Annotated in this window: 52 protein-coding genes and 1 other annotated feature (1 of these 53 running past the window's edge); of the genes, 33 read left to right on the forward strand and 19 right to left on the reverse strand. The window is 61.7% G+C overall.

Annotation, left to right across the window (positions count from 1 at the left end):
* Positions 1–154: 154 nt before the first annotated feature.
* Positions 155–727: an HDIG domain-containing metalloprotein gene (locus EDD77_RS11735; RefSeq protein ID WP_058963280.1), complete on the reverse strand. Its 573-nt coding sequence runs from the start codon at positions 725–727 to the stop codon at positions 155–157.
* Positions 728–942: 215 nt separating this feature from the next.
* Positions 943–1,224, forward strand: a binding site (T-box leader).
* A 68-nt stretch (positions 1,225–1,292) separates the two neighbouring features.
* Between EDD77_RS11735 and ilvD the strand changes: the two genes are divergently transcribed.
* The 33 genes from ilvD to EDD77_RS18105 all read left to right on the forward strand — a co-directional run bounded on the left by ilvD (position 1,293) and on the right by EDD77_RS18105 (position 38,780).
* Complete coding sequence (ilvD, locus tag EDD77_RS11740) at positions 1,293–2,951, forward strand: dihydroxy-acid dehydratase (RefSeq protein WP_058963204.1); 1,659 nt, start codon at positions 1,293–1,295, stop codon at positions 2,949–2,951.
* Between the two features lie 49 nt (positions 2,952–3,000).
* Positions 3,001–4,023: a bile acid:sodium symporter family protein gene (locus EDD77_RS11745; protein WP_058963205.1), complete on the forward strand. Its 1,023-nt coding sequence runs from the start codon at positions 3,001–3,003 to the stop codon at positions 4,021–4,023.
* Between the two features lie 136 nt (positions 4,024–4,159).
* Positions 4,160–7,414: a PD-(D/E)XK nuclease family protein gene (locus tag EDD77_RS11750; protein ID WP_058963206.1), complete on the forward strand. Its 3,255-nt coding sequence runs from the start codon at positions 4,160–4,162 to the stop codon at positions 7,412–7,414.
* 17 nt (positions 7,415–7,431) lie between these two features.
* Positions 7,432–10,926 carry a helicase-exonuclease AddAB subunit AddA gene (addA, locus tag EDD77_RS11755; RefSeq protein WP_058963207.1) on the forward strand — a complete coding sequence of 1,165 codons (3,495 nt, stop codon included), beginning with the start codon at positions 7,432–7,434 and terminating at the stop codon, positions 10,924–10,926.
* A 36-nt stretch (positions 10,927–10,962) separates the two neighbouring features.
* Positions 10,963–11,502: a MarR family winged helix-turn-helix transcriptional regulator gene (locus EDD77_RS11760; protein WP_058963208.1), complete on the forward strand. Its 540-nt coding sequence runs from the start codon at positions 10,963–10,965 to the stop codon at positions 11,500–11,502.
* Between the two features lie 266 nt (positions 11,503–11,768).
* On the forward strand, positions 11,769–13,139 hold the full coding sequence (gene dcuC, locus EDD77_RS11765; RefSeq protein ID WP_058963209.1) for a C4-dicarboxylate transporter DcuC: 1,371 nt from the start codon (positions 11,769–11,771) through the stop codon (positions 13,137–13,139).
* A 47-nt stretch (positions 13,140–13,186) separates the two neighbouring features.
* Positions 13,187–14,386 (forward strand): MalY/PatB family protein, encoded by a 1,200-nt coding sequence (locus EDD77_RS11770; RefSeq protein WP_082669504.1) that lies wholly within the window; start codon positions 13,187–13,189, stop codon positions 14,384–14,386.
* Positions 14,387–14,395: 9 nt separating this feature from the next.
* The gene (locus EDD77_RS11775) at positions 14,396–14,860 is read left to right on the forward strand and encodes a DUF1893 domain-containing protein (RefSeq protein WP_058963210.1); all 465 of its coding nucleotides are present in this window, start codon (positions 14,396–14,398) and stop codon (positions 14,858–14,860) included.
* Positions 14,861–15,052: 192 nt separating this feature from the next.
* Positions 15,053–15,508, forward strand: a complete 456-nt coding sequence (locus tag EDD77_RS11780) for an alpha-amylase family glycosyl hydrolase (RefSeq protein WP_242868303.1) — start codon at positions 15,053–15,055, stop codon at positions 15,506–15,508.
* A gap of 303 nt (positions 15,509–15,811) precedes the next feature.
* Complete coding sequence (infC, locus tag EDD77_RS11785) at positions 15,812–16,363, forward strand: translation initiation factor IF-3 (RefSeq protein WP_077138488.1); 552 nt, start codon at positions 15,812–15,814, stop codon at positions 16,361–16,363.
* Between the two features lie 25 nt (positions 16,364–16,388).
* A complete protein-coding gene (rpmI, locus tag EDD77_RS11790; protein ID WP_058963212.1) occupies positions 16,389–16,586 on the forward strand; it encodes a 50S ribosomal protein L35 in 198 nt (65 codons plus the stop codon).
* Between the two features lie 68 nt (positions 16,587–16,654).
* Positions 16,655–17,008, forward strand: coding sequence for a 50S ribosomal protein L20 (rplT, locus tag EDD77_RS11795; protein WP_058963213.1), 354 nt, complete (start codon positions 16,655–16,657; stop codon positions 17,006–17,008).
* 132 nt (positions 17,009–17,140) lie between these two features.
* Positions 17,141–17,923 (forward strand): TrmH family RNA methyltransferase, encoded by a 783-nt coding sequence (locus tag EDD77_RS11800; RefSeq protein ID WP_058963214.1) that lies wholly within the window; start codon positions 17,141–17,143, stop codon positions 17,921–17,923.
* Positions 17,920–19,026, forward strand: a complete 1,107-nt coding sequence (gene dprA, locus EDD77_RS11805; RefSeq protein WP_058963215.1) for a DNA-processing protein DprA — start codon at positions 17,920–17,922, stop codon at positions 19,024–19,026. The genes EDD77_RS11800 and dprA overlap by 4 nt, the downstream gene beginning before the upstream one ends.
* 57 nt (positions 19,027–19,083) lie before the next feature.
* Entirely contained in the window at positions 19,084–21,168 is a 2,085-nt protein-coding gene (gene topA / locus EDD77_RS11810; protein ID WP_058963216.1) for a type I DNA topoisomerase, read from the forward strand.
* Between the two features lie 9 nt (positions 21,169–21,177).
* Entirely contained in the window at positions 21,178–22,488 is a 1,311-nt protein-coding gene (gene trmFO / locus EDD77_RS11815) for a methylenetetrahydrofolate--tRNA-(uracil(54)-C(5))-methyltransferase (FADH(2)-oxidizing) TrmFO (RefSeq protein WP_187120490.1), read from the forward strand.
* Between the two features lie 42 nt (positions 22,489–22,530).
* Positions 22,531–23,538, forward strand: a complete 1,008-nt coding sequence (plsX, locus tag EDD77_RS11820; protein ID WP_058963218.1) for a phosphate acyltransferase PlsX — start codon at positions 22,531–22,533, stop codon at positions 23,536–23,538.
* A gap of 4 nt (positions 23,539–23,542) precedes the next feature.
* Entirely contained in the window at positions 23,543–24,208 is a 666-nt protein-coding gene (gene rnc / locus EDD77_RS11825) for a ribonuclease III (RefSeq protein ID WP_058963219.1), read from the forward strand.
* 131 nt (positions 24,209–24,339) lie between these two features.
* Positions 24,340–27,897 (forward strand): chromosome segregation protein SMC, encoded by a 3,558-nt coding sequence (gene smc / locus EDD77_RS11830; RefSeq protein ID WP_058963220.1) that lies wholly within the window; start codon positions 24,340–24,342, stop codon positions 27,895–27,897.
* 92 nt (positions 27,898–27,989) lie between these two features.
* Positions 27,990–28,907 carry a signal recognition particle-docking protein FtsY gene (ftsY, locus tag EDD77_RS11835; RefSeq protein ID WP_058963221.1) on the forward strand — a complete coding sequence of 306 codons (918 nt, stop codon included), beginning with the start codon at positions 27,990–27,992 and terminating at the stop codon, positions 28,905–28,907.
* Positions 28,908–28,927: 20 nt separating this feature from the next.
* On the forward strand, positions 28,928–29,563 hold the full coding sequence (gene rdgB, locus EDD77_RS11840) for an RdgB/HAM1 family non-canonical purine NTP pyrophosphatase (protein ID WP_058963222.1): 636 nt from the start codon (positions 28,928–28,930) through the stop codon (positions 29,561–29,563).
* A gap of 38 nt (positions 29,564–29,601) precedes the next feature.
* Positions 29,602–29,907 carry a YhbY family RNA-binding protein gene (locus tag EDD77_RS11845; RefSeq protein WP_058963223.1) on the forward strand — a complete coding sequence of 102 codons (306 nt, stop codon included), beginning with the start codon at positions 29,602–29,604 and terminating at the stop codon, positions 29,905–29,907.
* 120 nt (positions 29,908–30,027) lie between these two features.
* Positions 30,028–30,615 carry a nicotinate (nicotinamide) nucleotide adenylyltransferase gene (gene nadD, locus EDD77_RS11850; protein ID WP_058963224.1) on the forward strand — a complete coding sequence of 196 codons (588 nt, stop codon included), beginning with the start codon at positions 30,028–30,030 and terminating at the stop codon, positions 30,613–30,615.
* Between the two features lie 5 nt (positions 30,616–30,620).
* Complete coding sequence (gene yqeK, locus EDD77_RS11855; protein ID WP_058963225.1) at positions 30,621–31,208, forward strand: bis(5'-nucleosyl)-tetraphosphatase (symmetrical) YqeK; 588 nt, start codon at positions 30,621–30,623, stop codon at positions 31,206–31,208.
* Entirely contained in the window at positions 31,201–32,517 is a 1,317-nt protein-coding gene (locus EDD77_RS11860; RefSeq protein WP_082669506.1) for an LCP family protein, read from the forward strand. The genes yqeK and EDD77_RS11860 overlap by 8 nt, the downstream gene beginning before the upstream one ends.
* Positions 32,518–32,584: 67 nt before the next feature.
* Positions 32,585–32,959 carry a ribosome silencing factor gene (rsfS, locus tag EDD77_RS11865; RefSeq protein WP_058963226.1) on the forward strand — a complete coding sequence of 125 codons (375 nt, stop codon included), beginning with the start codon at positions 32,585–32,587 and terminating at the stop codon, positions 32,957–32,959.
* 77 nt (positions 32,960–33,036) lie between these two features.
* A complete protein-coding gene (locus tag EDD77_RS18690) occupies positions 33,037–33,159 on the forward strand; it encodes a hypothetical protein (protein WP_278317658.1) in 123 nt (40 codons plus the stop codon).
* A gap of 5 nt (positions 33,160–33,164) precedes the next feature.
* Positions 33,165–35,585: a leucine--tRNA ligase gene (gene leuS / locus EDD77_RS11870; RefSeq protein ID WP_058963284.1), complete on the forward strand. Its 2,421-nt coding sequence runs from the start codon at positions 33,165–33,167 to the stop codon at positions 35,583–35,585.
* A 186-nt stretch (positions 35,586–35,771) separates the two neighbouring features.
* A complete protein-coding gene (rpsU, locus tag EDD77_RS11875; protein WP_058963227.1) occupies positions 35,772–35,948 on the forward strand; it encodes a 30S ribosomal protein S21 in 177 nt (58 codons plus the stop codon).
* A 122-nt stretch (positions 35,949–36,070) separates the two neighbouring features.
* Entirely contained in the window at positions 36,071–36,574 is a 504-nt protein-coding gene (locus tag EDD77_RS11880; protein ID WP_058963228.1) for a YqeG family HAD IIIA-type phosphatase, read from the forward strand.
* Positions 36,571–37,425 carry a TIM barrel protein gene (locus EDD77_RS11885; protein WP_058963229.1) on the forward strand — a complete coding sequence of 285 codons (855 nt, stop codon included), beginning with the start codon at positions 36,571–36,573 and terminating at the stop codon, positions 37,423–37,425. The genes EDD77_RS11880 and EDD77_RS11885 overlap by 4 nt, the downstream gene beginning before the upstream one ends.
* Positions 37,426–37,627: 202 nt before the next feature.
* A complete protein-coding gene (efp, locus tag EDD77_RS11890) occupies positions 37,628–38,185 on the forward strand; it encodes an elongation factor P (RefSeq protein ID WP_058963230.1) in 558 nt (185 codons plus the stop codon).
* A 154-nt stretch (positions 38,186–38,339) separates the two neighbouring features.
* On the forward strand, positions 38,340–38,780 hold the full coding sequence (locus tag EDD77_RS18105) for a CD1247 N-terminal domain-containing protein (protein WP_058963231.1): 441 nt from the start codon (positions 38,340–38,342) through the stop codon (positions 38,778–38,780).
* A gap of 183 nt (positions 38,781–38,963) precedes the next feature.
* Here EDD77_RS18105 and EDD77_RS11900 read toward each other — a convergent pair whose 3' ends face one another.
* From EDD77_RS11900 to EDD77_RS11985, 18 genes are all read right to left on the reverse strand, one after another.
* Positions 38,964–40,367 carry an MATE family efflux transporter gene (locus tag EDD77_RS11900; protein ID WP_058963232.1) on the reverse strand — a complete coding sequence of 468 codons (1,404 nt, stop codon included), beginning with the start codon at positions 40,365–40,367 and terminating at the stop codon, positions 38,964–38,966.
* Between the two features lie 121 nt (positions 40,368–40,488).
* The gene (locus tag EDD77_RS11905; RefSeq protein ID WP_058963233.1) at positions 40,489–40,788 is read right to left on the reverse strand and encodes a hypothetical protein; all 300 of its coding nucleotides are present in this window, start codon (positions 40,786–40,788) and stop codon (positions 40,489–40,491) included.
* 80 nt (positions 40,789–40,868) lie between these two features.
* Positions 40,869–41,234: a DUF2304 domain-containing protein gene (locus EDD77_RS11910; protein ID WP_058963234.1), complete on the reverse strand. Its 366-nt coding sequence runs from the start codon at positions 41,232–41,234 to the stop codon at positions 40,869–40,871.
* Positions 41,235–41,239: 5 nt separating this feature from the next.
* Complete coding sequence (locus tag EDD77_RS11915) at positions 41,240–41,962, reverse strand: glycosyltransferase family 2 protein (RefSeq protein WP_058963235.1); 723 nt, start codon at positions 41,960–41,962, stop codon at positions 41,240–41,242.
* Between the two features lie 26 nt (positions 41,963–41,988).
* Complete coding sequence (locus tag EDD77_RS11920) at positions 41,989–43,134, reverse strand: glycosyltransferase family 4 protein (RefSeq protein ID WP_058963236.1); 1,146 nt, start codon at positions 43,132–43,134, stop codon at positions 41,989–41,991.
* A 28-nt stretch (positions 43,135–43,162) separates the two neighbouring features.
* Positions 43,163–44,230, reverse strand: coding sequence for a glycosyltransferase (locus EDD77_RS11925; protein ID WP_058963237.1), 1,068 nt, complete (start codon positions 44,228–44,230; stop codon positions 43,163–43,165).
* 37 nt (positions 44,231–44,267) lie between these two features.
* The gene (locus tag EDD77_RS11930; protein ID WP_058963238.1) at positions 44,268–46,439 is read right to left on the reverse strand and encodes a DUF2142 domain-containing protein; all 2,172 of its coding nucleotides are present in this window, start codon (positions 46,437–46,439) and stop codon (positions 44,268–44,270) included.
* Positions 46,440–46,474: 35 nt separating this feature from the next.
* A complete protein-coding gene (locus EDD77_RS11935; protein ID WP_058963239.1) occupies positions 46,475–47,164 on the reverse strand; it encodes an L-ribulose-5-phosphate 4-epimerase in 690 nt (229 codons plus the stop codon).
* Positions 47,165–47,168: 4 nt separating this feature from the next.
* Positions 47,169–47,678, reverse strand: coding sequence for a KdsC family phosphatase (locus tag EDD77_RS11940; RefSeq protein ID WP_242868305.1), 510 nt, complete (start codon positions 47,676–47,678; stop codon positions 47,169–47,171).
* 7 nt (positions 47,679–47,685) lie between these two features.
* A complete protein-coding gene (locus EDD77_RS11945) occupies positions 47,686–49,236 on the reverse strand; it encodes an aldolase catalytic domain-containing protein (RefSeq protein WP_058963241.1) in 1,551 nt (516 codons plus the stop codon).
* A 26-nt stretch (positions 49,237–49,262) separates the two neighbouring features.
* Positions 49,263–49,994 carry a 3-deoxy-manno-octulosonate cytidylyltransferase gene (locus EDD77_RS11950; protein WP_058963242.1) on the reverse strand — a complete coding sequence of 244 codons (732 nt, stop codon included), beginning with the start codon at positions 49,992–49,994 and terminating at the stop codon, positions 49,263–49,265.
* A 118-nt stretch (positions 49,995–50,112) separates the two neighbouring features.
* Positions 50,113–51,108: a hypothetical protein gene (locus tag EDD77_RS11955; protein WP_058963243.1), complete on the reverse strand. Its 996-nt coding sequence runs from the start codon at positions 51,106–51,108 to the stop codon at positions 50,113–50,115.
* Positions 51,109–52,410 (reverse strand): ABC transporter ATP-binding protein, encoded by a 1,302-nt coding sequence (locus EDD77_RS11960; protein ID WP_058963244.1) that lies wholly within the window; start codon positions 52,408–52,410, stop codon positions 51,109–51,111.
* A 16-nt stretch (positions 52,411–52,426) separates the two neighbouring features.
* Positions 52,427–53,296: an ABC transporter permease gene (locus EDD77_RS11965; protein WP_058963245.1), complete on the reverse strand. Its 870-nt coding sequence runs from the start codon at positions 53,294–53,296 to the stop codon at positions 52,427–52,429.
* A gap of 96 nt (positions 53,297–53,392) precedes the next feature.
* A complete protein-coding gene (locus EDD77_RS11970; RefSeq protein WP_058963246.1) occupies positions 53,393–54,448 on the reverse strand; it encodes a glycosyltransferase family 2 protein in 1,056 nt (351 codons plus the stop codon).
* Complete coding sequence (locus tag EDD77_RS11975; RefSeq protein WP_058963247.1) at positions 54,414–56,606, reverse strand: glycosyltransferase; 2,193 nt, start codon at positions 56,604–56,606, stop codon at positions 54,414–54,416. Before EDD77_RS11975 ends, EDD77_RS11970 begins: the two co-directional genes overlap by 35 nt.
* Positions 56,607–56,609: 3 nt before the next feature.
* Positions 56,610–57,617, reverse strand: coding sequence for a glycosyltransferase family 2 protein (locus tag EDD77_RS11980; protein ID WP_058963248.1), 1,008 nt, complete (start codon positions 57,615–57,617; stop codon positions 56,610–56,612).
* A 29-nt stretch (positions 57,618–57,646) separates the two neighbouring features.
* Positions 57,647–57,671, reverse strand: the end of a protein-coding gene (locus EDD77_RS11985) for a glycosyltransferase family 2 protein (RefSeq protein WP_058963249.1). Its footprint extends 977 nt past the window's final position; 25 of the gene's 1,002 nt are visible here — the last part of the coding sequence; its start codon lies beyond the right edge, outside the window; its stop codon occupies positions 57,647–57,649.

Consider the following 57,671-nt stretch of genomic DNA (forward strand, 5'->3'; position numbering starts at 1 on the left):
ACCAGCATTTTTATCCCCCCACACTATTATACCGCTTTCTTTTCCTCAATACGAGAAAAAGGCCACCTTTCGGTGACCTTTTTCGACAGGCTGAGGCAGGTATCCCACTGGGATACCTGCCTTTTTCTGTATATTGAATCAGGAGAAAACGGGCTCAGCCCTCCTTTGGGCCCAGGCCCAGGGCGTCCATCTGCCCGCGCATGCCCTGAATGCACAGGTCGATCACATCGCCCAGCTCCATGCCCAGCAGCTCGCAGCCCTGCCTGATCACCGCCCGGTCGATCTTGGCGGCGAACTTTTTGTCCTTGAACTTTTTCTTCACGCTGGCCGCCTCCAGATCCGAAAGCCCGCCCGGCCGCATGCGGGCGGTGGCGCCGATCAGTCCAGTGAGCTCGTCCACCGTGAACAGGCTCTTTTCCATGGGTGTTTTGGGCTCCACATCGCTGCAAAGCCCCCAGCCGTGGGCCAGAATCGCCCGGATGCTCTCCTCATCCACCCCGGCGGCGCGCAGCGGCTCCTCGGTGTGCTTTAAATGCTCTTCGGGGTACTGCTCGTAATCGTAGTCGTGCAGATAGCCCACCGCCTGCCAGTAGGCTTCGTCCTCGCCAAAATGGCGGGCCATGGCCTCCATGGCGGCGCTCACGCCAATGGCGTGCTCGAACAGATGAGCCTCGGTGGTGGTGCTGTGCAGCAGCTCTTTGGCGCGTTCCATCGTCAAACCTGCCATTTGAATCAACCTCGCTTCTCTTTTGCCGCACCGGCTTTCAGGGGCCGGGCGCGGTGCGTTTTTTGTTATTGTAGCAAAAAACATGCCGGTTGCAAAGTGCGAATTGCACGAATAAAAACATATAAATAAACGATGTTTTATTCAAAATGATACAGCCAAAACCGCTTGACATCTGCCCAAACGGTGCTATAATGGTCACAACGATAATTCAATACACAAAAGCAATGAAGAGGAAAAGTACCCTGTGCACTGCGCCCAGAGAACTGCCGGTTGGTGCGAGGCAGCGCGATCAAGGCCGGGGGAACAATCACCTGTGAGCTGCCGCCTGAAAGGCCCTTCCGGGCACGAGTAAACGCGGACGGTTGGCAACCGTTATCCCGCCGTCTGGTTAAAACCGGTTTTTAAAATCGGGGAGTCCGGGCATGAGGTGGCTTCGCTGTATGGCGGGGCAACAAGAGTGGTACCGCAGAGAGCTTTCAAAAGCCTTTGTCTCTTGCATTCGAACAATTCGAGTGCAAAAGACAAAGGCTTTTTTTATTTTCATCATAAAGGGGATTGCAAGACAATGAGGAGCGACAACGTAAAACTGGGTGCCGAGCGCACCCCCAACCGCAGCCTGTTCTACGCGCTGGGCTACACCGATGAAGAGCTGGAACGCCCGCTCATCGGCGTGGTAAGCGCCTTCAGCGAGATCGTGCCCGGCCACTCCCATCTGGACAAATTGGCCCAGGCCGTGAAGGACGGCGTTCGCATGGCGGGTGGCACCCCGGTGCTGGTACCGGCCATCGGCGTGTGCGACGGCATCGCCATGGGCCACACCGGCATGAAGTACTCGCTGCCCAGCCGGGAGCTGATTGCGGACTCGGTGGAGACCATGGCCATGGCCCATTGCTTCGACGGTCTGGTGCTGGTTCCCAACTGCGACAAGATCGTGCCCGGCATGCTGATGGCGGCGGCCCGGCTGAACATTCCCTCCATTGTGGTCAGCGGCGGCCCCATGCTGGCGGGTCGTCAGGGCCAGCGGAAGGTGAGCCTTTCCCAGATGTTCGAGGCGGTGGGCAGCTACAAGGCGGGCATGATCGACGATACCACGCTGGACGATTTCACCAAGAACACCTGCCCCGGCTGCGGCAGCTGCGCGGGCATGTACACCGCCAACAGCATGAACTGCCTGAGCGAGGCCATCGGCATGGCGCTGCCCGGCAACGGAACCATTCCGGCGGTCTACTCCGCCCGCACCCAGCTGGCAAAGCACGCGGGCATGCAGGTGATGAAGCTGGTGGAGCAGAACCTCTGCCCCCGGGATATCCTCACCCCCGCCGCCTTTGAAAACGCCCTGGCCACCGACATGGCCCTGGGCTGCAGCACCAACAGCGTGCTGCACCTGCTGGCCATCGCCAACGAAGCGGGCGTGCCCATGGATCTGGCCACCATCAACGCGGTCAGCGCCCGGGTGCCGAACCTGTGCCACCTGGCGCCGGCAGGCCCCACTCACATCGAGGATCTGTACGCCGCGGGCGGCGTGCAGGCGGTGATGAAACAGCTGGCGGACGCGGGCCTGCTCCACACAGACCTGCCCACCGCCACCGGCAAGACCCTGGGCGAGAATCTGGTCGGGGCCGAAAACCGGGATACCAATGCCATCCGGCCCATGGATAAGCCCTACAGCACCACCGGCGGCATCGCGGTGCTCTGGGGCAACATCGCAAAGGACGGCTGCGTGGTCAAGCGCAGCGCCGTTGCCCCCGAAATGCTGGTGCACGAAGGCCCGGCCCGGGTGTTCGACAGCGAGGACGAGGCCATTGCCTCCATTTACGCGGGCCAGATCAAACCCGGCGATGTGGTGGTCATCCGATACGAGGGCCCCAAGGGCGGCCCCGGCATGCGGGAGATGCTCAACCCCACCAGCGCGCTGGCCGGCATGAAGCTGGACAAGACCGTGGCCCTGATCACCGACGGCCGCTTCTCCGGCGCATCCCGGGGCGCATCCATCGGCCATGTGAGCCCGGAGGCCGCCCAGGGCGGCGAGATCTCCCTGATTGAGGAGGGCGACACCATTTCCATCGACATCCCCGCCGGTAAGGTGGGGCTGAAGGTGAGCGATGAGGAGCTGGAACGCCGCCGGGCAAACTGGCAGGCCCCCGCCCCCCGCATCACCACCGGCTGGCTGGGCCGCTATGCAAAGCTGGTGAGCAGCGCAAACACCGGCGCAGTGCTCAAATAACGAAAACAAATCCTTGCGGAAGAAAATAAACAACAGGAGGAATCTGAAAATGAATGCATTGAAAAAGGTAAGCAAGTTCGTGGGCCGGTACATGGCCTTCATCGTGGTGGCAGTGGCCGCCCTGGCCTTCTTTGTACCCCAGAGCTTTTTGTGGGTGGGCAAGGACTGGAACGTGGTAACCCGTCTGGTCACCGTGAACAACCTGCTGATGGTGGTTATGTTCGGCATGGGCCTGACCCTCAAGCTGGATGACTTCAAGGTGGTGTTCACCCGCCCAAAGGACGTTCTGGTCGGCTGCGTGGCCCAGTTCGCGGTTATGCCCTTCCTGGCGTTCCTGCTCATCAAGCTGTTCAACCTGCCCCCCGAGCTGGCTGTGGGCGTGATGCTGGTGGGCACCTGCCCCGGCGGCACCTCCTCCAACGTGATGACCTTCCTGGCCAAGGGCGACGTTGCCCTGAGCGTTGGCATGACCGCCTGCTCCACCGTGCTGGCCCCCTTCATGACCCCCGCGCTGACCTACCTGTACCTGCGTGAGACCGTTTCTGTGGATGCCATGAGCATGTTCGTGAGCATCGTGCAGGTGGTTGTGGTGCCCATCGCTCTGGGCTTTGTGGTCAACAAGTTCTTCGGCAAGTTCACTCAGGCTGCTGTGGAGGTTCTGCCTCTGGTGAGCGTGGCCGCCATCGTTACCATCGTGGGCGCCGTCGTTTCCGGCAACCAGGCCAAGCTCTTCGCCAACGGCCTGCTGATCCTGGCCGTGGTCATGCTGCACAATGTTCTGGGCTACGCCTGCGGCTACGGCGTGGGCAAGCTGCTGGGCATGTCCGACCCCAAGTGCAACGCTCTGTCCATCGAGGTTGGCATGCAGAACAGCGGTCTGGCCACCAGCCTGGCCGGCACCGTGTTCCCGGATCTGGCTCTGGCCACTGTTCCCGGCGCGCTGTTCAGCGTATGGCACAACATCTCCGGCTCCATCGTGGCCAACCTGATGGCCGCTGCCGCCGAGAAGAAGGCTCAGAAGGCGCAGCAGGCTGCTGCCCCCGCACAGGAGGCTGCCACCGCTACTGCCTGATTTTTGAAAATGCTCCAAAGCGGGCGCTCAGTGATATGAGCGCCCGCTTTTTTCTGTTTGCGGCAGGGATTTCAAATATGCTATAATAATAAGATACAAATCCATAAAAGGGAAAAAGGAAAAGGAGGGGGCCGCCATGCTGCATCTTGTGCTGGGTGTTTCGGGCAGCGGCAAGTCCGGTCATTTGCTGCAAACCATCCGGGAGCGGGCGCTGGCGGGGGAGAAGAGCGTGCTCATCGTGCCCGAGCAGTTCACCTCCTCCACCGAGGGCCGGCTGTATCAGCTGCTGGGAGACGAGCTGTCCGGCTATGTGACCAGCTACAGCTTCACCAGCCTGGCCGAGGATATTTTGCAGGCCTACGGCGGCGCGGCGGTGCGCACCCTCACCGATGCGGGCCGGGCGGTGCTGGTGCGCCGGGCGCTGCAGTCCATGGGGCCGAATCTGGTGTATTACAGCCGGCACCGGCGCAGCGCGGCCTTCTGCGAAAAGTGCGCCGAAACGCTGGATGAATTCAAAAGTGCCGGCCTTTCGCCCCAACAGCTGGAGCAGCTGGCCAAAAACACCAGCCACAGCAGCCGCAAGCTGGGCGAGCTGGCGGGAATCTATGCCGCCTATCAGGCGCTGCTGGAGGGCTCCGCCATGGACCCGGGCGACCGGGTGCTGGCGGCGGCAAGGGCGTTGCAGCCGGAATTCTTTGCGGGCCGGGCGGTGTTCATCGACGAGTTCGATACCTTCAACGCCCCCAAGCGCCGCCTGCTGGAAGCCATGCTCACCATGGCCGGAGATGTGACCGTGGCCCTTTGCTGCGACGGAATGGAGGATTATGAAGGTGGCCTGGGCCTGTTCAGCGGCGCCAAGCAGATGGCCGCGGCCCTGCGCCAGCTGGCCCGCAAGAACAGCGTGCCGGTGGCCGCGCCGCTGGTGCTGGATACCGACTGGCGCCACAGCGACGCGCCGGATCTTGCCCGGCTGAACCGGCTGATGGCCGGAAGTCTGGAGGACCCGGCCCCCGCCGACGAGCACCAGCTCACCCTGTGGCAGGCCCCCACCCGGGCGGACGAGGCAAAGCAGGTGGCGGCGGCCATTCAGGCCCTTGCCCGGCAGGGGGTACCCTACGGCAAGATGGCCGTCATCTGCCGGGACAGTGAAAATTATCTGACCCCCATCCGGTACGAGTTCCGGCTGGCGGGCATCCCGCTTTTCTGCGATGAGGCCACCACCGCCGAGCACGCCGCCCCGGTGCGGCTGGTACGGGCGCTGCTGGCTTTGCTGCGCCGCGGCCTTTGCACCGAGAACCTGCTGGCCGTGGCCAAAACCGGCCTGACCGGGCTCAGCGAGGAACAGCTCTGTGCGCTGGAAAACTACGCCTATACCTGGCAGCTGACCGCCGCCCAGTGGCGGCAGCCCTTCACCCTGTCGCCTGCCGGATTCGGGGCCAATACCCTTTCGGAAAAGGCGAAGGAAGAACAGGAAAAGCAGCTGGCTCTGGCGGAAGAAGGCCGGGCTTTTCTGGTGGACAAGCTGGACGGCTTTGCCGCCCGATGCAAGGAGCTTTCCGCCGCCGAAGTCTGCGCCGCATTATATAAAAGGATGCAGGCGCTGGGCGGCGAGGAGAAAATGGGCGAGCTGTGCGCCGAACTGAAGGCCACCGAGGGCATCCCCGCCGCCGCCGAAGCGGTGCGGGTGTGGAATCTGACAGCGGATCTGCTCAATCAGATGGCGCTGCTTCTGGGCGACGAGGTTCTGCCCGCCGCCGAGCTGGCCGATCTGTTCGAGCTGCTGGTGCGCAGCACCGATCTGGGTCACATTCCCCAGACGCTGGATCAGGTGATCTTTACCACCGCCGGCCGCATGCGGCTGGATAACCCGGACTGGTGCTTTGTGCTGGGGCTGGCCGAGGGCGAGTTCCCCAAGGCCCCCGGCGACAAGGGCCTGCTCACCCACGCCGAGCGGGAAAGCCTGATGCGGCAGGGCGTGGAAATGCCGGACTGCTTCGAGAACCGGGCCATCCGGGAGCAGGTGTGCTTTTACAAGGCGCTCACCGCCCCGGCCAAAGGGCTGTGGCTCAGCTGGGCGGCGGGCAGCGCCGCCATGCCGGTGACCAGCGCCCTTGCGCCGGTGATCGAGTGCTTTTCGCCCAAAGAGCCCCGGATGGAGCGGGCGGATCTTGCCGCCACTCCGGCCATGGCGCTGGACCTGCTGGGCCAGAGCTGGAACGCGGAAAGCGGTGAGACCGCGGCTCTGTTCCGTGCGCTGGAGGAATACCGTGCACAGCCGGAGGAGCAGCCGGGCAGGCTGCTGAACCCGGTGAAGCGGGCGGCGGGGGGCGAGCCCTTCGCGGTGCACAACACCGCCGCCATGAAGCAGCTGCTGGGCCGGGATCTCTGGCTCACCCCCAGCCGGATGGAGCGGTATTATTCCTGCCCCTTTGCCTATTTTCTGGAATATGTGCTGGGAGCAAAGCCCCGCAAACAGGCGGCCCTCACCGCCGACCAGAGCGGCAATCTGGTACACTACATTCTGGAGCAGGCGCTGCGCCGGGCGGGCGAGGGCTTTGTGGATCTGAGCGAGGAGCAGGTGAAGGCCCTGGCCGCCGCCATTGCGGAGGAATATGTGCAGGAGAACATGCCCGGGCAGGCCCGGCGCTTTGCCTATCTGGTGGAGCGGCTGAAAAAGAGCGCCGCCAACCTTCTTTTATACATTCAGGCGGAGCAGCGGCAGGGCAGTTTCGTGCCGGTGGCCTTTGAAAAGGGCATCGGTACCAGCGCGGAGGATGTGCCCCCGGTGGTGCTCACCACCTCCGGCGGCGAAACCGTGCGCATGGTGGGCAAGATCGACCGGGTGGATGCCTTTGAGAAAAACGGAAACACCTGGCTGCGGGTGGTGGACTACAAGACCGGCAGCAAGGAGTTCCTGCTGGAGGATGTGAAAAACGGCCTGAACTGCCAGATGCTGGTGTATCTGTTCACCCTCACCCGCACCGGTGGGCAGCAGTTCGCGGCCCCGGCCCCGGCGGGCGTACTTTATCTGATGGCCGACCCGGCCCCCACCCGGGGCAGCCGCCAGCAGGCGGCCAAGGGGCTGGAATACCGGGTGGAGGGCCTTGTGGCGGACGAATATGCCGTCATCGACGCCATGGACAGCGAACGCAAGGGCCTGTTCGTGCCCTTCAAATTCGACAAGGACGGCACCCCAAAGCCCGGCCCGGCGCTGGCCAGCCTGGAAACGCTGGGCCAGCTGCAGCAGGAGCTGGACGGCCTTGTGGTTCAGATGGCCGAGCGGCTCTATGCCGGGCAGGTGGCCGCCGAGCCGCTGGCCCACGGAAAACGAAAAGAAACCAACTGCAAATATTGTGACTACCGCAGCGTCTGCGGCCACGAGGACGAGTGAAAGGAGGGCCGGCACCCATGGCAACCATCAAATTTACCCCCCAGCAAAGCCGGGCCATCGACCACTCGGGCAGTGCGCTGCTGGTCAGCGCCGCCGCGGGCAGCGGCAAAACCGCCGTGCTGGTGGAACGGGCGGTGCGCATCCTCTGCCGGGAAGAGGATCCGGTGGACGCGGATCGGCTGCTCATCGTCACCTTCACCCGGGCGGCGGCGGCCAGCCTGCGGGCAAAGCTGGCCCAGCGCCTTTCGGCCGAGCTGGCAAAACGCCCCGGCTCGGGCCATCTGCGCCGCCAGCGGATGCTCTTGCAGCGTGCGCCCATCTGCACCATTGATTCCTACTGCCTGCAGCTTCTGAAAACCCATTTCAGCGCGCTGGACATCCCGGCGGACTTCACCACCGCCGACGGCCCCCAGCTGGCCCAGCTGCGCCGTCAGGCACTGGCGGACGCGCTGGAAAACGCCTACAACGACCCGGACTTCTGCGCCTTTGCGGATCTGTACGGCAAGGGCCGCAGCGATGCCATGGCCAGCCGGGTGGTGGAGCAGCTGCACGACTTTTTGAGCAGCATGCCCCGGCCGGAAAAGGTGCTGGAAGCCTTCTGCGCCCAGTGGGAGGAGGACGCCCCGCTGGACGAGACCCGCTGGGGCCAGACGCTGCGCACCGAAGCCCGGCGGGCGGCCCTCTGCGCCCGGGAGCTGGCGGCGCAGAATCTGGAGGATCTGGAAAACGACCCGGCCATCGACGAGGCCTACCGCCCGGCGCTGGAATCGGACGAGGCGGCGGTGGATGCGCTGCTGGACGCCATCGACGCCCAGCCCTGGAACGCCATGTGCGAGGCCAGCCGGGCGCTGAGCTACGCCCGCCTGAAGGCGGTGCGGGGCCATTCCAGCGAGACCATGACCCGCATCAAGGAGCGGCGGGATCTATTGAAAGACACGCTCAAGCGCCTGCAGGAAACGATCTTTCTGTGCAGTGAGGAGGAGTTTTTGCAGGATCGGCGCACTGCCGCCCCGCTGGTGCGGGCGCTGGTACGGGCCGAGCGGGAATTCAACCAGCGGTTCTATCAGGCCAAGCTGGAAGAAAAAATGCTGGAATTCAGCGACGTGGAGCAGCTGGCCCTGCAGCTTTTGCAAAACGAGGACGGCACCCCCACCCCGCTGGCGGCCCAGCTGAGCGAGGAGTTCTATCAGGTGATGGTGGACGAATATCAGGACACCAACGCCTTGCAGGATACCCTCTATCACTGTCTGGCAAAGCCGGATGGCTCCAACCTGTTTTTCGTGGGCGATTTGAAACAGAGTATCTATCGCTTCCGGCAGGCGGATCCCACCATCTTTCAACAGAAGCTGGACCGGTTTGTGGAATACGGCCAGCCCGGCCCCCAGAAGCTGTTTCTGGACGCCAACTTCCGCAGTGCGCCGGGGGTGATCGGCGGAGTAAACGCCATCTTCACGCCTTTGATGAGCCGCAAGCTGGGCGGCGTGGACTACGGCCCCGGCGAACGGCTGGTGCCCGGCCTTGGCGAATTGGAAAACTACGGCGGCTACGCGGGCGACTGCGAGTTCCGTCTGGTGCAGAGCGAGCGCCCGGCAGGGGACGCGGAGTACATTGCCCGGCGCATCCGCCAGCTGATGGATCCGGCCAGCGGCTTTACCGTGCGGGGCGAGACCGGCCCCCGGCCGCCCCGGTATGAGGATTTCTGCATCCTGCTGCGCAGCCGGGGCGTCTTCGCGGATTACGCCGCCCGGCTGGAAAGTGAAGGCATCCCGGTGTATGTGGATCGGGCGGAAAACCTGCTGGACGCGCCGGAGATCCGCCCGGTGGCAAGCCTGCTGCGGGTGCTGGACAACCCCGCGCAGGACGTGCATCTGGCGGCGGTGATGCTCAGCGGCATGGGCGGCTTTACCCCGGATGATCTGGTGGCTCTGCGCCTTGGCCGCAAAAACGGCAGTTTTTACGGCGCGGTGATGGCAAGCGAGGACGAAAAGGTGAAGGCCTTCGGCCAGTGGCTGCGCACCCTGCGCCAGCTCAGCCAGACCATGCCGGTGGATCGGCTGATGGAGGAAATATTCGCCCGCACCGGCTGCCTTGCCGCCGCGGGCGCCATGCCGGACGGCAGCGCCCGGCGGGAGAATCTGCGCCAGTTTGCCGCCTTTGCGGCAGGCTGCGGCGGCCACGGCCTTGCCGGTGTGGTGCGCGCCATGGACGCGGCCCTGGCCGGTGAGGGCGTGCCCGGCCCGGAGCAGGGCCAGAGCCGCCCCGGCTGCGTGACCATCATGACGGTGCACCGCTCCAAGGGGCTGGAATTCCCGGTGGTGTTTGCCGCCGATCTGGGACGGGAGTTCAATAAGGAAGATCTGCGGGCCGCAGCGGTGTTCCATCCGCAGCTGGGCATCGGGCTCACTCTGCGGGCAGGGCAGGGGGGCACCTACGTCACCGCTCCCTACCGGGCGGTGCAGTCCGCCCTGGCGCAGGAGGGCCTGAGTGAGGAGATGCGGGTGCTGTATGTGGCGTTCACCCGTGCGCGGGACAAGCTGGTCATGACCATGCCCACCAAGAACGCCCTGAAGCTGGCCCAGAAGATGGCTCTGCGCATCTTTTCCGGCGCGCCGGAGCCCTATCTTCTGGAGCACTGCGGCAGCCGGGGCGAGTGGGTGATGCAGGCTGTTATGGCCCACCCGCAGGCCCAGAGCTTCTGCCGCCAGCTGGAGGTGGAGGTCATGCCGCAGCCGCTGGCAAGCGAACGGGAACTGGCCGACCGGTTCACCGTGAGCCTGGAGGCGGACGAGGTGTCCGAACCCGCCTCTGCCTGCCCGGTGCATCTGCCCGAAGCTGCGCCGGACGAGGCGCTGGCCCGCGCTTTGCGGGAGCATTTTGCCTGGCAATACCCGAACGAGGCGCTTACCCGGGTGCCCGCCAAGGTCAGCGTGACCGCCCTCACCCACGAGGCAGCGGAGCCCACGCTGGAACGGCCCGGCTTCCTTTACAAGGAGGGCCTGACCGCCGCGGAAAAGGGCACCGCCCTCCACGCCTTTTTGCAGCATGCCGATCTGGCCGCCGCTGCTGCCGACCCGGAAGGGGAGGCAAGGCGGCAGGTGAAGGCAAAGCTGCTGGATGAGTCCCTTTACGAAAAAATGGATTTTTCCAGACTGCGGCAATTCTTTGCCGGATCGCTGTTTGCCCGAATGCGGTCTGCGCAGAAGATTCTGCGGGAATACGAGTTCATTACCGCCCGCCCCGCCGCGGACGCCGCCGTGGACAAAACCGGCGACTACGGCCAGGCGCAGGTGCTGGTGCAGGGCGTGGCGGATGTGATTCTGGAATTTGACGACCATCTGGAGCTGGTGGACTACAAGACCGACCGGAACAAAACGCCGGACCAGTTCATTGCCGCTTACCGGCCCCAGTTGTTGCTTTACGCGGCGGCCATTCGACGACGATTCGAAAAACCGCTTACAAAACTTACCCTTTACAGCTTTTCACTGGGCAGGGAAATCGATGTGCAGCCATAGCGCAGCCCCACAAAACAAAAAAGAAAGGATCGAGAAATGGAGCAGGGCAAATACAAAAATTATACGGATGTGGAAGCGGTGGATATCCTCCATCAGGTTTCGGTCATTTATGTGGGCACCAAGGTTCCCCATGATTACGGCACCGGCGAATCCTATACGGCGGTGGAGGTTCACACCTTGAAACATATTGCGGATTACGACGGTATCACCGTGACCCAGCTGGCCCGGGACTACGGCAAAACAAAGGGAGCAATCTCGCAGATTCTGAAAAAGATCGAGTCCAAGGGTCTGATCTACCGGCAGGCGGATCCGGAAAACGACAAGCGATATCATATTTATCTGACTGAAAAAGGAAAAACTCTGGATCAGGCCCACCGGACATACGACGCAAGCCGGTTCGGCGAATCCATGGGGCGGGTGCGCCAGAAATTCAGCGATGAGGAAGTAAATATTGCCTTTACCGTGATGGAGGAATGGCTGGAGATCCGCCGTGAGATCCAGCAGAACCGGCTGCGGAAAAAGATGCAGCTGGAAAAGAAAAAACGCAGAGAAAAGCAGAACAGAGAAACCGAATAAAGGAACAGGGGCCCATTCTCCCGGCATTGCCGCCCTGGGAGAATGGGCCCCTGTTTGTATGTGTTTGACAAAAGAAAGTCGTATTTCATGTGTGAAATGTAGAAAAGGTCGAATAACCCTTGACGATGACGAAAATCAGGTTTACAATCTAACCAAAGATGTATACATGCTAAACATTAAGTTTCGATACGAAACAAAAATGTTGGTGTATACAAACCGGTTCTGCAGAGCGGTGTGTACGTTGGAAAAATGAAAGGGGACAAATTATGAGTAATCTGATCGCCGTTGTCCTGACCATAGCGTATATCGTATTTGTTGCGACGCTGGTCATCAAACGGTACAACTCGGTTTTTGTGTTCATGACTTCCGGCATTGCGGTATTGCTGGGATTCGCGCTGATCACCGGCCAGTCGGTAATGGGCGACGCCACCACAGGAAGCGCCGTCATTGATGTGTTTGCCTTCACGGCCGATGCGTTCAGCTCCAATGCTTCCGGCGTTGGTATGACGCTGATGATGGTTACCGGCTACGCGATGTACATGTCTCACATTGGTGCATCCACCAAGCTGGCATACCTGGCAACCAAGCCCTTGTCCAAAATCAAGAATCCCTACATCGTGCTGAGCATGCTGTTCATCATCGGCACCCTGTTGAAACTGGTTATTACCAGCCACGCCGGTCTGGGCATGCTGTTGATGGCCATCGCATTCCCCATCCTGACCTCTCTGGGCATCAGCAAACTGAGTGCTGTCACCGTTCTGATCATGTGCGGCTTCGTTGACTGGGGCCCGAACGACTCCAGCGCCATCTTCGCTGCCGAAGAAGTTTGCGGCATGCCCATGATGGACTACTTCCTCACTTATCAGGGCCGCGTGGCCGCCATTCTGATCGTGCTGTGCGCCATCTTCCTGCCCACCTACCTGAGCATCATGGATAAGCGGGATAAGCGTCTTGGTTTGGATGGCGAGATCGAGACCAAGGCTCCCGAAAATGTGGACTGCCCCGCCTTCTACGCAGTTCTGCCCGTGATTCCTCTGGTTCTGGTCACCGCGTTCAGCTTCGTGCCCAACATCAAGCTGGACGTTCCCACCGCCAACCTGATCGGTATGGTCTTTGTGTTCGTGCTTGAGCTGATCCGCCGCAAGAACCGCAAGGACGTTACCAACGATTTCACCGTGATCCTGAAGGCCATGGCCAACTCCTTTGCCAACGTGGTCAGCATCCTGATCGGTGCCGCCGTATTCGCGGAAGCCATCCAGATGCTGGGCGGCATCACCGTTATCTCCAACGGTCTGGCCACCATCAAGAGTGCGCCCATCATCACCATGGTGCTGATGTCTCTGATCACCTTCTTCGCCGGCATGCTGCTGGGCAGCGGCAACGCTTCCTGGTACGCTTTCGGCCCGCTGGTTCCCAATGTTACCGCCCAGATGGGTGTTCCTGCAGCCACTGTAGCACTGCCCATGCAGCTGAGCGCCGCTATCGGCCGCTGCATGTCTCCCGTTGCCGGTGTTGTGATTGCACTTTCCGGTATGGCCGGTCTGGAAATCACCGATATCGTGCGCCGCTGCGCGGTTCCCGCCGTTGTGATGTTTGCATGCAACATGATCGTATCCTACATTGTTGTAATGCTGTAAGAGTTTGTTTTTAATTTTTTGGTTCATAGATCGAAAGGAGTACCATTATGAGCAACGTGATTTATGATTTCGACAAAGGCGTGCAGAGAAGAGGCACCGATGCCAAGAAGTTCGACCCCAACCTGTGCCCGCCGGATGTGCTGCCTTTCTGGATCGCGGACACCGAGTTCCCCAGCCCCGTTGAGGTGAAGGAAGCCCTGATCAAGCGCGCTGAGCTGGGTCACTACGGCTATCCCTACATCGATATGGCGTTCGAGAAGAGCATCGCCCGCTGGTACAAGGTTCGCCACAATGCCGACCTGATTCCCGAGTACATTGACTACTCTCCCTGCGTAATCCCCGCCATGATCTGGTTTGCCAAGGAATTCTCCAGCGAAGGCGACAAGATCCTGCTGCAGACCCCCGTATATCCTCCCTTCCATGATCTGGTGAAGAACAACGGCCGTCAGCTGGTTTACAACGAACTGAAGCTGATCGATGGCCGCTACGAGATCGACTTCGAGGACCTGGAAGCCAAGCTGAAGGATCCCCGCGTAAAGATCATGTTCGTGTGCAACCCCCAGAACCCCACCGGCCGCTGCTTCACCCGCGAAGAGCTGCTGCGCATCGGCGAGCTGTGCCTGGCGAACAACGTGATGATCGGTGTGGACGAGATCCACGCGGACATCGTGTTCGATGGTCATGAATTCGTTTCCTTCTGCACCCTGTCCAAGGAGCTGGCAGAGCATTCTGTTACCTTCATCAACCCCGCCAAGACCTTCAACGTGGCCGGCTTCCGTACCGCTGCCTGGTTCACCCACAGCGAGACCGTTTACCGCCGCATGATGAACCAGCAGACCTACAACAAGGGCATGGGCCGCAACATCTTCGGCAACGAGGCCCTGATGGCCTGCTACAACTACGGCGATTCCTACGCCGACCAGTGCGTGGCCTACCTGAACGAGACCAAGAATCAGGCTGTGGCCTATGTGAACGAGAACGTTCCCGGCGTGACCGCCATCGATCCCGAAGCTACCTTCATGATCTGGCTGGATTGCCGCGGCCTGGGCTTTGCCACCCAGAAGGAACTGAAGGATTTCATGTTCAACGACGCCAAGATCCTGTTGAACGACGGCACCACCTTCGGCCAGAAGGAAGGCCTGGGCTTCATGCGCTTTAACTTTGCTGCTCCCCGTGCAGTGGTTATGGAAGGCCTGGAGCGCCTGAAGAACGCTGCGGTAAAGCGTCAGGAGCAGCTGAAAGGCTGAGGCGTAACCATGAATCAGGAACTGATGCGCAAGGTTGCGCAAAAAGAGGTGCTCGCGGTTCTGACCGATGAAGCGGGCAATGTTCTGTGGCAGAGCGCTACCAGCCCGGTAGCGGCTCTGTACGGAGCACATTTCCAGAACACTCTGCCCCAGGGCGGCTATGCGCTGTATGCCAATCAGTTTGGCGCGGCCATGGGCATCTTCGCCCGCCGCTTCGGCGTGAAGGAGTGCTATGGGCACAAGGTTTCCCAGTATGGCCTGCGGGAGCTGGACGGCTCCGGCGTGGCGCTGATCTGGGACGAGCGGATCGACAAGGTGCACTCCTCCAAGGACGACACCAAGGTCTGCCCCATTGAGGCTTTCCTGTCGGAAAATACCGACGAGACCCGTCAGTGGGAATTTTTGCAGGAACGTTTCGCCGGCCCTGAGCCGGCGGAAGGCCGCTCCTGCTCTATTGCAGCACACAAAAGCTGAGTCAACAGATATCCTCCTAAGCGTACTCTCATAAGCTGACACAGCCCAAAAAAGCGCCCTTCGCGAACCGCAACGCGAAGGGCGCTTTTTGCGTTGTAACAGGAAAAAGGGAAGTACAGAACCGGGAGCTGCAGGGGGGATTACAGCAGAATGGCCAGCAGCACCGCCGGGGCGCCAAGAAAGGCCCTTTTTATGGTAACCATCAAGGATATTGCAGATATTGCCAACGCCCGCACCCCCATGCAGTGGGACGACAGCCCCTACGCGGGCTTCTCGGACGTGGAGCCCTGGATCGAGGTGAACGAAAACTACCACCAGATCAATGCGGCCAACCAGCTGGCGGACCCGGATTCCGTGTTCCATTATTATCAGAAGCTGATCCGGCTGCGCAAGGAGCATCCGGTCATCGTCTACGGCCATTACGAGCTGCTGGACGCGGACAACGAGGCCGTGTTCACCTACACCCGGGAATACCAGGGCAAAAAGCTGCTGTGCGTGTGCAACTTCACCGGAGAGAACCAGACGGTGGAGCTGCCCGAAGAATTCCGCACCGGTGCGGCAAAGCGGCTGATCGGCAACTACCCTGAGCAGGAGACCCCGGGCGCGCTGCGCCCCTGGGAGGCTCTGGTGCTGCTGATCGGGGAATAACAGAGCGGTTTACCTTATTTAAAATGCCGTGCGCCGGTCCCAAAACGGCGCACGGCATTCCCTGTTTATCGCCCGGGCAGGGAACAAAAGAAAATATGAAAAATCCCCTTGACGGCGCCAGCCCGGCGTGATATACTAGACCGGTAAAGAAAGCAGCAACCGGTTTAGCCGCCGTGCTCACCTTGCGGCCCAAAGGGGCCCGGGTCATATCTGCGACGATCCGTTTTCAAAGGAAAAGGGGTCGCTTATGTATGCAACTGCGCGGCTGCCAATTCGGCGGCCGCGTTTCATTTTATCACAGTTTTGAAATCAAATTGGAGGTGTATCCACATCGCTACGAACGGCAAAAAAGAGCTTGAGATCAACGAGGGCATTCGTGACAAAGAGATCCGTCTGATCGGCGCGGATGGCAGCCAGCTGGGTGTAATGTCCAGCCGCGAGGCGCTGCGCATGGCCGAAGAGCAGAATCTGGACCTGGTAAAGATCGCCCCCCAGGCGGTTCCCCCCGTGTGCAAGATTCTGGACTACGGCAAATACCGCTTCGAGCAGCAAAAGCGTGAGAAAGAGGCCAAGAAGAACCAGAAGGTCGTCGAGATCAAGGAGATTCGCCTCTCGCTCAACATCGACACGAACGACTTCAACACCAAGGTCAACCAGGCCGCCAAGTTCATCAAGGCCGGCCACAAGATCAAGGTGTCCATCCGGTTCCGCGGCCGTGAGATGGCGCACACCAACCTCGGCCTGGAAGTGGAAAAGCGCTTCGCCGAGGCCCTGCCCGACGCGGTGGTGGATAAGCAGCCGAAGCTGGAGGGCCGCAGCATGCAGATGTTCATGAGCCCCAAGCCCAACAAGTAATTCAAACAACTAGGAGGAAATTAAAATGCCTAAGATCAAAACTCACTCCGGTGCGAAAAAGCGTTTCAAGCTGACCAAGAACGGTAAAGTAAAGCGCGGCCCCGCCTACCACAGCCACATCCTGACCAAGAAGAGCACCAAGCTCAAGCGCGGCATGCGTAAGAACGCCTACGCCGACAAGACCAACGCAGCTGCCGTGAAGGCCATGCTGCCCTACGCCTAAGCCTTATTTCGCTTAGACGGAACGGACTTTTTAACTTTTAGATTGTGACTGTAAAGGAGATATAAACAATGGCACGTATCAAAGGCGCTATGATGACCCGCAAACGCAGAAAGAAGACTCTGAAGCTGGCCAAGGGCTACTTCGGCAGCAAGTCCAAGCACTTCAAGATGGCCAAGCAGCAGGTCATGAAGAGCGGCAACTACGCTTTCGTTGGCCGTAAGCTGAAGAAGCGTCAGTTCCGCAACCTGTGGATCACCCGCATCAACAACGCTGTTCGCGCTCAGGGCATGAACTACTCCAGCTTCATGAACGGCCTGAAGAAGTCCGGCATCGAGCTGAACCGCAAGATGCTGAGCGAGATGGCCATCAACGATCCCGCTTCCTTCACCGCTCTGGTGGAGACCGCCAAGAAGGCTCTGTAAGTTGATAACCGAAAGCAACGCCCGCGCACGCGCACGGGCGTCGCTTTGTATCTGAGGGGCTTGCTGCTCTGCCGCCAAAGGGCAGGCGGCGCTGCCCGTCGCCGGATGCAGATCAGATAAGGAACTGAACACATGCCAGAACGCATTACCAGCCGTGAAAACGGCAAAATAAAATATGCCTGCAAACTGGCCCAGAGCGCAGCCTTCCGCCTTGAAGAAAAAGCTTTCTTCGCGGAGGGCTTAAAGCTCTGCCAGGAGCTTGCAAAATCCTGCCCTATAAAGGTAATATATTATACGGAGAAAGCCCTGGCCAAAACGCCGGATCTGAAACGCTTTGACTGCGAGCAGTATCTGGTGCAGGACCATGTGGCCGAAAAGCTGGCGGGCACCCAGTCCAATCAGGGGGTGTTCGCGGTGTTCGGCCAGCCTGTGGCCAATTTTCTGGACCTGCCCCACAACGGCCGCTTTCTGGCGCTGGAACGGGTGCAGGACCCGGGCAACGTGGGTGCGCTGATCCGCAGCGCCGCCGCCTTCGGGTTCGACGGCGTGATCCTGAGCCCCGGCTGTGCCGATCCCTTCGGGCCGAAGGTGCTGCGCGCCAGCATGGGCGCGGCGGGCCGGATGCCGGTGGTTACCTGCCCGAATCTGGCCGACGCGCTGGCCCAGCTGCGGGCCTGGGGCAGCACCTGCCTTGCGGCCGCGCTGTACAACAGCCGCCCGCTGCACGAGGTGGATGGCAGCTACCCGAACGGGGTGTGCGTGGTCATCGGCAGCGAGGGGCAGGGCCTTTCCGACGGGGTGATCGCCGCCTGCGACGCAGCGGTGCGCATTCCCATCACCAGCAAGGTGGAAAGCCTGAACGCCAGCGTGGCGGGCAGCGTACTTCTGTGGCATTTTCGGGGGGAGATTCAGTGACGGATCGGCGGCAGCTGGAATGGCTCTGGTTTTCGGCGGTGCTGGGGGCAGGCGCGGCCCATTGCGGGCAGGTGCTGGCCCTGTACGGCAGCCCCGGGGAGCTGTATGACGCGGTGGGCAAAGAGGACATGTCCGGCCTGCTCACCCCGGCCCAGCTGCGCCGCTGCGAAACCCTGACGCCCCAGCGGTTCGAGCCTCTGCTGGCCCGCTGCGAGCGCATGGGCATCCGGGTGCTCTGCCTGGACGAGGAGGATTACCCCGCCCGGCTGGCCCCCCTTTCGGACGCGCCGCCCGTGCTCTTCTGCACCGGCGATGTGTCCGCCCTTTCCCAGCCGGCCGCCGTGGCCATGATCGGCAGCCGCCGCCCCAGCAGCTACGGGGTGGAGGCCGCCGCGCTGATCGGCAGCCAGCTGGCCCAGGCGGGCGTCTGCCTTGTGAGCGGCCTGGCCGACGGGCTGGACAGCGAGGCCCACAAGGCCGCTGTTGCCGCCGGTGCGCCCACCGTTGGCGTGCTGGGCACCGCCATCGACAAAACCTATCCCGCAATCAACCGCCGCCTGCGCTCGGAAATGGAGCAGGGCTGCGGTGCAGTCATCAGTGAATTTGCCCCGGGGGAAGCCACCGGGGCGGGCGGCTTTCTTTTACGCAACCGGCTGATTGCCGCCCTTTCGGACGCGGTGTGTGTGGTGGAGGCCCGCCAGAAAAGCGGCACCATGAACACCGTAAACCACGCAAAGCGCTACGGCCGCACCGTATTTGCGGTGCCCGGCGCCATCTTCAGCCCCCTGTGCGGGGGCACCAACCAGCTGCTGGACGAGGGCCAGGCCCACGCCGCCAGCAGCGCAGCGCCGATTCTGCGGCATCTGGGCATCGAGCCCGCGCCACAGGTCGCTTGTCGCCGGGAGCGCCCGGCGACCCCAAAGCTGAATCTGAGCGCTGAGGCAAAAGCCATGAAAAAGGCGCTCACCAGCCAGGCCCAGGGCCTGGAACCACTGGCCAAAGCGGCCGGCCTTTCCGCCGGCCAGGCGCTGGCCGCCCTGATGGAGCTGGAGGTCAGCGGCATTGCCGTTTCCGGCGCCGGCGGGCAGTACCGGCGCGCATAAACAGCCGCCCGTTCCCCGATGCAGGGGGGCAGGGCGCTCTGTGCAAGGGAGAGTACTATGTCTAAGCTAGTTATCGTGGAGTCGCCTGCCAAGGCGAAGACCATTCGGAAATATCTGGGCGATGGCTACGAGGTCACCGCCAGCATGGGCCACATCCGCGACCTGCCCGCCAGCCAGCTGGGCATCGATGTGGATCATGACTATACCCCGCAGTATATCAACATCAAGGGCAAGGAAAAGCTCATCAAGGAACTGAAGAGCGAGGCCAAAAAGGCCGATCAGGTCTACCTTGCCACTGACCCGGACCGTGAGGGCGAGGCCATCAGCTGGCATCTGGCCCATCTCCTGGGTCTGAATATTGAGGACACCAACCGGGTCACCTTCGGCGAGATCACCAAGAAGGGCGTCACCGAGGGTATGGCTCATCCCCGGGCCATCGACATCGACCTGTTCAACGCCCAGCAGGCCCGCCGCATTCTGGACCGTTTGGTGGGCTACAAGCTCAGCCCGTTTCTGTGGCGCAAGGTGCGCCGGGGCCTGTCCGCCGGGCGGGTGCAGAGCGTGGCCGTGCGGCTGATCGTGGACCGGGAAAAGGAAATCGAGAATTTCAAGCCCGAGGAATACTGGAATCTGGACGCCGTGCTGTCGCCGCCGTCCAGCCAGAAGAAATTCACCGCCCGCCTGTACGGCACCGCCGCGGGCAAAAAGCTGGAGATCACCAACGAGGCCCAGGCCACGGGCATCGTGAAGGCTCTGGAAGGCGCGGACTACACCGTGACCGAGCTCAAGCGCGGCCACCGGAAAAAGGTGCCCGCTCCGCCCTTCATTACCTCTACCCTGCAGCAGGAGGCCAGCCGCCGGCTGGGCTTCACCGCCACCCGCACCATGCGTGCCGCCCAGACCCTGTACGAAGGCGTGGACATCGCCGGCCGGGGCACCATGGGTCTGATCACCTACATGCGCACCGACAGCCTGCGCGTGTCCGACGAGGCGGTTGCCGGGGCCAAGGAGTATATCACCGAAGCCTACGGCGAGCGGTACGTCTGCCCCACCAAGCGCACCTACAAGAGCCGCAGCGCCACCGCCGCCCAGGATGCCCACGAGGCCATCCGGCCCAGTGTGCCCGGCCTGACCCCGGACGAGGCGGAAAAGAGCATCTCCGGCGACATCGCCAAGCTTTACCGGCTGATCTGGAGCCGGTTCATCGCCAGCCAGATGAGCGACTGTGAGCAGGACACCGTTTCCGCCCACATCACCGCGGCGGACTACCAGTTCCGGGCCAGCGGCTATGTGGTCACCTTCGAGGGCTTCACCGCCCTGTACGAGGAAGCCACCGACGAAAAGGAGAAAAAGGAGACCGCGCTGCCTCCGCTGGAGCAGGGCCAGACCCTGAAGCTGCGCTCCCTGACCCCGGAGCAGAAGTTCACCCAGCCTCCCGCCCGCTACACCGAAGCCACCCTGATCCGCAGTCTGGAGGAAAACGGCATCGGCCGCCCCTCCACCTACGCGCCCATCATCACCACCATCATCGACCGTGGCTATGTGGAGCGGGAGCAGAAGAAGCTCAAGCCCACCCTGCTGGGCCGCACCATCAACGACCTGATGATGCAGGAATTCCCGGACATCGTGGACGTGACCTTCTCCGCCGGTATGGAAAAGAATCTGGATAAGGTGGAAAACGGCAGCGCCGACTGGCGCGAGACCATCGACGCCTTCTACAAGGGCTTTGCCGCCGCGCTGGAAAAGGCCGAAAAGGACATGGAGGGCAAGAAGATCAAGGTTCCCGACGAGGAAACCGACGAGATCTGCGAAAAGTGCGGCCGCAAGATGGTCATCAAGACCGGCCGCTACGGTAAGTTCCTGGCCTGCCCCGGCTTCCCGGAATGCACCAACACCAAGCGTCTGGTGAAGGACACCGGCGGCAAGTGCCCCAAGTGCGGCGGCCGCATGCTGCTGCGCAAGAGCGCCAAGGGCCGTGTGTATTACGGATGCGAGAACTACCCCAACTGCGACTTTATGACCTGGGATGAGCCGGTGGCCCAGACCTGCGAAAAGTGCGGCGCGACCCTGTTCAAGAAGGGCAGCCGCCTGTACTGCGCAAAGGAAGGCTGCGGCTTTGAGACTCAGGTGAACAAACAGTAACGGAGAATTATGGAAAAACGAGTAACGATTTTAGGGGCGGGCCTTGCGGGCTGCGAGGCCGCCCTCTGGCTGGCTGAACAGGGCGTGCAGGTGGACCTGTACGAGCAGAAGCCGGTCAAGTTCAGCCCCGCCCACAAGAGTGAGGGCTTTGCCGAGCTGGTCTGCTCCAACAGTCTGAAGGCCGACCGGCTGGACTCCGCCTCCGGCCTGCTCAAGGCCGAGATGAAGCTGCTGGGCAGCCATCTGCTGAAAGCCGCCGAGGCCACCCGGGTGGCGGCAGGCGGCGCGCTGGCCGTGGACCGGGACGCCTTCAGCGCCGCGGTCACCGAAATGGTGAAGAGCCAGCCGAACATCACCCTGCACACCGGCGAGGTCACCGCCATCGACGAGAACCGGCTCACGCTGGTGGCCACCGGCCCCCTCACCGAGGGCGCTCTGGCCGACGAGATCACCCGGCTGACCGGGGGCGACAAGCTGAGCTTCTACGATGCGGCGGCCCCCATCGTCACCGCCGAAAGTCTGGACATGAACAGGGTGTTCGCCGCCAGCCGCTATGGCCGGGGCGACGCGGACTATCTGAACTGCCCCTTTAATAAGGAGGAGTACGAGGCCTTCCACGCGGCGCTGGTCAGCGCCGAGCGGGCCCCTCTGCATGAGTTCGACGGCAAGCTCACCGTCTACGAGGGTTGCATGCCCATCGAGGTGATGGCGGGCCGCGGGGCGGACACCATGCGCTTCGGGCCGCTGCGCCCGGTGGGCCTCACCGACCCCCGCACCGGCCACCGGCCCTGGGCCAACGTGCAGCTGCGGCGGGAGAACGCGGGCGGAACCCTTTACAACATCGTGGGCTTTCAGACCAACCTGAAATTCGGCGAGCAGAAGCGGGTGTTCTCCATGATTCCCGGTCTGGAAAACGCCGAGTTCGTGCGCTACGGCGTAATGCACCGGAACACCTTCCTGAACAGCCCCCACCTGCTGAGCCGGGGCCTGAACCTGAAAAAGCACCCCACGGTGTATTTTGCAGGTCAGATCACCGGCTTCGAGGGCTACATGGAAAGCGCCGCCTGCGGCCTGCTGGCCGCCCGCAGCATTCTGGCGGCATTGAACGAACGCCAGCTGCCCGAGCTGCCCGCCGAGACCATGCTGGGCCAGCTGGTGCGCTACATCACCACCGAGAACAAGAACTTCCAGCCCATGGGTGCAAACATGGGCATCCTGCCCCCGCTGGAGGAGCATATCCGCGACAAGCGGGAGCGGTATCTGGCCATTGCCAACCGGGCGGTTGCCGCCATGGAGCAGTGGGCCGAAGAGACCCGATAAACAACAAACCGAACAAAACAGCATGGAAAGGGTGTGCAAGCAATGAAAATCATTCTGGACGCAATGGGCGGCGACAATGCCCCCGCCGAGATCATCAAGGGTGCGGCCGCAGCGGTGGCCAGCTTCTGGCCGGAGGTGGAGATCATCGCCGTGGGCGATGCCGAGAAGATCACCGCATGCGCAAAGGAAAACAACCTGAAGCTGGATCACATCGAGATCGTGAACACCACCGAGGTCATTGAAATGTGCGACGAGCCTGCCAAGGCCGTGCGCACCAAAAAGGACTCCAGCATGGTGGTGGGCCTGAAGCTGCTGGCCGAGGGCAAGGGCGACGCCTTTGTTTCCGCCGGCTCCACCGGCGCGCTGCATGTGGGCACCAGCCTGATCGTGCGCACCGTGAAGGGCGTCAAGCGCCCGGCGCTGGCCACCATCATTCCCGGCAAGACCCCCTTCATGCTGCTGGATTCCGGCGCCAACGTGGAATGCCGCCCCTCCATGCTGGAGGCCTTCGGTGTGATGGGCAGCGTTTACATGGAGCAGGTCATGGGCGTGAAAAATCCCCGCGTGGCTCTGGTGAACAACGGCGCCGAGGAGTCCAAGGGCACCCCCACCTATGTGGAGGCCCACGCCCTGCTGAAGGCCAACAGCCGCATCAACTTTGTGGGCAACGTGGAACCCCGGGACATCCCCGCCGGCGTGGCCGACGTGGTGGTGGCCGACGGCTTCACCGGCAACGTGATCCTGAAGCTCACCGAGGGCCTGGCCAAGTTCTTCGGCGCAAAGCTGAAGGGCCTGTTCAAGAGCGGCGTCAAGGGCGCGCTGGCCTACCTGCTGCTGAAGGGCGGCGTGGCCGACTTCAAAAAGGGCATGGACGCCGACGAATACGGCGGAGCCCCCTTCCTGGGCGCGGCAAAGCCGGTCATCAAAGCCCACGGTTCCTCCAATGCACGGGCCATCCATCAGGCCATCCGGCAGGCAAAGCTCTGCGTGGAGAACGATCTGTGCGGCGTGATGGCCCGCAACCTGATCAGCGAAGAGAAAGAAGCGTAACAACATGCATCAGTTGGAAAACATCATCGGCTATACCTTTAAGGATCCCACCCTGCTGGAGACCGCCCTCACCCACACCAGCTTCGCCAACGAGAGCAAGACCCCCATCCACCACAACGAGCGGCTGGAGTTTCTGGGCGACAGCGTGCTGTCCATCGTGGTGGCGGACCATCTGTTCCACCAGTGGAAGGATCGGCCGGAGGGCGAACTGACCCGTGCCCGGGCCAGCCTTGTGTGCGAGAGCGCCCTGTACGAGTTCGCCAAGGAAATCGACCTGGGCAGCTATCTGCGCCTGGGCAAGGGCGAGGAGCGGGGCGGTGGCCGCCACCGCCCCAGCGTGGTGAGCGACGCCTTTGAGGCCCTCATCGCTGCCCTTTATCTGGACGGTGGCATCGAGGTGGCCCGCGCCTTTATTTTGCCCTTCATCACCGAGGGCAAGACTGCCGAGGCGGACTACAAGACCCAGCTGCAGGAGGTCATCCAGCAGAACCCGGAGGAGCGGCTGCGCTACGAGCTGGAGGGCGAGGACGGCCCGGATCACGACAAGCGGTTCTCCATGGCCGTGTACCTGAACTCCAACCTGATTGGTCGGGGCGTGGGTCACAGCAAAAAGGCCGCCGAGCAGGCTGCCGCCAAGGAGGCCCTGCGCCTGATGGGCCTGGTGGACTGAATCGGGCCGGTGTGGCACGGAACACCCGGCGCCGCACCCGTTTTGCCCGGCACGAGAAAACAGCGCAGCCCAAAGCCTGCTGCGCGGCTTTCTCCTGCTGGAGCACATCCCAATGATCCCAGGGAGGATTTATGGTATTAAAGGAACTAGAGATACAGGGCTTCAAAAGCTTCCCGGACCGCATCAAGATCCCCATTGACCGGGGCATCACCGCGGTGGTGGGGCCGAACGGTTCCGGCAAGAGCAACATCTCCGACGCCATCCGCTGGGTGCTGGGCGAAACCAGCAGCCGCCAGCTGCGCGGCGCGGGCAAGATGGAGGACGTGATCTTCGGCGGCACCCAGAGCCGTGGCGCCATGGGCTTTGCCAGTGTGAACCTGACGGTGGACAACTCCGACCGCCGCATCGACGTGAACGCCGACGAGGTGGTCATCGGCCGCAAGTATTACCGCAGCGGCGAGAGCGAGTATTCCATCAACGGCCAGAACGTGCGCCTGAAGGATATCTACGAGCTCTTTCTGGACACCGGCCTCGGCCGGGACGGTTACTCCATCATCGGGCAGGGCCGCATTGCCGAGATCGTGGGCGCCAAAAGCGCCGAGCGTCGGGAAATCTTTGAGGAAGCCAGCGGCATTGCCCGCTACCGTTACCGGAAAAACGAGGCCGAGCGCCGTCTGGCCAGCGCCGAGGACAATCTGGAGCGCCTGCACGACATTCTGGACGAGCTGGAAAGCCGGGTGGGCCCGCTGGAAAAGGAAAGCGCCAAGGCCCAGCAGTTTCTGGAGCTTTCCGCCCGCCGCAAGGAGCTGGAGGTCACCCTCTGGGTGGACAGCGTGAAAACCGCCAGGGAGACCGTGCGCGGCCAGCAGCGCCGTTACGAGACCGCCCAGGCGGACTACGACCGGATGACCGCCGAGATCGAGGCCATCGACGCCGCCACCGAGGGCATCCGGGCCGAGATGAATCGGCTCACCATGGAGGTGGACCGGCTGAACGGCGAGATCCGCACCATCACCGAGGAGGTGGCGGGCAGCGACAGCCGCATCGCCGTGCTGCACAACGACATCCGCCACAACACCGAGACCATGGCCGATCTTTCCCGCCAGCTGGAAGAGAGCGGGGCCGGGCGCGAGAGCTTTGCCGCCCAGATGCAGGAGCACCGGGCGGGCATTGAGAACATTCGGAAACACATTGAACAGCTGGACGGGCAGATCCGGGAAAAGGAGGAGATGCTCCGGCGCATTCAGGCGGAAAACGCCGCCACCGGCGAGCGCCGGGGGCAGGTGACCGGGGTGCTGGCCGAGCTGACCGAGCGCCAGACCGCCGAGAAGGTGCGGGCCGCCGGCTGCGAAAGCACCGCCGCCACCGCCGCCCAGCGGCTGGAAGCATTGCAGAATGAGCCGGCTTCCGGTCAGGGACTGGAGGAGCTGGAGGGCGAGCTGGCCGATACCAGAGCCTATCTGGGCAAGCTGGACGAAAGCCTGACCCGGCTGGAAAACATCAAGCAGGGTTTGAGCCTGAAGCTGTCCAGCCGGCAAAAGCAGCTGGAGGAGGCGGACGGCGCAGCCGCCCAGCTGAACCGCCAGTTGGAGGCATCCACCCAGCGGCTGCAGCTGCTGACCGATCTGGAACGGAACATGAACGGCTACCAGCACAGCGTAAAGACCGTGATGCGCGCCGCCCAGAACCACCGGCTGCGGGGCATTATCGGCCCGGTGAGCAGCATCCTCACGGTGCAGCCGGGCTACGAGGTGGCCATCGAAACCGCTCTGGGCTTTGCGCTGCAGAACATCGTGGTGGACGGCGAGACCGCTGCCAAGGCCGCCATGGCTTTCCTGCGCAACGAGCGGGCGGGCCGGGCAACCTTCCTGCCGCTGGACACCGTGAAGGGCAGCCACTTCGACGCATCCCGCCTTTCCGGCAGCGCCCGGGTGGCGTCCAGTCTGGTGGAATACGACCCCAAATACAACAACATCGTGGCCAATCTTCTTGGCCGCATCATCGTGGTGGACGAGATCGAGGAGGCCAGCCGGGTCGCCCGTGCGCTGGACTACCGCAACCGAATCGTCACCGCCGACGGTCAGGTCATCAACGCGGGCGGTTCCTTCACCGGCGGCAGCGTGAGCCAGTCTGCCGGCCTGTTCAGCCGTCGGCAGGAAATTGAGGATCTGCGCAAAAAGATCGGCTCTTTGCAGAATCGGCAGGGCCAGGCCCAGGCCGCGGCGGACAAGCTCAAGGCCGAGGTGGAAGCTCTGAACGCCCAGCTGACCGCTGCCTCCAGCGAGGCCATCACCGCGGGCGGCGATAAAATTCGCGCCGAGGGCGAGCTGCGCCGCATCGAAGCAGCCATCAGCCAGGCGCAGGCCGCCGCCCAGCTGCGTGCCGCCGAGTGCGAGCAGCTGAACGAGACCATCCGCCAGAGCCGCACGGAGCTGGAGAATGCCAGGGCCGAGGAAGCACGGCTGGGCGAGCAGATCGCCGCGCTGGAGGCCGAGCTGACCGAGCTGGCCGGCAGCGACGACAGCTTTTTGGCCACCCGGGCCCGCCTGTCCGACGAATTGAGCGAGACCCGTCTGGCCCGTCTGGCGGCGGAGAAGGATGTGAGCCTGCACGAGGCCTCCATCCGGGATCTGGAAAGCCGCCACGGCGAGAGCGGCCAGCGGGAGCTGGCCCTGCGGGAAAACATTGACCGCCTGAAAAAGGCCAACGAGGAGCACGAGCAGAGCATCCGCGCCATTCAGGAGGAAAAGGAAAAGAGCGCCGGCCGCATCCGCGAGGCGGAGGAAGCCATCCGCAAGGCCGCCGAGGAGCGGATGCAGAAGGAAGGAAGCATCAGCCGCGAGAGCCAGCGCCAGCGTGCGGTGAGCGACGAGCGGGAAAAGATGAGCCAGGAGATGGCCCGCCTGAACGAGCGCAAGGCCGCTGCCGAAAAGGAGTACGATGAGCTGATCGCCAAGCTGTGGGAGGAATACCAGCTGACCATGAGCGACGCCCAGCCGCTGTGCGTGCCCTTTGAAAGCGCCGCCGAGCTGCGCCGCCTTGTGGCCGAAACAAGAGGCCGCATCCGTAGCTTGGGCAACGTGAACGTGGGCGCCATTGAGGAATACAAAGAGGTGAGCGAGCGCTACACCTTCTTAAAGAATCAGGTGCAGGACGTGGAGAAGAGCCGCGCCGAGCTGACGAGGATGATCGGGGAGCTGTCCGCCGAAATGCGGGACATGTTCAGCCGCAGCTTTGCGGAGATCAACCGCAACTTCGGCCGCATCTTCACCGAGCTGTTTGGCGGCGGCACCGCCACCCTCAAGCTGGACGACGAATTGAACGTGCTGGAAAGCGGCATCGAAATTCAGGTTTCGCCCCCGGGCAAGGTCATCAAGAATCTGGCCGCATTGTCCGGCGGCGAGCAGGCGCTGGTGGCCATCAGCATCTACTTCGCCATTCTGGCGGTGAACCCGGCCCCCTTCTGCATTCTGGATGAGATCGAAGCCGCGCTGGACGACGTGAACGTGGCCCGCTACGCCCAGTATCTGCGCCGCATCACCGACCACACCCAGTTCATCGTGATCACCCACCGCCGCGGCACCATGGAGGCCGCCGACGTGCTCTACGGCGTGACCATGCAGGAGGACGGTGTGTCCAAACTGCTGCGTCTGGATCTGGAACAGGTGGACGCGACGCTGGTTTCGTGATATAAAAGAAGAGAACTGTTCGCCGCATGGCGGACGCAACCGAAGCATCCGCCCGCCTTATCGGGCGATGAAAGGAAACGAGGGGAGACATTATGGGACTTTTCAGCCGGAAGAAAAAGCTGGATGAAGGCCTGGCCAAGACCCGCAAGGGCTTCTTTGCCGGCATTCTGGACATGCTCAACGCGGGCGAAATCGACGACCATATGTACGAGGACCTGGAGGAGCAGCTGATCCTGGCCGACACCGGCGCCGACGAGGCGGTGCGGCTGGTGGAGGAGCTGCGCACCCGGGTGCGCAAGGACCACATCAAAACCGCTTCCGACGCACTGGCCGCCCTGAAGGACATCATCACCGGCGAGCTGGTGGCCGACGAGCCCATGGATATGAGCGGCAAGCCCGCCGTGATCCTGATGATCGGCGTGAACGGCGTGGGCAAGACCACCAGCATTGCCAAGCTGGCCAAGCTCTATAAGGATCAGGGCAAGCGGGTGATGCTGGCCGCGGGCGATACCTTCCGTGCCGCTGCCGCCGAGCAGCTGTGCATCTGGGCCGACCGGGTGGATGTACCCGTGGTGCGCCACAGCGAGGGGGCAGACCCGGCTGCCGTGGTGTTTGACGCGGTGCAGTCCGCCGCCGCCCGGGGCTACGACATCGTGATCTGCGATACCGCTGGCCGCCTGCACAACAAGCAGAACCTGATGAACGAGCTGGGCAAGATCAGCCGCAGCGTGCACAAGGCCTGCGAGACCGCCAGCGTGGAGACCCTGCTGGTGCTGGACGCCATCACCGGCCAGAACGCCATCAATCAGGCCTCCCAGTTCATCAGCGCCGCCGGTGCCACCGGTATTGTGCTCACCAAGCTGGACGGCACCGCCAAGGGCGGCGCGGTGATCAGCGTGAAGCAGAAGCTGGGCCTGCCGGTGCGCTTTGTGGGCGTGGGCGAGGGCGTGGACGACCTGATGGAGTTCTCTCCCCACGATTTTGCCGACGCACTGTTTGCCGAAAACTGATCCGAAGGAGACAGATTCCAATGCTCATCTGCGCAGCCACCGGCAATGCCGGTAAATTGAAAGAAATCCGCCGCATTCTGGAAGCTCAGGGCCACGAGGTGAAAAGCCAGAAGGAACTGGGCATCACGCTGGAGCCGGAAGAGACCGGCACCACCTTTGCGGAAAACGCCCTCATCAAGGCAAAGGCCATCTGCGAGGCCAGCGGCCTGCCCACTCTGGCCGACGATTCCGGCCTGATGGTGGATGCCCTGGGCGGTGCGCCCGGCGTTTACAGCGCCCGCTACTGCGGCCGCCACGGCGACGACGAGGCCAACAACGACAAGCTTCTGGCCGAGCTGGCCGGGGTGGAGGAGGGCAAACGGGCGGCAAAGTTCGTGTCCGCCGTCTGCTTTTACCTGCCCGAGGGCCGCTACGTCACCTATCTGGGCGAGTGCCCGGGCCGGGTGATCTTCGAGCGCCGGGGCACCAACGGCTTCGGCTACGACCCTCTGTTCGTGCCCGACGAGGTGGGCCTTGCCGGGGGCGGCGTGCGCCCCAACACCGAGGGCCGCACCTACGCCCAGCTGGAGGCCATTGAAAAGGACGCCATCAGCCATCGGGGCAAGGCCATGGCCCTGCTGGACAAAAATCTGGCCGCCTTCCTGAACGAGGGCTGAGCCAAACCCAATTGAAACTGTAATATAAGGAGAATACTATGCTCACCAGTAAACAACGCGCCGCGCTGCGCGCCGCCGCCAACACCCTCGATCCGGTCTTTCAGGTCGGCAAGGGCGAGATCGACGAAACGCTCATCAAGTCCACCGCCGATTGCCTGGCTGCCCGGGAGCTGATCAAGATGAAGGTGCTGGAGACCAGCATGTACAACGCCAAGGAGGCCGCCGCCATCCTGGCCGAGGCCACCGGCGCCGACGTGGTGCAGGTCATCGGCTCCAAGTTCGTGCTGTTCCTGAAGAAAAAGAAGGAGTCCAAGTTTGAGGATATCCTGAAAGCCGCCCGCTGAGATCCGGCAACGTGGCCTGAAAACAGATTGTTTACAATTTGTTTGTAACTTATTTGAAATATCTGCCCGGCAAAATTCGTTGTTTTGTTACATGGCCGGGCACACTGGGGGAGTGGCGCGATGAAACTGCTTTTGTTCGGGGGGACCTTTGATCCGCCCCACAAGGGCCATATACGCCTGTTGCAGAGCGCCATCGACGTGGTGCAGCCGGATAAGGTGGTGGTCATGCCCGCGGGCATTCCGCCCCACAAGGCGGCCAGCGCCACGCCGGCCAGCCTGCGGCTGACCATGTGCCAGTGCTTTGTGCCGCTGCACCCGGATCTCACCGTCTCGGACTGGGAGATCGGCCGCGGCGGCAGAAACTACACCATCGACACGGTGCGGATGCTGGAGGAGCGCTACCCCGGCGCCGAGATCTTTCTCAGCGTGGGCAGCGATATGCTCACCACCTTCACCCAGTGGAGGGAATGGCAGAGCCTGCTGGAAAAAACCACCCTTGTGGTGCAAAGCCGCTACAATGGCGACGACGCGGATCTTGCGGCCGCGGCCCGCACACTGGAAGCGGCGGGGGGCCGGGTGATCTTCGCCCATGCTCCGGTTCTGCAGGCAGCCTCCAGCGATGTGCGCGCCGGGAAGCTGGGCATGGATGCGCTGCCTCCTCTGGTGCAGCGCATCTGCAAACAGTATCATTTATACGAAAAGAGCTGAGGACCATGAACGCAAAAGAAGCGCAGAAGATGGTAAAGGAGTGCCTTTCCAAAAAGCGCTACACCCACACCATGAACGTGCGGGACGCGGCGGTGCATCTGGCCGAAAAGTACGGGGCCGACCCGGACAAGGCCGAGCTGGCCGCCCTTTTGCACGATGCGGTGAAGGAGCGCAGCCGGGAGGAATTGTTGCAGATCCTGCAAAACAATGCTATAATGGCACAAAATGCCGAAAAAAGCCCCCCGCCGGTCTGGCACGGCATCTGTGCCGCCATTCTGGCCCAGACGGAATGGGGCGTCACCGACCCGGAGATTGTCAGCGCCATTCGCTGCCATACCACCGGCAAGGCCGGTATGTCCAAGCTGGACAAGATCATTTATCTGAGCGATATGATCAGCGCCGAGCGGGACTATCCGGAGGTGTACGAGCTGCGCAGGCTTGCCGAGGAGGATCTGGACAAGGCCGTCTGCACGGCCGTGGAGAAGAACATCGGATGGATGAAGGAATGCGGCAAATCCATCGACCCCTTGTCGCTCGAGGCCCTGGAGGACCTGAAGCGCGGCATGCAAACCAGGGAGGATACCCATGAATGAACCCAAACAGCCCCGTAAACTGAACACCGGCTCCGCTTCGGGCCGTTCGTCCGCGCCCAGCGGCTCCACCGGCCGCCGCATCAACCGCAGCGGCTCGCCCGCTTCCGGTTCAGGCCAGCAGCGCACGGTCTACCATGCCAGCGAGCAGCCTCGCCGTCAGGCTCAGCCTCCGCGGCAGGATCAGCCCCAGAGGAAGGCCCAGCCGGCGGCCCATCGCGGCCAGCCCCGCCGCCGCCCGAAGAAGAAAAAGAGCCCGCTGAAAATCGCCCTCATCAGCCTGCTGACGCTGGTGGCCGTGGTCTGTGTGGGCCTGTTCGGCCTGTATCAGTGGGTGGTGCACAGCATCAGCCCCGACGGCGGTGCCCCCACCATCAGCGAGCTGATCAATACCCCCAGCGAATTCAAGGGCGATGTGGTGAACATTCTGGTCTGCGGCATCGACTACGAGGAGGGCCGTGCCTATTCCAACGACCCCACCTCCAACGACGGCATGACCGATATGATCATGTATGTGAACTTCAACGTGAAGGAAAAGAAGATCAACATGCTGCAGATCCCCCGCGACACCTACGCGGGTGAGGAATACAGCACCGGCAAAACCGGTAAGATTAACGCGGTTGCCCTGCGCAATGACGGCGGCATCACCGATCTGGCCAAGCTGATCACCGAGCAGTACAAGCTGCCCATCGACTACTATGTGACCATCGACATGCAGTCCCTGAAGGAGATCGTGGATCTGTTCGGCGGTATCGAGGTCTACCTGCCCCAGGAGGTGGCCGACGGCAAGGGCAGCTGGCTGCCTGCCGGCACCCATAACCTGGATGGCGCTTCGGTGGAGTTCCTGGTGCGTAACCGCCACGGTGATGGCTATGCCCAGGGCGACATCGCCCGGCTGGACATGCAGCGTTACTTCTATCAGGGCCTGTTCAACCGCATCCGCACCGCCACGGTATGGGATCTGGCCAAGCTGACCCCCGTGGCCCTGAAGTATATCACCACCGACATTCCCGGTGATACGCTGGTAAGCCTGGGCGTGAGCTTCTTGCAGGTGGACAGCGCCAACATCATGATGTGCAAGGTGCCCACCTACAGTGCGGCCGAGCGCTACAACGGTCAGTCCATTCAGGTGTGCGACACCACAAAGACGCTGGATCTGATCAATACCTACTTCCTCAGTTATACCAGCCCTGTGGACAGCCTGAACGTGCCCACTCTGGCCACCGCCGGTTCCTCCACCGACCCCAATGTGCAGTACATGGGTCAGCTGGATACCGAGGCCGAGGGCGGTTCCACCTCTGAGGCGGGCTGATCCAACCCGATAACCAACCCATCCACCGCTCCCGAGAGGGGAGCTGAAAGGAGAGAATCAAACAAGAATGGAAAGCTTGCAGCTTGCAACCAGCATCGCAAAAGTGCTGGATACCAAAAAAGCCGCGAACGTGAAGGTGCTGAAGGTGCGGGATCTGACCGTGCTCACCGATTACTTTGTAATCGCCAACGGTACCTCCACCACCCATGTGAAGAGCCTGGCCGAGGAAGTGGAGTTCCAGCTGGAGCAGCAGGGCGTGAAGGCTCTGCGCACCGAAGGCTACGACGCCAAGAACTGGATTCTGCTGGACTACGGCACCGTGATCGTGCATGTGTTCTATCCTCAGGCCCGCGAGTTCTATGATCTGGAGCACCTGTGGGCGGATGCCGAGGAGTGCGACATCCAGTTCGACACACCCGCCGAGGGCGGCGCAAACGAATAAATCAAACGGAACGCCGCCCGGCGCCTTCGGGGGTCGGGCGGTCAAAAGCCAGTTTTCCACAGCGGGAGAAGCCTGCGGTGGAAAACTGGCTGTCGCCGTTTTATTTTAAAGGGCAGCAGCACACAATTCCAGGTGGCCTTCGCCGTGAATGGTGCGGTGTTGCCAAAGGGGCAAATCGCTCAAATTTTGGTTGGAGTTGATAAAGGTGAAATACGATTTCAAGGCCATTGAAAAGAAATGGCAGAAAGTCTGGGCGGATGAAAAGACCTTCGCCGCCAAGATCGACCACACAAAACCCAAGTTCTATGCTCTGGTTGAGTTCCCTTATCCCAGCGGTCAGGGCCTGCATGTGGGCCATCCCCGCAGCTACACCGCGCTGGACATCGTAGCCCGTAAAAAGCGGCTGGCCGGCTACAATGTGCTGTACCCCATGGGCTGGGATGCCTTCGGCCTGCCCACCGAGAACTTCGCCATGAAGAACCACATCCACCCCGAGATCGTGACCAAAAACAACGTGGCCCGCTTCAAGAGCCAGCTGCAGGCGCTGGGCCTGTCCTTCGACTGGGATCGTGAGATCAACACCACCGATCCCAGCTACTACAAGTGGACCCAGTGGATCTTCCTGCAGCTGTACAAGCACGGTCTGGCCTATAAAAAGGAAATGAGCGTGAACTGGTGCACCAGCTGCAAGGTGGTGCTGGCCAACGAAGAGGTCGTGAACGGCTGCTGCGAGCGCTGCGGCGGCGAAGTGGTTCACAAGGTGAAGAGCCAGTGGATGCTGAAGATCACCGAGTATGCCGACCGCCTGATCGACGATCTGGACGGCCTGGATTACATCGAGCGTGTGGCCACCCAGCAGAAGAACTGGATCGGCCGCTCCACCGGTGCCGAGGTGAACTTCACCACCACCACCGGCGATACCCTGACCGTTTACACCACCCGCTGCGACACCCTGTTCGGCGCCACCTACATGGTGGTCAGCCCCGAGCATGCGCTGGTGAACCAGTGGCTGGAGAACGGCACCATCCGGAACGCTGACGCCGTGCGCGCCTATCAGGCTGAGGCCGCCCGCAAGAGCGACTTCGAGCGCACCGAGCTGAACAAGGAAAAGACCGGCGTGAAGCTGGAGGGCGTGATGGGCATCAACCCGGTGAACGGCAAGGAGATTCCCATCTTCATCTCCGACTATGTGCTGGCTACCTACGGCACCGGCGCCATCATGGCCGTGCCCGCCCACGACACCCGCGACTACGAGTTTGCCAAGGTGTTCGGTCTGCCCATCGTTGAGGTGGTCAAGGGCGAGGGCGAGAGCCATCTGGACAAGGAAGCCTTCACCGACGTTGCCACCGGCACGCTGGTGAACAGCGGTTTCCTGGATGGTCTGAGCGTGGAAGAAGCCAAGAAAAAGATGATCCAGTGGCTGGAGAGCGAGGGCAAGGGCCACGCCAAGGTCAACTTCAAGCTGCGCGACTGGGTGTTCAGCCGTCAGCGTTACTGGGGCGAGCCCATCCCCATGGTTTACTGTGAGAAGTGCGGCTGGCAGCCCATCCCCGAGAGCGAGCTGCCCCTGAAGCTGCCCGAGATCAGCGACTTCGAGCCCGGCGAGGGCGGCGAGAGCCCGCTGGCCCGCCACACCGAATGGGTCAACACCACCTGCCCCTGCTGCGGCGGCCCCGCCAAGCGCGAGACCGACACCATGCCCCAGTGGGCCGGTTCCTCCTGGTACTTCCTGCGCTACATGGATCCCCACTGCGACACTGCTCCCGTGAGCAAGGAAGCCGTGGAATACTGGGGTCCTGTGGACTGGTACAACGGCGGCATGGAGCACACCACTCTGCACCTGCTGTACAGCCGTTTCTGGCACAAGTTCCTGTACGACATCGGCGTGGTGCCCACCAAGGAGCCCTACAAGAAGCGTACCAGCCATGGCATGATTCTGGGCGAGAACGGTGAGAAGATGTCCAAGAGCCGCGGCAACGTGATTAACCCGGACGATGTGGTGAACGAGTACGGTGCCGACACTCTGCGCCTGTACGAGATGTTCATCGGCGACTTCGAGAAGGCCGCTCCCTGGTCCACCAAGGGCATCAAGGGCTGCAAGCGCTTCCTGGATCGTCTGTGGGGTCTGGGCGAGATGATCGTTCCCGGCGAGGGCTACCGCCCCGAGCTGGAGACCGCCTTCCACAAGACCATCAAGAAGGTGGGCGACGACATCGAGGTGCTCAAGCACAACACCGCCATCGCCTCCATGATGAGCCTGCTGAACGACCTGTACGCCGCCGGCGGCGCCACCAGAGACGAGCTGCGCACCCTGCTGATTCTGGTCAACCCCTTCGCTCCCCACATCACCGAGGAGATGTGGCAGCAGCAGGGCTTTGAGGGCCAGATCGCTCACGCCCAGTGGCCTGCCTATGACGAGGCAAAGTGCGTGGAGAGCACCGTGGAGGTGCTGGTGCAGCTGAACGGCAAGCCCAAGGCCCGACTGAACCTGGCCTCCGGCCTGGATAAGGACGCCACCCTGGCTGCCGTGAAGGCGGACGCTTCCGTGGCCGCTCTGCTGGAGGGCAAAACCATCGTGAAGGAGATTGCCGTGCCCGGCAAGCTGGTCAACCTGGTGGTCAAATAAGCAATGCTGTTGACATTCTGCGGTTGGGGATCGGGTTCCGGTCCTCAACCAAAGAAAGTTTTGAAAATACACAAGATTTTAGTTGACAGAACCAACTGTGGCATAGTATAATCGATATGTTGAATACCCTATTTTGGGGGATATGCAACGAAACTCCTGCCTCAGGTCCAAGGGAGGGAAAAATAGATGTCGGAAATTCGTGTCAAGGACAACGAGTCGCTGGAGAGCGCGCTGCGTCGTTTTAAGCGTTCTTGCGCCCGCAGCGGTGTGCTTGCCGAGGTTCGCAAGCGTGAAGCTTACGAGAAGCCCTCTGTGCGCCGCAAGAAGAAGTCCGAAGCTGCCCGCAAGCGCAAGTTTAAGTAATTGCGGTTAGCCGGAACAATGGCTGAAATGCGTGCAAACGCCTGAGCGGGTCCCCTTGGGGGCCCGCTCATTTTTTATCGATTTTTCCGGGGCCAACGCCCCGCTTTTATGGGAGAAGCACTATGTTCATCACACCGGAGTATCTCTTTTCCGGCGCAGCGGCCATCACGCCGGAATTTTTGAAGGGCAAGGGCATCACCGCCCTGGTGCTGGATGTGGACAACACCCTCACCGGCCACGACAGCCAGCAGCTGCCCCCGGCCATCCGCGACTGGCTGGACCGGATGCGGGCAGCGGGCATTCAGCTGGCCATTGCCAGCAATAATAACGAGGAACGGGTGCGCCCCTTTGCGCAGGCCATCGGGCTGGATTATGTGGCCATGAGCTGCAAGCCGCTCACCTTCGGTCTGGCCCGGGCCCGCAAAAAGTTCGGAGTACCCAAAGGCCAGATGGCCATTGTGGGCGACCAGCTGTTCACCGACCGGCTGGCCGGTGCGCTGTATGGCATTCCGGCGCTGGTGGTGCAGCCCATGTATGAGGATTTCAAAAAGGGAATCCGTTTCAAGCGCCGGCTGGAAAAGCCCTTTCTGGCCCGCTATTTCAAAAAGGGAGGGAAGCTTCTGTGAGCATCTTATTCGGAACCGCCGGCACCAGCCAGAGCTTTGCCGAGCAGGGATATAAAAACAGTGTGCAGGTGCCGGAATACACCGCGAAAATGGGCCTGGACGCCTTTGAGTACCAGTGCGGCCGGGGCGTGCGCATCAAGGAGGAGCTTGCCTCCAAGATCCGCGCTCAGGCGGCGGTGCACGGCATCTATTTCAGCCTGCACGCGCCTTACTACATCTCCATGAGCAGCCTGGAAGAGGAAAAGCGCCTGAACAGTGTGGATTACATTTTGCAGAGCGCGGCGGCCATCCGGGCGCTGGGCGGCCAGCGGGTGATCTTCCACTCCGGCAGCTGCGGCAAACAGAGCCGGGAAGCCGCGCTGGAAAAGGCGCTGGACACCATGCACCGCATTGTGGCGGCGGTGGACGAGGCCGGTTTCTCTGACATCGTGCTCTGCCCCGAGACCATGGGCAAGGTGGGCCAGCTGGGCACGCTGGACGAGGTTCTGGCCCTGTGCGGGGTGGACAAGCGCATCACCCCCTGCATCGACTTCGGCCACCTGAATGCCCGGGATCAGGGCTCCATCAAAACCAAACAGGACTATGCCGCCATTCTGGATCGGATGGGCGAGGTGCTGGGGGACGAGCGGGCCAGCCGCTTCCATGTGCACTTCAGCAAGATCGAATACACCACCGGCGGCGAAAAGCAGCACCTGACCTTCGCAGACACCGTCTACGGGCCGGACTTTGAGCCGCTGCTGGAGCTGTGCTACGAGCGGGGGCTTTCGCCGGTGATCATCTGTGAATCCGCCGGCACGCAGGCCGAGGACGCAGCCACCATGAAGCGGTATTACCAGAGCCTGGGCAAGTGAGCCCGAAGGCCTGCCCCACGGGCCGAAAAGGCCAAGAAAGGGCTTGAAAAATAGCCGTTTCTGGGGTAGAATAATAACAGATATGTCAGTGAATGCCCGCGCCGCATCGCTGCCCTGCAAGCAGCGGGCAGCCAGGTCGCGGCGCTGGCAGCGCAAGGCCGGTTTGGCCGGGCCAGAATAAATTTTAATTGGAGGATCATTTATGATTTCTGCAGGCGATTTTCGCAATGGCGTAACTTTTGAAGAGAATGGCAACGTGCTCCAGGTTGTGGAGTTCCAGCATGTTAAGCCCGGTAAGGGCGCTGCCTTCGTGCGCACCAAGACCAAGAACGTGATCACCGGTGCCGTGACCGAGAAGAGCTACAACCCCAGCGACAAGTTCCCCACCGCCTTCATCGAGCGCCGTGAGATGCAGTACCTGTACGAGGACGGCGGCCTGTACTACTTCATGGACACCGAGACCTACGAGCAGATCCCCCTGAACGAGCATGATCTGTCCGATTCCTTCAAGTTCGTGAAGGAGAACGAGATGGTTAAGATCCTGAGCTACAAGGGCAACGTGTTCGGCCTGGAGGCTCCCAACTTTGTTGTGCTGCAGGTCACCGAGACCGAGCCCGGCTTCAAGGGCAACACCGCCACCAACACCCTGAAGCCCGCCAAGCTGGAGACCGGCGCCGAGATCCGCGTGCCTCTGTTCATCAACGAGGGCGACATGATCCGTGTGGACACCCGAACCGGCGAGTACATGGAGCGCGCCTGATCATAAGGCTTCATCCTGATCGCATCCACCTGGGCGGCGGCTTTGCCGCCGCCCGGGTTTTGTTTTACCCAGTGTGAGCGCCGCGCCGCCGTTTTTGGGCAGCGAGGGCGTGGTCATAAAAATGTTTGATACTTCTTCAAAGGAGGAATGAACAATGGAACTGAAAGAGCGTGCTGCATACCTGAAGGGCCTGATGGAGGGTCTGGAGATTGGCGACAGCAAGGAAGGCAAGGTACTGAAGGCCATGTACGACCTGCTGGAGGATCTGTGCGACACCGTGGCCGATATGGACGACGACCTGGACCAGGTCTACGATGAGCTGGATGCCATGGACGAGGATATGGACGACCTGGAAGAAGCCGTGTTCGGCGACGACGAGGACGAGGACGACGAAGAGGAAGACGACGAGGACGAGGAAGTGGAAGCCGAGTACGAGCTGACCTGCCCCAACTGCGGCGCTGTGACCGTTGTGGATGAGGACACCCTGCTGAACGAGCAGGTCTGCTGCGGCAACTGCGGCGCCGAGTTCGAGATCGAATTCAGCGAGTGCGGCGAGGACTGCGAGTGCGGCGACTGCACCGAGGAGAACGAGTAATCCTCTGATTGCCGGATCAAACAAATAGAAAGCGGCGGATGGCAAAAGCCATCCGCCGCTTTTTGCTGCCTTTACGGACAAAGAAAACGCCCTGCGGATGCAGGGCGTTTTTGCTGTAAAATCGATTTTCCTGTTCGGAATGCAAGGTTTCCTTTGAAAGGCAAAAAACGGCACAGATGCCATTTACCGGGCGGATCTGGCACGCTCCATGGCCGAAAGCTCCGGCATCACGGTGAGCCGCATGGTAATGTAGCAGGCAAGGCCGCCCACAAAGTTGGAAACAGGCTCGGCAAGAAATACCCCCTTCACGCCCAGACCGGCCACGTGGGGCAGAAGCAGGGTAAGGGGCACCACGATGATGGCCTTGCGCAGCAGGGAAAAGAAGATGGCCAGTTTTGCCTTGTTCAGCGATTTGAACACACTCTGGCCGGAAAACTGAAAGGCCATCATGAAGAAGCCGAAAAAGTAGATCTGCAGCGCAGGCACCGCAGCGGCCAGCAGCTCCGGATCCTGATTGAAGATACGGATAAAAGCCGCGGGGAACAGGGAGATCAGCGCCCAGATCAGCAGGGTGTAGCCGAAGCCCAGCTGCGTCATGAAGCGGATTGCGGCGCGCACCCGGCCGGCCATTCGGGCCCCGTAGTTGTAGCTGATCACCGGGGAACCGCCGTCCGAAAGGGCCAGTGCAGGGGTCTGGGCGATCTGTCGCACCGAGTTGATCACCGTCATCACGCTGATGTACAGATCCCCTCCGTAGGCCCGCAGGGTGGAGTTGCAGACCACCTGAACCAGGCTGTCGGTAAAGGACATCACAAAGGTGGAGGTGCCCAGCGCCACGATACGCCGGATCAGTCGGCCATCCGGCCGAAAGCCGCGCAGAATCAGCCGCAGCTCCGCTTTTGGGCCAGTGAGAAATCGCATTACCCAGATGGCGGAAAGCAGCTGGGAAAACACGGTGGCGATGGCTGCTCCCCGTACGCCCAGCCCCAGCCCGAAAATCAGAATGGGGTCCAGAATAATATTGGTCACCGCACCCAGCAGCACTGTGAGCATGCCGATGCGGGCAAAGCCCTGGCTGTTGATGTAGGGATTCAACCCCAGCGAAATCATCACAAACACCGTGCCCAGCAGATAAATGGTCATATACTGCGCTGCCACCGGATAGGTATCGTCGCTGGCGCCGAACAGATAGAGCAGGGGTTTGTGCAGTGCAATGCCAAGCACCGTAAGCACAACGCCGCATACCACCAGCATAAACCAGGAATTGGCCATGATGGCCCGGGCGGTTTTCAGATCCTTCTGGCCACGGGCAATGGAGCACAGCGGAGCACCGCCCACACCGAACAGATTGGAAAATGCGGTGATCAGCGTGACCACCGGGAAACACAGCCCCAGTCCGGCAAGGGCCAGCGTGCCCTGACCGGGAATCTTGCCGATGTAGATCCGATCCACGATGTTATACAAAAGGTTCAGAAGCTGCGCCACCAGCATGGGAGCGGTTACGGCAAGAACACTGCGGCGGATATTGGGGCTGGAAAAATCCACCTGACCGCCCCCGGCTGTCCGGTGAAAATGTGGAAACGGCATCTTACTGCATCCATCCTTTCTTACGAAGCCATGCCCCGGCAGGCTGCGGGGCAACAAAATAGCGCGCTGTTCCAGCCCGGAACAGCGCGCGTTGCTTTTGATATGGTCCCGGGAGCAGGGATCACTTCTTGGCGGGCGCTTCCTTCAAAGCGCGCTCCAGCCACATGGAGCCGATCTCCAGAGCGGTATACAGGCCGGTCTTGCTGCTCTGCTTGACCACACGCTCGGGCAGAGGCTTGGAAGAATCGGTGCTCATGAGGATCACATGGATCTTATCGGCCATCTTCATGCCCTGTTCTTCCTTTTCGGTGAGGATCTGCATAAAAATCACAAAAGGATCAGCCAGGCTGCCGTAGTAGATTTCGTTGCCGCAGCGGACCAAAGGCTTGCCCTTGTAGGTCAGTTTCGGGGTATATGCCATTGTAAAAACCCTCCAGTCGGTTGATATATATTATATTTTATTATACCATAAACGACTCAGAAACACAACGGCGCACCGGATCACAGGTCCAGCTTGCCCCGCTCGATTTTTTCCTCGTTCAACGCCACCTTCTGAGCCAGGCTTTTCAGCTTGGAATCCATCTGGCTGAGCCGTACCGACATATAGAACTGCTTGATCAGCAACAGGAAGATAATGGCAAGATACACCACGTTGATCTCGCTCACAAAGCCGAACTTGCGCGCCACCCAGGTGGTGATCTCCGGGAACAGGCTTAAAAACAGAAGGCAGGCAGAAAACAGCAGCCAGAAGATGGAATCTTCAATCTGCACCTTTGCCTGGCGAACCCGGCGAAGAATGAACAGGGTGGTGCACAGACTGCCGCAAATCAAAAGTGCGCGCAGCGCGAGGGGAAGCAGTGGGGACATGGCGTTCAGTTTCTCCTTTCCGGGTAGTAGTTATTCACGGGCTCCCGCTTGCGGAACCACTGGATCAGTAAAATCGAAAGGCCCATCTTGAGCATGTACTGGATGGAACGGGTGAAATTCAGATAGCTGGTGCCGGTGAGCCGTTCGCCCATCTGCACCTGAATCTCCCGCACCACAGCGCCGTTTTTGATCAGATAGCTGATGGTGTCCGGCTCGGGGCCGTAGTTCAGGTTCAGGGCGAATTCCTCCACCATGCGGCGGTTAAACATGCGCATGCCGCTGGTGGGGTCACAGATGGCCTGGCCGGTGGTGAGGCGGATGGCCCAGCTGATCAGGTAGCTGCCCAGCATGCGCAGGCTTTTGGGCTTTTTCACCGTGAGGAACCGGCTGCCGATCACAATATCGGCTCCGCTTTCCAGCTCATCCAGCATGGGCTGGATGTATTCCGGCTTGTGTTGACCGTCTGCATCGAACTGGAGGGCACAGTCGTAGCCGTTTTCGGCGGCGTAGCGCAGCCCGGTCTGGAACGCGCCGGCCAGCCCCAGATTCACCGGCAGGTCGATCAGCCGGAAGCCGTTCTGGCGGCACAGCGCCGCAGTGTGGTCGCGGCTGCCGTCGTTTACCACAACGTAATCGTATTGGGGGTAATGGGCCACCAGCTCGTTCACCACGTGAACGATGTTGCCCTCCTCGTTGTAGGCAGGGATCACGATCAATAGCTTAGACATAACGTTATAATTCCTTTGCAGTCAGGTTATTGTGCGCCGGCAAGCCGCAGCAGCTCACGGGTCACAGCGTCCCAGGTGAAGTGTTCCTCCAGCCGGGCAGCGGTTTTCCGGGCAGCCTCGCAGCGCCAGGCATCGTCCGTCAGGCAGGATTTCAGGGCAGCAGCAAGGGAGGTGGAGTCCACTCCGTCCAGCTGGATGCCGTAGCTTTCGTCCGGCAGAAGCTCATCGCTTCCGCCGGTGCGGGTGGTCAGAATGGGGCATCCACAGGCAGCCGCTTCCAGAAAGGTGGTGGGAAATCCCTCGGCGTAATAGGTGGGCAGGCAGTACAGCTGGGCCTGGGCCAGCAGCTGCATGGCCTGGGCATAAGGCACTGCCCCTGCCAGATGCACGCCGGGCGGGCAGTTTTCCCGCAGCCTGGGCAGCAGCGGGCCGTCGCCGGCCACCACCAGGCTGCACCCGGAAAGCCCGGCGGAAGAAAAAGCGTCGACCAGCTCGGCCACGCCCTTTTCCGGGATCACCCGGCCCAGAAAAACCACAAGCTTTTCCTCAGCCGGAAGGCCCAGCCGGGCCCGCCAGTCCACCGCGTCCGGCGCGTGGGCCAGCGCCCGAACCTCGGAAGGCTCCACCGCGTTGTACAGCTGGCCGGCGGGATGAATGCCGAAGTGCTCCAGCCAGTGGCATACCGCCCGGCTCACGCCGAAGAAGCGGGGCCCGCAGGCCTTCAGCCAGGCGGCCGCCAGATGCTCATAAAACGCCCCGGCCGCGTTCAGCAGCGGACTGCCCATGGGCAGATGGCCAGTGGAATGATCCACCACAATGGCGGGGATACCCCGCTTTTTGCACTGCCGGGCCGCATACAGGCTGCTGATGTAAAAGCGGGTGTTGATCAGGCAGAAATCAATGGGCGTTGCCCACAGCTGCGCTGCCAGCGCCCGGAAGGCCTTGCCGGGCTTTAAAACCGGGAACCGGCCGTTCATCAGCGGCCACACCGGCAGCCGGATAATCCGTATGCCGTGTTCGTCGGTTTCGGTATCCGGCAGGCCGGGCAGGGCGCTGGTTACCACAATGGCATTGTGGCCTGCGTTTACCACCCGGCGGGCCAGATTGAAGGTATAGCGCTCCACCCCGCCCACCGTGGGCAGATACTGGGCGGAGAAAAAACAGATGGTCACGAAGCGAACCTCCCGTGTGCGGGCCGCGTTACGCGCCGCGCTTTTTGTAAACGAATTCCCGCTGAATCTGGAAGCTGATGAAGAACAGGAACACGTCCACGCAGATCTTGATCACCAGCTCGGAGAAGCCGCCGGTGAGGGCATACAGCAGGCTGACCAGACCGGCGGAGCAGGCCATCTGAATCACGGCCAGCAGGAAATACTTGCCGGCGGCCATGCCGTGGTTTTCCCGGCTCTTGAACACAATCTTGTAGTTCAGCAGATAGTTGTAGGTGGCTGAGATCACGCGGGCGCACACGGTGGCCAGCGTGATGTACAGCGTACCGGAAACCACCGGCGCCAGCAGGAAGCAGAACAGGCTGAACAGCGCCAGATCCACCACGCTGGAGGAGAGGGAGGAGAACAAAAACTTGCCGAACACCGCGTAGATGCGGGCCGAGTCCTTCAGCGGATTGAAATGGCTGGTCTTGTTCTCTTCGATGTAAACCGTTTCGATGGGTACCTCCACGATGGGCACTCCGGCGTCCTTGGTGTCGATGAGCATGTTGGACTCGAACTCGAACCGCTCGCCGCCGGTGTGCATCAGCTTTTTCATGAAGGCGGTGGGAATGGCCCGCAGGCCGGTCTGGGTATCGGTGATGGCAAGGCCCACCAGCGCCTTGAACACAAAGCGGGTGCACTTGTTGCCGAAGCTGGAGCGCAGCGGCACGTCCTTCTCGTCGAAGTTGCGGCAGCCCAGAATCAGTGCGTCCGGCCGGTCGGTCAGGGCCTTCATCACCTTCAGAATGCAGGCGGGGGTATGCTGGCCGTCGGAATCGGCGGTCACACAGCCGGGGGCATCCGGCCAGGTGTTCAGGCAGTAGTTGAAGGCGGTTTTCAGCGCCCGCCCCTTGCCCAGATTCACTGCATGACGCAGCACCGGGCAGCCCCAGCGTTTTTGCGCTTCCTCAAAGAAATGGGCGTAGGCAGGGCCGCTGCCGTCGTCCACCAGAACGATGTTCTGAATACCCGCTTTGTGCAGCTGCTCCAGCAGGCGGGGCAGCTTTTCGTCCGGCTCCAGAGAGGGAATGATCACGGGAATTTGCTTGTAATCCATAAAATATCGTACTCCTTAACGGATGGCGTTTGGCCCTTTACCGGGCCAGAATGGAAAGAAAAGCATTGAACACGACCAGAATGTCCACCAGCGTCACAGCGTACACAAGGCCGCGGGTGAAATCGGTTTGCAGCAGCAGGCGTCTGGGCCGGGCCAGCAGCAAAAGGCTGAGCACCGGCAGGAAATACCGCCCCTGCAGACCGTAAATGGTGGTGTAGTAGGTGGGCGTCCAGGAGACGCAGCCCAGCACCGCCAGCCCACAGCAGGCAAGGCCGATCAGCAGGCAGACCGTCTTGGCCCAGACCGGAAGCTCAAAGCCGGGCTGCAGCCAGGCCAGAACCAGCAGAATCAGCAGTGCGGCCACCCAGGTCCAGGCGATCTGCACGCCCGGGTCAAAGTAGCTCAGGGTGCCGCCCACCAGTGTTTTCACATAGTGCTCGCCGTACTCCACCACCGAGCGGATGAGCAGCTCCACGGTGTCCAGCGGATGGCTGAGAATATAGGGCAGCGAATAGCACACGCTGTCGTCCTGCACGGGCTCTTCCGAGGCAGGCTGCGGGGCGGAATCCGCCACGGCGGTTTCGCCGGAGGAGGCTGTGCTTTCCAGTGCGGGGGCGGATTCAGACTCCGCGGCTACACTTGCGGCCGGTTCCGCTTCCTGCACAGCCGCGCTGGAGGAGGCCGCGCCTGCGGCCACCGGGGTATCGCCGTTTACAAAGCCGCCCAGCGTCAGCGTTCCGCCCGCGCTGGACAGAAACACCACCATGCACAGCACAAGGAAACCGCCCTTGATCGCCTTGGAAAACCGGCCCAGGCGGGCGGCGGGGATCAGAAAGACCAGCAGTGCCAGCGGGAAATATACGATTTTGGAGGGCACGATCAGCAGCCCGGCCAGTGCGGGCAGAATCAGCTGCTTCCAGCTGATTTTTTCCGTCGGGCCGAAAGCCAGATCCAGCACCAGCGCCGCGAACAGAAGGCAGAGCGCCAGCAGGTTGGAATCCCGGCTGTAGGAGGCGGCAAGGTGCAGCGTCATGGGCAGCAGGGCCACTGTGGCGAATACCGCCTTTGCCACCGGGGTGCGCTTCACCGCCCAGGAGGCCAGAAATGCGAAGAAGAGAAGGTTTGTCAGCCTGCCCAGGAACAGGGTGGGGATGAACCCCAGCCGCAGCAGAAAGCCCGCCAGCACGCCAAGCGCGCTGATCCAGTACATGGTGTAGCTGGAGTCCACCTGATATTCATCGAAGTCGTGGGTGGCGGTGAAGGGATCGGGGCTGGTGGTAAGCAGATTCTTGGCAATATGCTGCCAGGTGAATACTGTGGTTTCGCCATCCTGCACGATCACGTCCTGATCCGAAGGGCGTCGGATGGTGCTGTGGATCTGGCTCTGCGCAATGGGCAGGTGCGGGTCATAGATGGTGGAGGCCAGCGTGAAGCTCTGGTTGATGTGGAACTGCTCGTCCGGCGCGGAATAGGGGGGCAGCACCATGCTGAACAGAATGCCCAGTGCCAGCACGAAGCAGAACACCATCCGGTGCAGCGGGCACTTCTGCCCGGTGAACAGCCACCAGCCGGCCCCGATGAGAACCAGCGCCAGCAGGGCAATGACCCAGTAGAATTTGGTCAGAAAACCGCCGATCTGAGCATATACACCCAGAATGGCCAGCATGCCCTCGGTGGGCTGGCCGTTCACGGTCAGCCCCAGACCCGCTTCGTTTGCAGTGGGGGTGTAACCGATGAGCAGACGGCCCTCGCCGGTGTAGTGAGCGGTCAGAGTCACCCGATAGTGCCGCTCACCAAAGGAGGTCAGCTCCACCGGCTGGGAAAGCCCCAGCGTGGTGTAGTAGGCCTCGGTGGTGTCCAGAATATTGCTCATGTCGCCTTCGCTGGTGGCCAGCACCTCGCCGGTGTCCAGATCGGTGAGGGTGAGCTCCAGCACACCGGCGGGGCCTTCGTCGCCCGCCTTCTGCACCTTGAAGGCAAAGCCCATGTACAGCAGGTCCCGGTCGCAGACGAAGTCCTGAGTCACGGTATCGTCGATGAGGGCAAACTCGCTGAACTGGTCATTGATCATCCAGCTGCGGCTTTTTTCGCCGTTGCCCCGCACCTGGGTGAGCCAGATACAGGCAAAGATGAAAAAGGCCACAGCCAGCAGCGCAGCGCCGCCCAGAAGGCGGCGGTGCGTTTTGAGTTGCGTGAGAAGTTTTTCCATGGGAAAACCCTTTCCGTTCGGGCCTGGCCCGTGATTTACTTGCCCGACTGGCCGTAGTAGGCCCCCGGGCCGTGCTTGCGCAGGTAGTGCTTGTTCAGCAGGTAATCGTCCACCGGCTGTGCACCCAGCGCAAGACTGTGGTAGGCCATCATGGCCACCTCTTCCAGAATGATGGCATGCTCCACCGCATCCGCCGCGTTTTTGCCCCAGGTGAAGGGGCCGTGGCCCTTTACCAGCCCGGCGGGAACGGCTTCATAGTGCTCCGCGCAGGCAGCGGCCAGCACCAGACCGGTGCTGGTCTCATAATCGCCCTCCACCTGCTCTCTGGTCAGGGCAGGGGCGCAGGGCACCGGGCCGTAAAAGGTGTCGGCATGGGTGGTGCCCAGCGCCGGGATCTGGCGCCCGGCCTGGGCAAAGACGGTGGCCCACCGGCTGTGGGTGTGCACCACGCCGCCGATGGCCGGGAAGGCCCGGTACAGCTCCAGATGGGTTTTGGTGTCGGAGGAGGGGCGCAGCTCGCCCTCCACCACGCTGCCGTCCGCAAGGCTCACAATCACCATGTCCTCCGGGCGCATTTTGTCGTAGTCCACGCCGGAGGGTTTGATGGCAAACACGCCCGCATCCCGGTCCACCTGGCTGGCATTGCCCCAGGTGGCAAGGCAGAGGTTGGCTTTGGGCAGGGCCAGATTGGCGGCCCATACCGCCTGCTTCAGTGCTTCGTACATGGGCTCACACCCCCGCGCCGAAGGCGGCGTTCACGGCCTGCTCAAAACAGCCCGCGTCCTTCAAAAGCTTCTCCACCGCGCCGCGCACCGCGCCCTCGCCGCCCTTCTGGGGGCAGACGTAGTGGGCAATGGCCTTTACCTCGGCGGCAGCGTCGGCAGGGCAGGCCACAAAACCGCACAGCTTCATGGCCGCCATGTCGTTCCAGTCGTCGCCCACATAGGCCACCTCTTCCCGGGCAAGGCCCTGTTCGGCCAGAAAGGCGGCAAGATACTCGGCCTTCTTTTTGCAGTTCTGCACGCAGTAGTCCAGATGCAGCTCTTCGGCCCGGCGGCGTACCGGTTCACTTTCCCGGCCGGTGAGGATCATCACCTTGATGCCGGCGGTGCGGGCGATCACAAGGCCCGCGCCGTCCTTCACGGTAAATTTTTTGGTTTCGTTGCCGGTGGAATCCAGATACAGCCCCCCGTCGGTGAGGGTGCCGTCCACGTCCAGCACAAGCAGTTTGGTCTGCATGGGCATGTTACTCCTTTTCGTAGTAGCTGGGGGTTACGAACTCTACGCGCAGCGCCTGAGCCCGGATGGCCTCGGCCATGGCGTGGTTGTAGTCCGCGCCCCGCAGGGTGTGGTTCTTCATGCGGGGGTCGCAGTAGTTGTCGTCCCCGGGGCCGTAGCCGTCCGCGCCGGCGATGGATACCTCCTCCACGCCCAGCGCTGCCAGCAGATGCAGCAGCATGATCAGGCTGTTGGAGCCCTTGTCGAAGGCGCCGGCCAGACTGTTGTAGTCCAGCCGGTAGTCCGCTTCGCCCTGCAGGTTGCTGGTGGCAATCACCGCGCAGGGGCAGCCTTCCAGCTTTTCAAACCGCTTGCCGTTGGTGAAGAAGGCGAAATCCGCCTTGTAATGCTCCGGCACAAAGTTGGCGCTGATGACCACCGGGTTGTTTTCGGCGATATAGGCCTCGATGGCCTGCCGGTGGGTGTCCAGCGTCTGACCGGGGGCCAGCGCCAGAATCTTCCGGCCGGCCAGCAGCTCTTTCAGCTTTGCCCGGTCGGCGGCATCGTCCAGCGCGCTGCCCTTGTACTGGGCATACAGCTCGTCCGCGTAGGCGGCGTCGAAGGCGGTCTTTTTCTCCGGGGCGATGCGGCTCAGGATGTGGTTGATGTCCCGGTTGGACAGATCGCCCTTGCCCAGCAGATGCTCGGCGTAGTTGCGGTGCAGGTTGTACCGGGCAGACAGGAAGTAGGGCGGAGAATAGCCCCAGGGCTCCTTCTCCCGAATGGGCATGATCTGGTCCTGAATGGCGTCCAGCATGCAGTCGATGTCGTACTGCTTGCCGAAGTTCAGGTTCAGGTAGTCAGCGATCAGCTCGATGCACAGGTTGCCAGGGGTGCGGCCCATGCCCAGAAGGCTTGCGTCCACGATCACGTCCCGGTTCAGGTGCTTGTTCACAAAGCTCTGGGCCAGGCTGGAGCTCAGGGCCATGTTCTCATGCAGGTGCAGGCCAAGAGTGATGTCCTTGGCCAGATTGTTGTGTACCAGGCTCACGATCCGGTCCAGATCCTGCTGGCGCATGCTGCCGAAGGTATCCACGATGGAGAAGGCGTAGGGATGGATCTTGTTCACCTGCTCCACCAGCCAGAGCACGCCCGCGTCGGAGTAGCCCATGATGTTGATGGGGTTGCAGCTGATCTTGTAGCCCTTGTCCTGGGCTTTTTGGCAGAAGGCAAGGCCCTCCTCGATGTCGTAGTCGTGGAAGGTCACCCGAATCAGGTCGATGCCGGTGCCGTCCCAGGGCTCCAGCTTGTCGATGTCGTAGAAGTTGTGCAGGGCCATGCCGCTGAACATCACGTTTTTCCGGTCGGCGGGCAGAATCTTCTTCAGTTCGGCCACCGTGTTCCAGCGGGTGCAGTCCGGGTCGTAGTCCACGTTGCGCAGAAAGCCCACCTCCACGATGTCGGTGCCCGCCTTCACCAGGCTGCGCACAATGTCGCGGATGTTTTCGTAGCCGAAGCGCCAGTCGTTGATGTACCCGCCGTCACGCAGGGTGCAGTCCAGAAGTTTCAGGTTGTACATAGAGCAGCTCCTTTCCCGGCATTCATTCAGTTGCCGCGCTGTTTCAGGATCTCACATACGATGTCCACGTCTTTTGGGGTGTCCACCGAAACCGTCTTGTAGGGGGAGACCACCGCGTGCACCGTGTGGCCGTTTTCGATGAAGCGCATCAGGTCGTTTTCCTCGGCTTTTTCCAGCGCGCTCTTGGGGGTGGCAGCATAGAAATCCAGCGCCTTTTTGCTGAACAGCTGAATGCCGGTGATTTTTTCGTATTCAAAATCCGCCGTTCCCTTGGGGTAGGGGATGGGGCTGCGGGAGATCAGCAGAATCTCCCGGCGGGCATTGCAGGCCACCTTCTGGTTGGAGAAGTCGATCACATCTGCCGGGTGGTCCATGATGTTGGTCACACCCGCCACATAGTAGGGGTCTTCGGGCAGGCTGTCCGGCAGGATCAGATCAAAGGCCCGGGCGTCGATCAGCGGCTCGTCGCCCATGATCTGCAGATACAGATCCGCGTCCAGCATGCAGCTCACCTCGTGGATGCGGGCGGTGGGGGTGTCGTGGTCGGCACGGGTCATGAGAGCGGGCATCTCGTACTGGCGGCAGACCTCCATGATCCGCTCGTCGTCGGTGGCAATCACCAGATCGTCCAGCTTTTCGCATTTTTTTGCTGCCTGATAGACCCACCAGATCATGGGTTTGCCCAGAATGTCGGCCAGGGGCTTGCCGGGCAGCCGGCTGGACTGGTACCGGGCGGGGATCACGCCGATGATTTTCATAGGAACAACCTCCTTGCGGGCCCGCAATAAAAACGATGAAGCGGGCCGCCTGATTTCATAGTAAAGCCTTGGTATGAACAAATTATGAGCGCACGGCGCTCTTTTCACAAAAAAAGGCTCAGCGGAGCAGGGCCAGCGCCTCGCTGAGGCTCAGCTCCAGCTTTTCGTCCGCCACTTCCAGCGCCTTTAATACGGTGGATTCCACCGTCACGGCTTTTTTGAACCGGAAGGGCAGCGCGAAGTTCAGCACCTCGCTGGGCATGGTGCGCTCCAGAATGACCGCGTCCGGGAACAGCGTGGAGTAATCGAAGGTATCCCGGGGATGGGTCTTGAGAAAGAGCGGCCCGTCGGAGCAGTGGGCCTTTACCACGGCGGCGAACATCTTTTTCTGGGTCTCGCTGTCCAAAAGACCGTCCGGCACAAAGTCCCGGGGCAGAAACAGCACCGCGCCCTCGGCCTTTTCCGGCAGAGGCCGGGTCAGGAATACCTGACGAATCAGGGCCTTCTGGTCGGCGGTCAGCCGGTGGAACCGATCCGACTTGGAATCCTCCCGCAGCTTTTCGGGGAACAGGCCGGTTTTTGCAGCGCACTCAGTCTCCACCGCGGTGACCCGTTTGTAATCGCCCCAGTAAAGATAGCCATAGCAGAATTTCTGCCGCAGCCTGAAGTGGGGCAGCTTTCGTTGTTCGTCAATGATGGGGTGCTCCGGGCGGCAGGTGCTGGCCATGGTATCCTCACAGAGGATGTAAGGCGCTTTCAGATCCTGCAGATACCGGCCCAGAACGCTCCAGTCGTTGTGAATGTAAATGGCGTTGTAATCCTGCGGGCGGATGGAAAAGCCGTAATATTTTTCCACATTGCGGCGGCCCATCACCCGCTGAAGCAGCAGCGTGCGCAGAAAACCCTGCTGAATGGCATTGCCGCAGGCAAGTTCGTCAAAAACCCGTACACAGCGGAACAGGCCGGTGGCGGAAAGCCGCCCGGCCAGTTCTTCGGTGTTTGGGATGACACTGCTCAAAATAAGCTCCGGGGGCACAGCGTCCTCCATGGCCCGGACCATGTCCACCAGCACCTGATAGGCGGTGTGGCAGATGTATAAATTGGGGCGCTCCATTTACAGCACCTCGCTGGACTCGACGGTCACCGGCGGGAAGTGGATGTGGCCCCAGCCGCTGGACCACTCCGGCAGGGTGCGGTCCATGTTGGTGATCTCGAAGGCAAATTCCTGGGCGGGCTTGTCCAGGCAGGCGGCGTTGGCCAGCTCCCGCTCGAACACGTCCAGATAGAAGAAATACTGGCCCTCGCTGAAGATGGAGGTGTCCACCGTGAACACGGTGGAGTAGCGCTGGCCCGGCCTGGCCTCGCCCAAAGTGATGGGATGGGTGATGCCGATGGGCGTGGAATCCCGGTAATGGAAGTTCAGTTTCATGTTCACCGCGTCGAAGTGCTGCATGACCTGCCAGTCGATGCGGATGCGCAAAGGCTCGCCGGCGGCAAACACGCTGCTTTCCTTGTCCAGAAAGGTCAGCCGCTCCACCCGCAGCCGCTTGCCGGCGCTGGTGTTCATGCGGCCGATCTCGCGCAGGTCATAGTCCACCACGTTCACGTCGGTGGTGTCCATATAAACGGCAATGGCGTCGTCCACGTTGCCGTCGAAGATCACCTTGCCCTTGTCCAGCACCACGCAGCGGGTGCACAGCTGGCGGATGGTGCTCATGTTGTGGCTCACATACAGAACGGTGCGGCCCTCCTGGCCCGCCACGTCGCTCATCTTGCCCAGGCACTTCTGCTGGAACTTCATGTCGCCCACGGCCAGAACCTCGTCCATGACCATGATCTCACTGTCCAGATGGGCGGCCACCGCGAAGGCCAGCTTCACGAACATGCCGCTGGAATACCGCTTCACCGGGGTGTCGATGAAATCGCCGCACTCGGAAAATTCGATGATCTGATCCAGCTTGGAATCCACCTCGGCCTTGGTCATGCCCAGAATGGCGCCGTTCATGTAGATGTTTTCCCGGCCGGTCATCTCCTGATTGAAGCCGGTGCCCACCTCCAGCATGCTGGCGATGCGGCCCTTGATTTTGATCTCGCCCTCGGTGGGGGCGGTGATGCGGCTGAGCAGCTTGAGCAGGGTGGATTTGCCCGCGCCGTTGCGGCCGATGATGCCCAGCGCCTCGCCCTTGTAAACGGTCAGATCCACCCCGTTCAGGGCCATGAAGGTCTGGCCGAACAGGCGGGTGTCGGTGCCGATGGGCAGGTTGGGATCCTCCTTGCCGCGGATGCGGGCCCACCAGCTTTGCAGATCGGCGGTGAGGGTGCCGCCGCCGATCTGGCCCAGCTTATACTGTTTCTTTACGCCGGATACCTGAATGACAGGCTCTTTGCTGTGTACCGGCTCGCTGTGATTGGACATGGCAAAAATCCTCCTGTTACACGGTATCCATAAAGGTCTTTTCGATGCGGCTGAACAGCACCACGCCGATGACCAGCAGCACGGCAGTCACCGCAAGGCTGTACCACAGGCCGGATACGCTCACGCTGCCGCAGCCCAGCAGGGCCATGCGGAACACCTGCACCGGTGCGGTCATGGGGTTCAGGTTTACGATGGTGCTCAGCAGCGGCTGCTCGGTCAGGCTGGTGGTGGAGTACACCACGGGGGTGGCGTACATCCACAGCTGCACGCCGAAGGTCACGGCGATGGCCAGATCCCGGTATTTGGTGGTCAGGCTGGAAACGATGATGCCCACCGCCAGACCCAGCAGCATCACCTGAATGATGCACACCGGCAGATAAACCACCCAGCCGGTCATGGTCAGGGCGCCGAAGGTTTCCTGATTAAAGAAGAAAATGACCCAGAACACCAGGAACATGGCAAACTGAATGAAAAAGTTGATCGCCGCGGTGAGCACCTGAGACAGGGGGATGGTCAGGCGGGGGAAATACACCTTGCCGAACATGCCCGCATTTGCCACAAAGGTGTTGGCGGTGTTGTTGATGCAGGCGGCAAACATGGTCCACAGGGTGTTGCCCGCCATGATGAACAGAAAGCTGGGCGCGCCCTCGGTGGGCAGCCCGGCGATGCCGCCGAAGATCACGTTAAACAGGATGGTGGTGATCAGCGGATTCAGCAGAATCCACAGCGGGCCCAGAATGGTCTGCTTGTAGATCACCGCGAAGTTGCGCTTGGTGAACAGGGTCACCAGATCCCGGTAATGCCAGAGTTCTTTCAGATCAATGTCGAACCAGCCGGTGCGGGGTTTCACAACGGTGGTCCACTGCTGTTCGTTGGGCTTGGCCATCAGCGTATTTCCCTTTCTATTGCGTAATCAGATGCGTAATCAGACAAGAAAAAGCGATAAAATATCATGTCATTATACCATGCCATGGCAAAAAAATCAAAAACGGGCCGGGCGGCTGAACCGCTGGCCAATGGCCTCCAGCTTGCCGTACAGATCCGGCCTGTTTTCCCGCAGCTTCCACAGCCGGGCCACAAGGGCGGGGCTGCGGCGGCGCATGGCCCATGCCAGCGGCGAAAAACGGCCCGCAGCCTTCAGCGCGTCGCAGAGGGCGGCGGTTTCGGGCCAGCTCAATACGGCCCGGGCCCGGGCTTTCCGGTCGGCTTTGCCGCCTTCGCCCCGGGCAAGGGTATCCTGCACGCCGTCCGCAATGGTGCATACCCAGCTGTGGCGGATGGCGGTCAGGTCGGCGGCGGGGCAGTGGAATGCCTGCTCGCAGTCCGCCGTAAGGCGGCCGAACAGCCGCATCCACAAATCGCAGAAATCCGGCCGGTAGCGCTGGGTCAGGCTGTTTTCGTTTTCTGCCGTTTCGTAAAAGGTCTGGGGCTCACGCAGCTTGAAAAAACCCGCGCCGTCCAAGGAGAAAAAGGCCCTGCAGTAGGCAAGGCAGAACAGAAGATCCTCGCCCAGCGAATACTCCGGGTCAAAGCGCAGGGCGGCAGCTTCGATCTGCTGGCGGTCAAACAGCTTGTTCCAGGGCATGGAAAGGCAGCAGTCCAGATACATCCAGCCGGTCTTTTCCACTCCAAAAGCCTCGCCCTCGCAGCAGGCGGTCTGGGGCAGAGCCTCCGGCTGGCAGGCAAAGGGCCAGACCACCAGCCGGTCCGGGTTTGCCTGCTGCGCGGCCAGCGCGCTTTCCAGCGCATGGGGGGCCAGGGCGTCGTCCGCGTCCACGAACACCACCCAGCGCCCGGCGGCAGCGGCAAGGCCCGCGTTGCGGGCGGTGGAAACGCCGCCGTTTTTCTGGTGGATCACCCGGACCCGCTCATCCGCCAGCGCAAGAGCGTCGCACAGGCCGCCGCTGCCGTCGGCGGAGCCGTCGTCCACCAGAATCAGCTCCAGTCGGCTGTGGCTCTGGGTCAGGATGCTTTTGGCGCAGCGGGGCAGGGTGGCCAGCGCGTTATACACCGGCACGATCACGCTGATCAGGTCCATGGGTTTCATCCTCCATCTGTTGGAACGCCTGCAAAAAGGCGTCGTAATACCGCGGGGCGGAAAATTCCGTTGCCCGCCTGCGGCCCGCCGCCGCCATTTCGGCCCGGCGGCCGGGGTCGGCCTTCAGGGCCAGAACGGATTCGGCAATGGCGGCGGGAAGCGAATCATCCCGGGGCAGAAGAATGGCGTTGCTGCCCGCGGCGTATTCCGGCAGACCGCCGCTTTGGGTGGCGATCAGCGGGCAGCCCGCCGCCATGGCCTCCACGGCCACCAGCCCGGCGGCTTCCTCCACCAGCGTGGGCATCACGGTCACCTGAGCCAGATGATAGTATTTGGGCAGCTGCTCAGCCGGAACATAGCCGGTGAAGCGGATGCGCCCGGCCAGCGGCTTTGCCAGCGCTTGCAGCTGCCGGGTGAAGGGGGTCGTTTCGGAAGTGGCAAAGAAGGAGCCGCCCACCACCACCAGCTTCACTGCCGGATCCGGAATCAGGGCCATGGCCTCCACCAGCTTGTGCACGCCCTTGTCCTCCTCCAGCCGGCCACAGAACAGCACCACGAAATCGTCCGCGGAAAGCTCCAGCTGCTGGCGCAGTGTCTCCACCGCCTGCGCATCCGGCGGGGCGGCGAACCGCTCCACGGGCACACAGTTGTAAAGCAGCAGGGCATTTTTCGGGTCGAGGGCGCTGGTGGCAAGCCACTGGCCCCGGATGTATTCGCTCAAAGCCAGCACATGGCCATAGCAGCGATCCAGCAAAGGGGAGGCGTGGGTCAGCCCGTGAAGATGGGCGACCATGCGTTCTTTGCCGAACGCCCGGCTCACCTGCTGCCAGCCGGTCAGGTCGCCGCCCTCTGCCACCAGGTGGTCAGGATGCAGCGCCCGGAGAAAGGGCAGGGCCTGGCTGTAATAAACATTCCAGTGAACGCCGCGGCCCGCCAGCGCCCGCACCCGGCGGGTAAGGCTGTACAGCGCCCGGCGCACAGGCGAAGCGGGGCGCACAAAGCAGAACAGCGTCTGGGAAAAACGGGCGGCCGCAACGGCGGCCTGCTCGTCCAGCACGGTGACCACCGCCAGCTCCATCCGCCGCCGGGTCTGGTTTTCCTCCACCAGACGGGTGGCAAGGCCCTCCACCGCGCCGCCCTTCACGGCAGGCACCGGCAGGGCGGGGGGCATGAGCAGAGCGGCCCGGGGCAGCTCTTTCTTCGGGGGCAGCGGCAGCGGCCGGGTGCACCAGCGCAGGCAGCTGAGCTTTTCAGGCAGGGTCAGTTCCCCGCAGGTTTTCAAAAGAGGCAAAAGGCAGCGCAGCTCTGCCTGCGTGCTGTGCCAGCGGGCCGCGATGGGCCAGCTCAGCTCGATTTTCACTCCGGCGCACAGGGAAAGATACCGCCGGAAGCAGGCGGCCAGCGCCTTGTCCAGCAGGGGCTTGTCAAAGCCCTCGTCCCGGAAAAAGCGGCACCAGTCCGCGTGGGCAGTTACCCCGTCAAAGCTGCCGGGGCTGATGCCGCTGCGGCAGATGCTGCCCTGTCGCAGCCGGTAGCGATAAAGCGGCTCGGTCAGGCAGGCCACCTTCTTGCAGGCGGCAAACAGCCGGTGGGCCACTGCGTCGTCCTCGTGGATCAGCCCCTCCGGGTAGCGCAGCTGCTCCCACAGGCTGCGTTTGTACAGCTTGTTCCAGGCCACCGTGTAGCAGGTGGCATTGGGGCCGAAAAATTCCGCCAGCAGCGCTTTGCCGGAAAAGCTTCCGGCCGCGGCGGGCGCGGTGATCTCGGGATGCTCCAGCGGCGAGCCGTCCTCGTTCACGTCCTCCACCGCGCACAGGGCCATATCCGCCCCGGCGGTGTGCAAGGCGGCGTGCAGCCGCTCCAGATAATCCGGGGCCACCAGATCGTCCGAGTCCACAAAGGCGAGAAATTCGCCCGTTGCGGCGGCAATGCCGGAATTGCGCGCGGCGGAAAGCCCGCCGTTCTGCCGGTGGATCACCCGCACCCGGGCATCCTGCCCGGCATAGACGTCGCACAGTGCGCCGCAGCCGTCCGGGCTGCCGTCGTCCACCAGAATCAGCTCAAAGTCAGCAAAGGTCTGGCCCAGAATGCTCGCCACACAGGCGGGCAGAAACGCCTCCACCTTGTAAACGGGAACGATCACGCTGATCGCGGGCATGGCTCAGGCCTCCTTTTCGCGGTCCATTTTTCCCCGGGCCGCCGCCAGCTTGTAGCACAGCGCGGGACTTACACAGAACAGCACCGCCCGGAACTTTTCAAACCCGGGCACATGGGGATTCGAGAGGATACGGGGCAGCAGCTTATTCAGCTTTTTCTTGTGCGCCGCAAAGCCCTGTTTCAGCTCGGCGGGCATGGGCCCGGCCAGATTGGCGTGCACATAAAACAGGTAGAACACCTGCCAGTAGCGGGCCACCGCCCAGGCGGAAAGATCCTCATAGCCGGGTTTGCCGGCGAAAAAGTCCACCCAGCCGCCGTACAGGCGAAGATCGTCCAGCCGCTTGGCCGAGAAGGCCAGCGCGGTCATGCTGCCGGTGCGGGTGCGGTAGTAATAAAGCGGCTCGTTGGAGAGCACGATCTCGTTGCCGTCGTAGATTTTGTCCATGATGTTGGCGTCGTCGCCGTAGAACATGGTCTCGTCGTGGCGCACGTTTGCAAAAAGCCGGGCGTCGTACAGCTTGTTCCAGGTGACCATGGAATACATGCCGCCATTTTTGAACACGTCCAGAAACTGTTCCAGCGCGTCGTGACGGCCTAAAAATTCCTCGGGCAGGGTGACCCCGCGCTTGAGAAAATTGCCTTTTTCGTCGATGCACACCGCGCCGCAGGCCGCCAGCGGGCAGCCGCTTTCCTTCACGGTGTTGTACAGAGTTTTTAAGAAATCCGGATGCAGCAGATCGTCGGAATCCACATAGCTGATGTAGTCGCCGGTGGCGGCGTCCAGCCCGGCGTTGGCCGCGCTGGCGGGGCCGCCGTTTTTCTTGTGCACCACCCGGATGCGGGGATCGGTTCTGGCCAGCTCGTCGCACAGTTCGCCGCAGCCGTTGGGGCTGCCGTCCTCCACGAGAATCAGCTCAAAATCGGCAAAGCTCTGGGCAAGGATGCTCTGCACGGTCAGGGGCAGATAATCCTTTGCGTCGTATACGGTGGTGATGATGCTGATGGCGGGCATGGGATGCCTCCTTATCAAAAAATATCAGATCAGCGTTTGCCCTTCAGGCGCAGG

The sequence above is a fragment of the Allofournierella massiliensis genome, assembly GCF_004345265.1.
Classification (GTDB): Bacteria; Bacillota; Clostridia; order Oscillospirales; family Ruminococcaceae; genus Allofournierella; species Allofournierella massiliensis.

Bases quoted from the DNA above. Each gene is read 5' to 3' on its own strand.
- nadD (WP_058963224.1), top strand. From the start codon at position 30,028: ATGAAACTGCTTTTGTTCGGGGGGACCTTTGATCCGCCCCACAAGGGC.
- EDD77_RS11940 (WP_242868305.1), bottom strand. From the start codon at position 47,678: ATGCAGACCAAACTGCTTGTGCTGGACGTGGACGGCACCCTCACCGAC.
- EDD77_RS11750 (WP_058963206.1), top strand. From the start codon at position 4,160: ATGCTGCATCTTGTGCTGGGTGTTTCGGGCAGCGGCAAGTCCGGTCAT.
- ilvD (WP_058963204.1), top strand. From the start codon at position 1,293: ATGAGGAGCGACAACGTAAAACTGGGTGCCGAGCGCACCCCCAACCGC.
- yqeK (WP_058963225.1), top strand. From the start codon at position 30,621: ATGAACGCAAAAGAAGCGCAGAAGATGGTAAAGGAGTGCCTTTCCAAA.
- efp (WP_058963230.1), top strand. From the start codon at position 37,628: ATGATTTCTGCAGGCGATTTTCGCAATGGCGTAACTTTTGAAGAGAAT.
- EDD77_RS11925 (WP_058963237.1), bottom strand. From the start codon at position 44,230: ATGGATTACAAGCAAATTCCCGTGATCATTCCCTCTCTGGAGCCGGAC.
- dcuC (WP_058963209.1), top strand. From the start codon at position 11,769: ATGAGTAATCTGATCGCCGTTGTCCTGACCATAGCGTATATCGTATTT.
- topA (WP_058963216.1), top strand. From the start codon at position 19,084: ATGTCTAAGCTAGTTATCGTGGAGTCGCCTGCCAAGGCGAAGACCATT.
- EDD77_RS11910 (WP_058963234.1), bottom strand. From the start codon at position 41,234: ATGTCCCCACTGCTTCCCCTCGCGCTGCGCGCACTTTTGATTTGCGGC.
- EDD77_RS11905 (WP_058963233.1), bottom strand. From the start codon at position 40,788: ATGGCATATACCCCGAAACTGACCTACAAGGGCAAGCCTTTGGTCCGC.
- EDD77_RS11770 (WP_082669504.1), top strand. From the start codon at position 13,187: ATGAGCAACGTGATTTATGATTTCGACAAAGGCGTGCAGAGAAGAGGC.
- EDD77_RS11930 (WP_058963238.1), bottom strand. From the start codon at position 46,439: ATGGAAAAACTTCTCACGCAACTCAAAACGCACCGCCGCCTTCTGGGC.
- EDD77_RS11970 (WP_058963246.1), bottom strand. From the start codon at position 54,448: ATGGACCTGATCAGCGTGATCGTGCCGGTGTATAACGCGCTGGCCACC.
- ftsY (WP_058963221.1), top strand. From the start codon at position 27,990: ATGGGACTTTTCAGCCGGAAGAAAAAGCTGGATGAAGGCCTGGCCAAG.
- EDD77_RS11780 (WP_242868303.1), top strand. From the start codon at position 15,053: ATGGTAACCATCAAGGATATTGCAGATATTGCCAACGCCCGCACCCCC.
- plsX (WP_058963218.1), top strand. From the start codon at position 22,531: ATGAAAATCATTCTGGACGCAATGGGCGGCGACAATGCCCCCGCCGAG.
- trmFO (WP_187120490.1), top strand. From the start codon at position 21,178: ATGGAAAAACGAGTAACGATTTTAGGGGCGGGCCTTGCGGGCTGCGAG.
- EDD77_RS11735 (WP_058963280.1), bottom strand. From the start codon at position 727: ATGGCAGGTTTGACGATGGAACGCGCCAAAGAGCTGCTGCACAGCACC.
- rpmI (WP_058963212.1), top strand. From the start codon at position 16,389: ATGCCTAAGATCAAAACTCACTCCGGTGCGAAAAAGCGTTTCAAGCTG.
- addA (WP_058963207.1), top strand. From the start codon at position 7,432: ATGGCAACCATCAAATTTACCCCCCAGCAAAGCCGGGCCATCGACCAC.
- rplT (WP_058963213.1), top strand. From the start codon at position 16,655: ATGGCACGTATCAAAGGCGCTATGATGACCCGCAAACGCAGAAAGAAG.
- rpsU (WP_058963227.1), top strand. From the start codon at position 35,772: ATGTCGGAAATTCGTGTCAAGGACAACGAGTCGCTGGAGAGCGCGCTG.
- EDD77_RS11880 (WP_058963228.1), top strand. From the start codon at position 36,071: ATGTTCATCACACCGGAGTATCTCTTTTCCGGCGCAGCGGCCATCACG.
- EDD77_RS11950 (WP_058963242.1), bottom strand. From the start codon at position 49,994: ATGAAAATCATCGGCGTGATCCCCGCCCGGTACCAGTCCAGCCGGCTG.
- EDD77_RS11900 (WP_058963232.1), bottom strand. From the start codon at position 40,367: ATGCCGTTTCCACATTTTCACCGGACAGCCGGGGGCGGTCAGGTGGAT.
- EDD77_RS11775 (WP_058963210.1), top strand. From the start codon at position 14,396: ATGAATCAGGAACTGATGCGCAAGGTTGCGCAAAAAGAGGTGCTCGCG.
- smc (WP_058963220.1), top strand. From the start codon at position 24,340: ATGGTATTAAAGGAACTAGAGATACAGGGCTTCAAAAGCTTCCCGGAC.
- EDD77_RS11975 (WP_058963247.1), bottom strand. From the start codon at position 56,606: ATGCCCGCGATCAGCGTGATCGTTCCCGTTTACAAGGTGGAGGCGTTT.
- EDD77_RS11860 (WP_082669506.1), top strand. From the start codon at position 31,201: ATGAATGAACCCAAACAGCCCCGTAAACTGAACACCGGCTCCGCTTCG.
- EDD77_RS11845 (WP_058963223.1), top strand. From the start codon at position 29,602: ATGCTCACCAGTAAACAACGCGCCGCGCTGCGCGCCGCCGCCAACACC.
- EDD77_RS11745 (WP_058963205.1), top strand. From the start codon at position 3,001: ATGAATGCATTGAAAAAGGTAAGCAAGTTCGTGGGCCGGTACATGGCC.
- EDD77_RS11915 (WP_058963235.1), bottom strand. From the start codon at position 41,962: ATGTCTAAGCTATTGATCGTGATCCCTGCCTACAACGAGGAGGGCAAC.
- EDD77_RS11800 (WP_058963214.1), top strand. From the start codon at position 17,141: ATGCCAGAACGCATTACCAGCCGTGAAAACGGCAAAATAAAATATGCC.
- EDD77_RS11955 (WP_058963243.1), bottom strand. From the start codon at position 51,108: ATGGAGCGCCCCAATTTATACATCTGCCACACCGCCTATCAGGTGCTG.
- EDD77_RS11980 (WP_058963248.1), bottom strand. From the start codon at position 57,617: ATGCCCGCCATCAGCATCATCACCACCGTATACGACGCAAAGGATTAT.
- EDD77_RS11965 (WP_058963245.1), bottom strand. From the start codon at position 53,296: ATGGCCAAGCCCAACGAACAGCAGTGGACCACCGTTGTGAAACCCCGC.
- rdgB (WP_058963222.1), top strand. From the start codon at position 28,928: ATGCTCATCTGCGCAGCCACCGGCAATGCCGGTAAATTGAAAGAAATC.
- EDD77_RS11960 (WP_058963244.1), bottom strand. From the start codon at position 52,410: ATGTCCAATCACAGCGAGCCGGTACACAGCAAAGAGCCTGTCATTCAG.
- EDD77_RS11945 (WP_058963241.1), bottom strand. From the start codon at position 49,236: ATGTACAACCTGAAACTTCTGGACTGCACCCTGCGTGACGGCGGGTAC.
- EDD77_RS11935 (WP_058963239.1), bottom strand. From the start codon at position 47,164: ATGTACGAAGCACTGAAGCAGGCGGTATGGGCCGCCAATCTGGCCCTG.
- EDD77_RS11760 (WP_058963208.1), top strand. From the start codon at position 10,963: ATGGAGCAGGGCAAATACAAAAATTATACGGATGTGGAAGCGGTGGAT.
- rnc (WP_058963219.1), top strand. From the start codon at position 23,543: ATGCATCAGTTGGAAAACATCATCGGCTATACCTTTAAGGATCCCACC.
- rsfS (WP_058963226.1), top strand. From the start codon at position 32,585: ATGGAAAGCTTGCAGCTTGCAACCAGCATCGCAAAAGTGCTGGATACC.
- EDD77_RS18105 (WP_058963231.1), top strand. From the start codon at position 38,340: ATGGAACTGAAAGAGCGTGCTGCATACCTGAAGGGCCTGATGGAGGGT.